This is a genomic window from Streptodolium elevatio (assembly GCF_040649515.1).
GTDB classification, from domain to species: domain Bacteria; phylum Actinomycetota; class Actinomycetes; order Streptomycetales; family Streptomycetaceae; genus Yinghuangia; species Yinghuangia elevatio.
The window spans coordinates 1-44,760 of the sequence record NZ_JBEZFP010000075.1 but is presented as its reverse complement, the minus strand read 5'-3'; the positions used below and the strand labels follow the sequence as shown (position 1 = coordinate 44,760).

Annotated in this window: 36 protein-coding genes; 22 read left to right on the top strand and 14 right to left on the bottom strand. The window is 71.8% G+C overall.

Going from position 1 to position 44,760, the window contains the following annotated elements:
- Nucleotides 1-92: 92 nt before the first annotated feature.
- The 3 genes from AB0C36_RS26015 to AB0C36_RS26005 all read right to left on the bottom strand — a co-directional run bounded on the left by AB0C36_RS26015 (nucleotide 93) and on the right by AB0C36_RS26005 (nucleotide 3,675).
- The gene (locus tag AB0C36_RS26015; RefSeq protein ID WP_358358100.1) at nucleotides 93-2,027 is read right to left on the bottom strand and encodes a neutral/alkaline non-lysosomal ceramidase N-terminal domain-containing protein; all 1,935 of its coding nucleotides are present in this window, start codon (nucleotides 2,025-2,027) and stop codon (nucleotides 93-95) included.
- Nucleotides 2,028-2,116: 89 nt separating this feature from the next.
- Nucleotides 2,117-2,635 carry a GNAT family N-acetyltransferase gene (locus AB0C36_RS26010; RefSeq protein WP_358358098.1) on the bottom strand — a complete coding sequence of 173 codons (519 nt, stop codon included), beginning with the start codon at nucleotides 2,633-2,635 and terminating at the stop codon, nucleotides 2,117-2,119.
- 2 nt (nucleotides 2,636-2,637) lie between these two features.
- On the bottom strand, nucleotides 2,638-3,675 hold the full coding sequence (locus AB0C36_RS26005) for a zinc-binding dehydrogenase (RefSeq protein WP_358358096.1): 1,038 nt from the start codon (nucleotides 3,673-3,675) through the stop codon (nucleotides 2,638-2,640).
- Nucleotides 3,676-3,946: 271 nt separating this feature from the next.
- Here AB0C36_RS26005 and AB0C36_RS26000 point away from each other — a divergent pair, with 271 nt between their 5' ends.
- On the top strand, nucleotides 3,947-5,299 hold the full coding sequence (locus AB0C36_RS26000; protein ID WP_358358102.1) for a heparan-alpha-glucosaminide N-acetyltransferase domain-containing protein: 1,353 nt from the start codon (nucleotides 3,947-3,949) through the stop codon (nucleotides 5,297-5,299).
- Here the strand turns inward: AB0C36_RS26000 and AB0C36_RS25995 are convergent.
- Nucleotides 5,296-5,955 carry a pentapeptide repeat-containing protein gene (locus AB0C36_RS25995; RefSeq protein ID WP_358358094.1) on the bottom strand — a complete coding sequence of 220 codons (660 nt, stop codon included), beginning with the start codon at nucleotides 5,953-5,955 and terminating at the stop codon, nucleotides 5,296-5,298. The genes AB0C36_RS26000 and AB0C36_RS25995 overlap by 4 nt on opposite strands.
- Nucleotides 5,956-6,290: 335 nt before the next feature.
- Between AB0C36_RS25995 and murJ the strand changes: the two genes are divergently transcribed.
- A complete protein-coding gene (gene murJ / locus AB0C36_RS25990; protein ID WP_358358092.1) occupies nucleotides 6,291-8,084 on the top strand; it encodes a murein biosynthesis integral membrane protein MurJ in 1,794 nt (597 codons plus the stop codon).
- A gap of 12 nt (nucleotides 8,085-8,096) precedes the next feature.
- Here the strand turns inward: murJ and AB0C36_RS25985 are convergent, their stop codons facing one another.
- Nucleotides 8,097-10,880 (bottom strand): SpoIIE family protein phosphatase, encoded by a 2,784-nt coding sequence (locus tag AB0C36_RS25985; protein ID WP_358358089.1) that lies wholly within the window; start codon nucleotides 10,878-10,880, stop codon nucleotides 8,097-8,099.
- A gap of 368 nt (nucleotides 10,881-11,248) precedes the next feature.
- Between AB0C36_RS25985 and AB0C36_RS25980 the strand changes: the two genes are divergently transcribed.
- The 4 genes from AB0C36_RS25980 (at nucleotide 11,249) to AB0C36_RS25965 (ending at nucleotide 16,419) form a co-directional block, all read left to right on the top strand.
- Entirely contained in the window at nucleotides 11,249-11,968 is a 720-nt protein-coding gene (locus AB0C36_RS25980; RefSeq protein WP_358358086.1) for a helix-turn-helix domain-containing protein, read from the top strand.
- Between the two features lie 191 nt (nucleotides 11,969-12,159).
- A complete protein-coding gene (locus AB0C36_RS25975; protein ID WP_358358084.1) occupies nucleotides 12,160-13,095 on the top strand; it encodes a tyrosine-protein phosphatase in 936 nt (311 codons plus the stop codon).
- Between the two features lie 269 nt (nucleotides 13,096-13,364).
- Nucleotides 13,365-13,991 carry a TetR/AcrR family transcriptional regulator gene (locus AB0C36_RS25970; protein WP_358358081.1) on the top strand — a complete coding sequence of 209 codons (627 nt, stop codon included), beginning with the start codon at nucleotides 13,365-13,367 and terminating at the stop codon, nucleotides 13,989-13,991.
- A gap of 124 nt (nucleotides 13,992-14,115) precedes the next feature.
- Nucleotides 14,116-16,419 (top strand): arylsulfatase, encoded by a 2,304-nt coding sequence (locus AB0C36_RS25965; RefSeq protein WP_358358079.1) that lies wholly within the window; start codon nucleotides 14,116-14,118, stop codon nucleotides 16,417-16,419.
- Nucleotides 16,420-16,471: 52 nt separating this feature from the next.
- On the opposite strand, the gene AB0C36_RS25960 is transcribed toward AB0C36_RS25965, so the two are convergent.
- The 6 genes from AB0C36_RS25960 to AB0C36_RS25935 form a co-directional block, all read right to left on the bottom strand.
- Nucleotides 16,472-16,825, bottom strand: a complete 354-nt coding sequence (locus AB0C36_RS25960; protein ID WP_358358078.1) for a VOC family protein — start codon at nucleotides 16,823-16,825, stop codon at nucleotides 16,472-16,474.
- 166 nt (nucleotides 16,826-16,991) lie between these two features.
- Nucleotides 16,992-17,912, bottom strand: a complete 921-nt coding sequence (locus AB0C36_RS25955; protein ID WP_358358076.1) for a TauD/TfdA dioxygenase family protein — start codon at nucleotides 17,910-17,912, stop codon at nucleotides 16,992-16,994.
- Entirely contained in the window at nucleotides 17,909-18,649 is a 741-nt protein-coding gene (locus tag AB0C36_RS25950; protein WP_358358074.1) for a TetR/AcrR family transcriptional regulator, read from the bottom strand. The genes AB0C36_RS25955 and AB0C36_RS25950 overlap by 4 nt, the downstream gene beginning before the upstream one ends.
- 31 nt (nucleotides 18,650-18,680) lie before the next feature.
- On the bottom strand, nucleotides 18,681-19,196 hold the full coding sequence (locus tag AB0C36_RS25945; RefSeq protein WP_358358072.1) for a MarR family winged helix-turn-helix transcriptional regulator: 516 nt from the start codon (nucleotides 19,194-19,196) through the stop codon (nucleotides 18,681-18,683).
- An 89-nt stretch (nucleotides 19,197-19,285) separates the two neighbouring features.
- Nucleotides 19,286-20,161, bottom strand: coding sequence for a TIGR03620 family F420-dependent LLM class oxidoreductase (locus tag AB0C36_RS25940; protein ID WP_358358070.1), 876 nt, complete (start codon nucleotides 20,159-20,161; stop codon nucleotides 19,286-19,288).
- Nucleotides 20,162-20,328: 167 nt separating this feature from the next.
- The gene (locus AB0C36_RS25935; protein ID WP_358358068.1) at nucleotides 20,329-20,661 is read right to left on the bottom strand and encodes an ArsR/SmtB family transcription factor; all 333 of its coding nucleotides are present in this window, start codon (nucleotides 20,659-20,661) and stop codon (nucleotides 20,329-20,331) included.
- A 263-nt stretch (nucleotides 20,662-20,924) separates the two neighbouring features.
- On the opposite strand from AB0C36_RS25935, the gene AB0C36_RS25930 reads away from it, so the two are divergent.
- From AB0C36_RS25930 to AB0C36_RS25920, 3 genes are all read left to right on the top strand, one after another.
- Nucleotides 20,925-21,347 (top strand): BlaI/MecI/CopY family transcriptional regulator, encoded by a 423-nt coding sequence (locus AB0C36_RS25930; RefSeq protein ID WP_358358065.1) that lies wholly within the window; start codon nucleotides 20,925-20,927, stop codon nucleotides 21,345-21,347.
- 3 nt (nucleotides 21,348-21,350) lie between these two features.
- Nucleotides 21,351-22,298: a M56 family metallopeptidase gene (locus tag AB0C36_RS25925; protein WP_358358063.1), complete on the top strand. Its 948-nt coding sequence runs from the start codon at nucleotides 21,351-21,353 to the stop codon at nucleotides 22,296-22,298.
- Between the two features lie 91 nt (nucleotides 22,299-22,389).
- Nucleotides 22,390-22,845, top strand: coding sequence for a tellurite resistance TerB family protein (locus AB0C36_RS25920; RefSeq protein WP_358358060.1), 456 nt, complete (start codon nucleotides 22,390-22,392; stop codon nucleotides 22,843-22,845).
- A 541-nt stretch (nucleotides 22,846-23,386) separates the two neighbouring features.
- Here the strand turns inward: AB0C36_RS25920 and AB0C36_RS25915 are convergent.
- Entirely contained in the window at nucleotides 23,387-24,973 is a 1,587-nt protein-coding gene (locus tag AB0C36_RS25915; protein WP_358358058.1) for an ABC transporter substrate-binding protein, read from the bottom strand.
- Between the two features lie 148 nt (nucleotides 24,974-25,121).
- Between AB0C36_RS25915 and AB0C36_RS25910 the strand changes: the two genes are divergently transcribed.
- A complete protein-coding gene (locus AB0C36_RS25910) occupies nucleotides 25,122-25,808 on the top strand; it encodes a GntR family transcriptional regulator (RefSeq protein WP_358358055.1) in 687 nt (228 codons plus the stop codon).
- A 72-nt stretch (nucleotides 25,809-25,880) separates the two neighbouring features.
- Here the strand turns inward: AB0C36_RS25910 and AB0C36_RS25905 are convergent, their stop codons facing one another.
- Nucleotides 25,881-28,295 (bottom strand): CaiB/BaiF CoA transferase family protein, encoded by a 2,415-nt coding sequence (locus AB0C36_RS25905; RefSeq protein WP_358358052.1) that lies wholly within the window; start codon nucleotides 28,293-28,295, stop codon nucleotides 25,881-25,883.
- A 32-nt stretch (nucleotides 28,296-28,327) separates the two neighbouring features.
- On the bottom strand, nucleotides 28,328-29,068 hold the full coding sequence (locus AB0C36_RS25900) for an NIPSNAP family protein (RefSeq protein ID WP_358358049.1): 741 nt from the start codon (nucleotides 29,066-29,068) through the stop codon (nucleotides 28,328-28,330).
- 126 nt (nucleotides 29,069-29,194) lie between these two features.
- Between AB0C36_RS25900 and AB0C36_RS25895 the strand changes: the two genes are divergently transcribed.
- The 12 genes from AB0C36_RS25895 (at nucleotide 29,195) to AB0C36_RS25840 (ending at nucleotide 44,709) form a co-directional block, all read left to right on the top strand.
- On the top strand, nucleotides 29,195-29,941 hold the full coding sequence (locus AB0C36_RS25895) for an enoyl-CoA hydratase-related protein (protein ID WP_358358046.1): 747 nt from the start codon (nucleotides 29,195-29,197) through the stop codon (nucleotides 29,939-29,941).
- Between the two features lie 209 nt (nucleotides 29,942-30,150).
- Nucleotides 30,151-30,771, top strand: coding sequence for a TetR family transcriptional regulator (locus AB0C36_RS25890; protein WP_358358044.1), 621 nt, complete (start codon nucleotides 30,151-30,153; stop codon nucleotides 30,769-30,771).
- 199 nt (nucleotides 30,772-30,970) lie between these two features.
- Nucleotides 30,971-32,149 (top strand): amidohydrolase family protein, encoded by a 1,179-nt coding sequence (locus AB0C36_RS25885; RefSeq protein ID WP_358358042.1) that lies wholly within the window; start codon nucleotides 30,971-30,973, stop codon nucleotides 32,147-32,149.
- Between the two features lie 35 nt (nucleotides 32,150-32,184).
- Nucleotides 32,185-33,051: an amidohydrolase family protein gene (locus AB0C36_RS25880; RefSeq protein WP_358358039.1), complete on the top strand. Its 867-nt coding sequence runs from the start codon at nucleotides 32,185-32,187 to the stop codon at nucleotides 33,049-33,051.
- A gap of 61 nt (nucleotides 33,052-33,112) precedes the next feature.
- The gene (locus AB0C36_RS25875) at nucleotides 33,113-34,234 is read left to right on the top strand and encodes an LLM class flavin-dependent oxidoreductase (protein WP_358358038.1); all 1,122 of its coding nucleotides are present in this window, start codon (nucleotides 33,113-33,115) and stop codon (nucleotides 34,232-34,234) included.
- 488 nt (nucleotides 34,235-34,722) lie between these two features.
- On the top strand, nucleotides 34,723-36,975 hold the full coding sequence (locus tag AB0C36_RS25870; protein ID WP_358358036.1) for an MMPL family transporter: 2,253 nt from the start codon (nucleotides 34,723-34,725) through the stop codon (nucleotides 36,973-36,975).
- Between the two features lie 293 nt (nucleotides 36,976-37,268).
- Nucleotides 37,269-38,297, top strand: coding sequence for an alpha/beta fold hydrolase (locus tag AB0C36_RS25865; RefSeq protein WP_358358034.1), 1,029 nt, complete (start codon nucleotides 37,269-37,271; stop codon nucleotides 38,295-38,297).
- A gap of 288 nt (nucleotides 38,298-38,585) precedes the next feature.
- On the top strand, nucleotides 38,586-39,065 hold the full coding sequence (locus AB0C36_RS25860) for a carboxymuconolactone decarboxylase family protein (protein WP_358358032.1): 480 nt from the start codon (nucleotides 38,586-38,588) through the stop codon (nucleotides 39,063-39,065).
- Nucleotides 39,066-39,673: 608 nt separating this feature from the next.
- Nucleotides 39,674-41,317, top strand: coding sequence for a GMC oxidoreductase (locus AB0C36_RS25855; protein WP_358358030.1), 1,644 nt, complete (start codon nucleotides 39,674-39,676; stop codon nucleotides 41,315-41,317).
- Between the two features lie 372 nt (nucleotides 41,318-41,689).
- Nucleotides 41,690-43,159 (top strand): serine hydrolase domain-containing protein, encoded by a 1,470-nt coding sequence (locus tag AB0C36_RS25850; protein ID WP_358358028.1) that lies wholly within the window; start codon nucleotides 41,690-41,692, stop codon nucleotides 43,157-43,159.
- Nucleotides 43,160-43,419: 260 nt separating this feature from the next.
- On the top strand, nucleotides 43,420-43,962 hold the full coding sequence (locus tag AB0C36_RS25845) for a hypothetical protein (protein WP_358358025.1): 543 nt from the start codon (nucleotides 43,420-43,422) through the stop codon (nucleotides 43,960-43,962).
- 114 nt (nucleotides 43,963-44,076) lie between these two features.
- Nucleotides 44,077-44,709, top strand: coding sequence for a hypothetical protein (locus tag AB0C36_RS25840; protein ID WP_358358024.1), 633 nt, complete (start codon nucleotides 44,077-44,079; stop codon nucleotides 44,707-44,709).
- Nucleotides 44,710-44,760: the final 51 nt, after the last annotated feature.

Sequence of the window (44,760 nt, the reverse complement as noted above, 5' to 3'; positions counted from 1 at the left end):
GCCCGGTCGGAATCACCCGACCGGGCCGACGCATGTTCAGCCGCAGACGCGGAACGTCGCGGACGCGGCCGGAGACCGGGAACGCCCCGTCCTCAGGCCGGGACGTCGAACGCCTCGGAAACACCCGTGAACGGCCCGTCCTCCGTGTCCCCGTGGAACCGCAGGCGATAGCGTCCCGCCGCGGCGCCCGTCGTGTCCCACTCGACGCGGGCCACCGCGTACCGCTTCCGCGGACCCGTGCCCCGCGTCCAGTGCAGCCGCGTCGCCCAGTCCCCGTCGTCGGCGACCCGCGTCCATACGTCGGCCCCGGCCTCGCGCTCCACCTCCAAGTACGTGCCGCCGCGCCGCAGTTCCGTGCTCGGATGCCCGGCGACGAATTCCGCGGCCACCACGCTCCCCGTCCGACTGAGCGACAGCGGCTGCCCGAACACCCGGCCAGGGGGCGCCAACACCGGCGCGGCTGCCGCGGCGCCCCGGTTGAACCGCCGTCCCGCGAGGTCCGGCTCGGGCTCACCCCGCTCCACCGGACGGCCGTCGCGCATGGCCTCGGCCAGCCCCGCGGCGATCTGCTGGAGCGCCGGGAGCTGCCAGCGGCCGAACAGCGTGCTGCCGCCCTCGTACATCTGTGCGTCGTACTCCTCGGGCGTCGTCGTGTAGTGCCCGTACGCGTTGCTGTAGCCCGCGACGAGGACGTCTTGCCACGCCACCCCCAGAATCGGCGCGACCGTGCGGCGCAGCCGCAGACCCGCGTTGACGGTCACCTCGAACGGCAGCCCGATCAGGTACAGCGGCCCGATCCGCAGCAACTGCACCGGCAGGCGCCGCTGGACGAGCGGCACCACCCGGTTCGCACTCGCCGGGAGCGCCATGGGCTTCGGCGCCTGCGCATCGCGCAGCCGACGCGACAGCGGGTAGACGACCCCGCGCGACAGCGCGCCCAGGACACGGTTGCGCTCCGCGCCGAAGCCCTTGAAGTACGTCGGCCCGTCCGGGATCGCCCCCGCCGGCGATGTTGCCCCACCGGTCGGCCCCGATGTGCGGTGGAACCGGCCGTCGCCGGTGAAGGCGGGCAGGACCCGCATGTCGGACAGGTCGACGTGCGTGATGCGGTGGTCGAGCACGAGGTCGAACGAAGTCCCCTCGCCGTTCCGGCCCTTGTCCGCCAGCGCGGCGGCGGCGTCGGCCTGCCGTGTCCCGATGATCCTGGTATTCTCCGCCATGTCCTCGGTCGGACCGCTGCCGGGCCGCAGGTTCAGGTTCGGCGACACGTCGCCGGCATTCGTCTGCGCGAACGCGGTGATCAACTCCTGCGGGGCGTCCGCCAGATAGTCGCAGCCGCCGAGCACGCGCTCCCAGTGGTAGCCGGCGTAGCCCTTGTTGTCGCCGCTGACCAGCCGGTTCCGGTTGGTCATGCTCGTGTTGTGCACGGCGAACCAGTTGATCGCACCGACGAGTCGGCCGTCACGCTCGATCGACAGCAGGGTCGTCTGCGGGTCCACGCCGCCCGGGAAGAGCGCGCGGTCGGCGGCAGGATTGCGGTCGAACGCGCGGCGGGCCCGGTTGGCACTGGCGTTCTCCAGCCGCCCGTGCGCCAACCGCAGCGCCGCCGGGGCCAGATCCTCGTGCGCGGCGAGAGCCGCCTCGACGATGCCGTCCACGACGGCCGCGAACGTCTTCGTCCGGAAGCCGCCGGTGTTGCCGTTGTAGAGGGCGTGGTGGGCATAGCCGCCGGGGCCGCAGTGCGTGTGGGTCGCGGTGATCATCACGTTCGACTCGGTGTAGCCGCGGGGCAGCCGGGCGAGCACCGCGCGTACCACGCCGCCGAACATCAGCGGCAGGTCGCACACCACGATCATCAGGCGCTCGGTCCCGTCCGAGAACGCGAACGCCCGGGCCCGCAGACGGGTATGCAGGCCCGCGCTCTGCTGGAACGCCATGCCGTAGCCGAGCATGCCGCACTCGGCGATCTCACCGGTGATGTCGGCGATGCCCCTGCCGACAAGTCCACCCGTCCCGGTCGAGGCCACGTGCCGTCCCCCGTCGCCGCACTGTCGTTGCCCGGACTCCCCGGCCGACCGGGGTTCGCGCCGAATGCTCCGGCCGGCGGCACCGGCTGTCAAGAACCCGGGCCACGCCCCGCCGTCGGCCCGCCCGACAGGTACAGCCGGAACCCCTCGGCCTCCGCGACGAAGCCGAGCGACGTGTAGAGCAAGTGCGCCCCGTCGTCGACATGCCGCTTGTGGGACAGCAGTTGAACCTTGTGGCACCCGGCTGCGCGGAGATCGTCGAGAGCGCGGCGCAGGATCGTGCTCGCGACACCCTGCCGCCGATGCTCCGCCGACACGACCACGGCCTCGATGAACGCGCTGGGCGCGCAGTCGTAGGTGATGTTGGGCATCACCATGACCGTTGCCGTGCCCACGGGCTCACCGCCGAGTTCGGCGACGTACACGGTCAGTTCGTCGGATCGCAGCATGCGGGCCCATGTCCGCTCCTCTGCCCGCGACGCCGAGCGCGGCGGTCGGCCGCCGGGGTCGCGTCCGGCGTGCACCGCCAAGACGGCGAGGAGGTCGTCCGGGCCCGCGGTGCGGACCACCAGCCAGGCGGCCGCCGCCGGGGTCGTATCGCGCCTCATGCTCACTTCCGGGGTTCGACCACGATGCCGATCGTCTTGTCCGGGGCGCGCAAGTCGTCGAAGGCAGCCGGGACTTCGTCGAGGCCCACGCGGCGGGTGATCCACGGCTCGACGTCCACCTCGCGTGCCGCGAGGGCGGCGAGCACCGTACGCAGAGCCGCGAGGTCGGCCGACGCGGAGAAGGTCAGGCGGAGGTTCTTCTTCACCGCAAGGCCGGTGCGGATCGGGTCGGGGTCGTACTGCCCGCTGACCTCGACGATGTGGCTGTTGCGCGGCACCTCGGTGAAGAGCCGGGCCAGCATGCCGGCGATACCCGTCGTGTCGAACACGGTCGGCGGCTGGGTCGCGCCGGTTTCGGCGAGTGCGTCGAGCCAGGTGCGGCTGTGCACGTCCACCACGATGTCCGCCCCGACGGCGAGTGCCGCGGCGCGCCGCAGTTCGGTCGGCTCCGCGGCGATGACCGGGCCGCGCCCGTGCCGCCGCAGGGCCGCGACGATGCCGAGGCCGACCTGCCCGGTGCCGAGTACGACCGCGGGCGCGCCGTCCGGGATCGCGGCCGTGCGTACGCTCATTTCGCCCACGATGAGCGGCTCGACGAACACCGCGTGCAGCGGGTCCATGCCCTCGGGCAGCGGGGCGATGAGCCCGGGCGTCGACAGGAGTATGCGCTCCGCGTAGCCGCCCGGGTAGGTGTCGGAGAATCCGACGACGCTGGTGTGCCCGTCCGCGCCGGTGACGGTGCCGAGTCCGGCGCCCAGGTCGCCCGGGACGAACCCGACCGCGTCGGGGCCGGCTTCGAGGACGCGGAAGACGAAGCAGTGCCCGAGCATGACGCCGCGCGCCGGGTCGAAGATCATCGCGGTGGAACCCGAGTCGCGCGCGCAGCCGAGGTACGCCTCGGTGTGGTCCATCAGGTGGACGTCGCTGCCGCAGATCCCGCACGCCACTGTCTCGACGAGGATCTGCGATCCCGTCGGCGCGGCCAACTCCGGGATGTCCCGGACCTCCAGGCGCCCTTCGATGCCGACGACCACACGCATGCCGGTCCTCCGTTCCCCGCCCCGCACCGGACGGAGCCGTTCGCTCGGAATCTTGTTGCAGTCAAGCAATGACGCCGTGCAACGTCAACAACGTGCGGATTGCGACGCGCACCGCGCGCGACGGGGCCAAAAGCCTGGTGCCCTCCCCCGGCCGCGCGACAATATGGGTCGGGAAACGCGTCGAGAACCAGAGCCCCGGTAGCGCTCTCGGCAGCGGTCGAATGCACCCGGCACCGCGTGCCGGGCCCCCACGAGTCGAGGTGAGTGGCGCATCACCGACCGGACGAGCCGCGGCGCAGCCCGGTCCGGCACCGCGGCGACGCGGTCCGCCGGCCGGCTCACCGGCGTCGACATCGCGCGGTTCCTGGCGATCTTCTGGATGTTCGTCGCGCACATCGGCCCGGACCGCGACGACGGGTGGCCGAACCGGCTCCTGTGGCTGGGCGACGGCCGGGAGGCCGCGCTGTTCGCGTTCCTCGCGGGCGTCTCGCTCACCCTGGTGCACGGCGAGCGGCTGCGGCTGCCGTGGCGTGACCCGGAGGCCGCGGCGACCTCCCGGGCGGTGGTGCGGCGCACCGTCGAGAAGTCGTTCCTCCTGCTGCTGCTCGGCCTGTGGCTGGCCGGCCTGGAAACGGGCGTGCTCGTCATCCTGCCGTTCTTCGCCCTCTACTTCGTCGTGGCGCTTCCGGCGCTGTACCTCCCGACGCGCACGATCGCGGTCACGGCGGCCTATTGGGCCTTCGCGGGGCCGATGGTGTCCTTCATCCTGCGCTACAGCTGGGAACGGGTGGACCCGGGCTACCGCGTACCCGACTTCGGAGCCCTGGCCGATCCCGGGGAGTTCGTCACCACGCTCTTCGTCACCGGCACGTACCCGGTCATCACCTGGATGCCGTTCGTCTTCGCCGGGATGGCCGTCGGACGCCTCGACCTGCGCAGCGTCCCGGTGCTGTGGCGGCTGACCGGCGCCGGCACCGCGCTGGCGCTGCTCGGGTACGGCGGCTCGTGGCTGATCGTCGAGGCCGGCGGCGCGGGGACCCAGCTCCAGACCGCCACGGACCGGCTCTTCGACGCCCCACCCGGCAGCGTGTCGGTGTTGGAGGCGCTGGGGTGGTACACCGGCACCACCCCGCCCAACGACCCGACCTGGCTCGTGGTCGCGCAAGGCCACAGCGGCACCCCCTTCGAGGTGGTCGGCGCGACCGGCGTGGCCTGCGCCGTCCTCGGCCTGTGCTGCCTGGCCTGCATGCGCTTCCTGGACGGCGACCGGCGGCCGGCGCCGTGGTACGTCGCCGCCCCGGCCGCCGTGGGTGCGATGTCGCTGAGCGTCTACACGGTCCACCTGATCGCGGGCTGGTCCTCGCTGACCCCCGGTGCCGGATCGTGGGTGCGGCTCCTCGCGTACACCGCCGTCGCCCTGGCCGGCGCGTGGCTGTGGGCCCGCCTCCTCGGCAAGGGGCCGCTGGAACGGGCTCTCGCGGTCGCGGGCGGCAGGTCGCCGGACGTCCGCTCCCCCGGCCGCCCGGCCGGCCCCGACCCGAACGCCGCCGCTCCCCCCGACACCGACGCCGGTACCGATACCGATACCGATACCGACGGCGACACGGGCACCGGACGCAGTTAGCGGTCGTCGACGCCGATCCCCAGCACCTGGGCCAGCGCGGGCGCCAGTTCGAGTAGTTGCAGGCTGCTGATGGTGGCGCCCCTGAGCGCCTCCACTCCCGAGGTGATCCGCAGTCCGGCCGCCTCCCGCAGGTCGACCTTGGCGAGCTTCGCCTTCTCCAGGCTCACGCCGTCCAGCGTCGAGCCGGGGAACGACACGCCGGTCAGCGTCGCCCCGGCGAAGTCCGCGTCGCGCAGCATGCAGTTGACGAACGACACGTCGCGCAGCGCCGAGGCCCGCAGGTTCACGGAGTCGAACTTGCAGTTGTGGAAGACCACGCGGCGCATCTGGGCGCCGTGCATCTGCAGCCCGGCCAGCAGCCCCGCGGTGAACTCGCAGTCGAGCCAACTGCTCTCGGCGAGGTCGGCGCCGACGATGCGCACGCCCTCCAGCCACACGTCGTCGAACCGCGTACGCCGGTAGCGCCCGCGCGTGACCGTCGCCGCCGAGAACGCGCACTCGGTGAACCCGGAGCCGCCGCCTTCCGCGTCCTCGAGTTCCGTGCCGTCGAAGTGCACGGAATCGTACGTCCCGTCGCGCCGGAGGTCGCCGTCGAACGGCTCCAGCCGATGGGCGTAGGGCAGTTCTCCGAGTTGGCGCGCGGCACGCACAGGCATCGGCGGACCTCCGGGGGATGGCAGGGGACAGAGTCTCCCCTATCCCTATCGCGCCCCACCCTCATCGCCCCAATCCGCCGCCACCCGTGCCACCGCCGATACGCCTCGTTGATCCGCCCGGTGCCGCCCGCCATCGCTCTTCCGCGGCGCAGCTGTCGAGCAGCCCGGCCTCGGGTCGACCTCCTGGCGGTCGGCGTGAGCAGGGCCACACCATTTGGGTTCCGCTTCCGCGCAACACAACCGTTGTGCGGCGTAGTCATCCAGGTGGGAGGACCGGGCGGACGTCGCCCGGGCGGTGCTGTCGGGCGACGCGCGGTGGCGGAAGGGAGCATGCGGTGCCACGTGTCGCGACGCGGGCCGCCGGGCGCCGTACGCCGGGCCGCGCACCCGCCCCGAGCCCCGCCCCCGAGGCCGCCGACGGCACGGCGGCGGACCTCCAGGCCGCGGACTCCTCGGCAGCGGTCCGCGAGCCGTCGTCCGGCCGGGGCAGGGACCTGTCCCCGACGGGGGCCGGGATGTCGGCCGTGCGCGGCGGCGCGAACCTCGCGGCCGGCTCGGTCGTGTCGCGCCTGACCGGGTTCGTGCGCAGCGCGATCATCGTGGCGGCGCTGGGCACGGGGCTGTTCGCGGACGGCTACAACGTCGCCAACACGGTGCCCAACATCCTCTACATCCTGCTCGTCGGCGGCGCCCTGAACTCCGTGCTGGTGCCGGAGCTCGTCCGGGCCGCTCGGCGCGACCGGGACGGCGGCGCGGCGTACACCGACCGGCTGGTGACCGCGGTGTGCTGCCTGCTGCTGGCGCTGACCGCGGTGACGGTGGCGGGGGCGCCGTGGATCGTGTCGGCGTACGCGCATTTCGAGGGCCCGCAGCGCGAACTCACCGTCACGCTGGCCCGCTACTGCCTCCCCCAGATCTTCTTCTACGGGTTGTTCGCGCTGCTGTCGGAGGTGTTGAACGCGCGGGGGCGGCCGGGCCCGGCGGCGTGGACGCCGATCCTCAACAACGTCGTGGTGATCGCCGTCTTCGCCGGCTACCTCAACATCGCCCACGGCGCGAACGACGCGGGCGAGGTCGACGCCGACCAGGTGCGGCTGCTCGGGATCGGCACCACGCTCGGCATCGCCGTGCAGGCGCTGACCCTGTGGCCCTATCTGCGGGCCGCGGGCGTGCGGCTGCGGCCGCGGTTCGACTGGCGCGGGCACGGGCTCGGCGCGCCGCTGCGGATGGCCGGGTGGGCCGTCGCGCTGGTCGCGGTGTCGCAGGTCGCGTACTGGCTCACCACGCGGCTGGCCACCACGGTCGCGGAGCGGGCGGACCGCGCGGGGATCGGGCACGGCGTCGGGTATACCGCGTACGCGAACGCCCAGCTGCTGTGGATCGTCCCGCACGGCATCATCACGGTCTCGCTCGCGACGATGCTGATGCCGCGCATCAGCCGGGCCGCGGCCGAAGGCGACCGGGACCAGGTGTGGGCGTACGTCGCGCGCGGGCTGTGCTTCAACGCCCTCGCGATCGTGCCGTGCGCGTTCTTCTTCCTGGCCCTCGGCCCGCAGTTGACCGCGGTGGTGTTCCAGCACGGCGCGACCTCGGCCGCCGACACGCGCGCGATGGGCCTGATGCTGTGCGCGTTCGCGCCCGGGCTGGTCGCCTACTCGGCCGGATACCTCATCCAGAAGGGGCACTTCGCCCTCCAGGACCCCCGCGTACCGCGCCGGGCGACGGTCACCACCGCGGTCGCGGGGTCGGTGCTGAGTGTCGCGGCCTACCTGCTGATGCCGCTGGCGTGGGCGGTCACCGCCATGGCCGGTGCGTACTCCGCCGCGCAGGTGATCGGCCTGCGTCACCCCGCCGCGCGGTTCCGGCGCGCCCTCAAGGGTGTCGACGCGGCCCCCGTCCTCAAGGTGCATGTCGCGGTGACCCTCGCGGCGGGGACGGCCGCAGGCGCCTCGTTCCTCCTGGCCCGGTTCACCGCCCGCGTCTGGTCGGACGGGCCGTTGGCCTCCGGGCTCGTGCTGCTCGGCGCCACGGCGGTCTTCGCCGCCCTGGTGGTGCCCACAGCCCTGCGCCTGATGCGCCGCCCGGACGCGCGCGGTGGCCGCCGGAGGGCACGCCGCCGGTCGAAGTGACCCGCGGATGGGTCAGACCGCGTCGTCCCATTGGTCGAGGATCGCCTCGGCGAGTTGCGCCTCGTCGGCCGCGCTTCCGCCCATCGGTCCTTCGGCCCGGCCGTGCAGCGGCTGCTCCGCCCAGATGACCTTGCCGCGCGACGTGTAGCGGGTGCCCCAGCGCTCGGCGAACTGCGCGACGAGGAAGAGCCCGCGGCCGCCCTCGTCGGTGGTCGCGGCCCGGCGCAGGTGCGGTGACGTGCTGCTGCCGTCGGACACCTCGCAGGTGAGCGAGCGGTCGTGGAGCAGGCGGACCCTGATGGGCTGCGAGCCGTAGCGGATCGCGTTGGTGGCCAGTTCGCTCAGGATCAGCTCGGTCGGATAGGCGTAGTCGTCGAGCCCCCACACGGCCAACTGCCGTGCGCAGGCCGCCCGCAGCGGCGCCACCGCCTCCGGGTGCGGGCGTACGTCCCACGCCGCCACGTGGTCCGGTGCCAGCAGCCTCGTGCGTGCCACCAGCAGGGCGATGTCGTCGCTCTGGCGCTCGGACAGCAGTTCGTCGAGCACCGCGGCGCAGGTCTCCTCCGGGCCGGCACCGCCCCCTCCCGCGGCCAATGCGTCGGCCAGGCGGCGCAGTCCGTCGTCCAGGTCGCGGCCGCGCTGCTCGACCAGCCCGTCGGTGAACAGGACCAGTCGGGAGCCCTCCGGCAGTTGCAGTTCCGCGGTTTCGAAGGGCAGGCTGCCGGCGAGGCCGAGGGGCGGGGAGACCGGCACCTCGGGGAAGTCGACGCGGCCGTCCGGGGACACGACGGCGGGTCCGGGGTGCCCGGCCCGGGCGAGGGTCACGCTGCCCGCGACGGGGTCGTAGACGGCGTACAGGCACGTCGCGCCGGTGATCTGCGAGGCGTCGCCGTCGGACTGCTCCTGGTCGATGCGGGTGACCAACTCGTCTAGGCGGCCCAGGAGTTCGTCGGGCGGCAGATCGAGCGCGGAGAAGTTGTGCGCCGCGGTGCGCAGGCGGCCCATGGTCGCGGCGGCGTGCAGGCCGTGGCCGACGACGTCCCCGACCACCAGCGCGACGCGGACGCCGGACAGCGGGATCACGTCGAACCAGTCCCCGCCGACGCCGGCCTGCGCCGGCAGGTAGCGGTACGCCACGTCCAGGGCGTTCTGCTCCGGCAGCGCGCGCGGCAGCAGGCTGCGCTGGAGCGTCACGGACAACGTGTGCTCGCGCGTGTAGCGCCGGGCGTTGTCGATGGACAGTGCCGCGCGCGCGGCGAGCTCCTCGGCGAAGGTGCGGTCCTCCTCGTCGAACGGCTCGGGGGTGTCGCGGCGCCAGAAGTTCGCCATGCCCAGGACGATGCCGCGTGCCCGCAGCGGCACGGTGACCAGCGAGTGGATGCCGTAGTCGAGAATGTCCTGGCCCCGCTCCGGGTCCAGCGCCCAGTTCCGGCTGTTGGTCAGATCGGTGTGCAGCACCGCGCGGCCTCCCGCGACGGCGGCCGCGACGGGGGCGTCGGGGCCCGCGGTGATGACCGCGCCGACCGGGTAGAGGGGCTGGTCGGTGCGGACGCCGCGGACCGCCGCGCGGCTCATGCGGTTGCCGCCCGGCTCCTCGCCGCGCAGGACCGGTTCCAGCAGTTCCACCGTGGCGAAGTCGGCGAACCGGGGGACGGCCGCCTCGGCCAGTTCCTCTGCGGTACGCGTCACGTCCAGCGTGGTGCCGATGCGCACCCCGGCGTCGTAGAGCAGGTCCAGGCGCTCGCGGGCCACCTCCGCCCGGCCCGCGAGCGACCGCAGTTCGGTGGTGTCGCGCAGTGTGGCGACGCTGCCCGGCGGGCCGCCGTGCGGCGCGGTGGGCCGCTTGTTGACCGCGAGCAGCCGGTGCCCGGTGAGGTGCACCTCGTCGGTGGCGTCCCGTTCCGAGGTCAGGAGGTCCACGAGACCGGCGTCCAGGCCGAGGTCCGCAACCAGGCGTCCCCCCGCGTCGGCGGGCAGGTCGAGGAGGCGCCGGGCCTCGTCGTTGGCGAGCACCAGGCGGCCGTCCGTGCCGACGATGAGCACGCCCTCGCGTACCGCGTGCAGTACGGCGTCGTGGTGCTCGTACATACGGGTCATCTCGCCGGGGCCCAGGCCGTGCGTCTGGCGTTGCAGGCGGCGGCTGACCAGGGCCGTGCCGATCGAGGTCAGGAGCAGTGCGGCGGCGGCCCCGCCGAGGACGACGGGCATCTGGCGGTCGACGCCGTCCCCGACCTTCCCGGTGGTGATGCCGGCGGCGACGAAGCCGACGGCCCGCCCGTCGGCGCTCAAAACGGGGGCCGCGGAGACGACGGACCGGCCGGCCGACGTCTGGGCGGTGTCGGTGCCGGGCACTCCGCCCAGTTGTTCGAGCAGGTTCGGGCCCTCGACGGCGACGCCGATCCGGGTGGGATCGGTGTGCGCGACGCGGACGCCCGCATTGTCGACCACGACGATGAACGCCACGCCGGACTGGTCCCGGGCCGCGACGATCCGCGACTGGAGTGCGCCGGTGGGGTCCGGGCCCTCCAGCGCTTCGGCGACCCCGGGGCCCTGGGCGAACGAGGCGGCAACGGCCATCGAGCGGTGCCGTGCGTCGCTCGCGCTGTCGCGGCGGGCCTGGACCACCAGGGCCACGGCCGCGGCGACGACCAGCAGGAGCACGACGGCAACCTGGAGCCAGAAGACCTGCCCGGCGACACTGCGCAGGCTCAGCGGGGCCCACAGCCGCCGCCGTACGGCCCTGGGGCGGCCCGGCCGGGACGGCGAGGTCGAGGACCGACGCAGTCGCCGTGACATGTGCCATTTGTACCATTTCACCGGTGCGCCGACCCCAGGGAGCGGGGCTCATTGTGACCCGGGGAACACCACGCCGCCGCCATGCCGCGACGTATGGTCCGGTGGTCCTCCCGCACCGCGAAGATTGCCGGGCACAGGCAATGCAGGGGGTGAGGCGGGCAGAACCCGGCCTCCGAGAGGCGGTGTCGGCGACTCGGAGGCGCGACGGCGGAAACGCGGCGACGGGTGGTCCACACGCGCGGCGGGAGGTTCGTCCTTGCCCTCACCGCGAGACCGGCGACCGCCAACTCGCCTTGCCGGCAAGCCGGTCCGCGAGGAACACGCACTCCGGTGCGCCGGACGACGGCCAGGTCGTACCCTGGTACGCCGTGACCCACCCCCAAGAACTCGATACACCGCCCCCCTTCGACCCCGGGGCGGCCCGTGCGGCCCGCGAAGTCATGGCGCTCACCCCCGAAAGGGTGGCGGCGACACTCGCGTCGTACGGCGTCAACGTACTGCCCAAGCACGTCCGCGCCTGGGAGGACTCCTCCGTCGCCCCGACCGAGGACGAACTCGTCGCGCTGGCCCGGACGCTCGCGGTCCCCGTCGCCCAACTGATGGGCCCCACCGCGGCCACCCTGCACGCTCTCCGGCTGCGCGCCGGCCTGACGCGCGCGCAGGCGGGCAAGTCGGTCGGCATGTCCGAGGCCACGTGGACGCGCATGGAGCAGACGAACCGCTGGCGCGCCGACGAGCGGCGCACCGAGGCCCTGGTGCGCGTGCTCGGCGGCCTCTCGCACCGCCAACTCGTCGAAGTCTCCGGCGCCGCCGACGAACTGGCCGAACTCCTGGCCCGCGGCGTCTCCGACGGCCGGTGGCAAGCGCACCTTTCGGCCGTGACCGAAGTCCTGGGCGTCCGCCGCCGCCGCGTCGCACAGGCGCTGGAAGGCTTCGGCGCCGAGTTCCCGCCCGCCGGCGCCAAGCCGGACGACGCTCCGGCCCCGCTCCCCGACGGCGCGGTCGACCGCTTCTGGCACCACCTCGGCGACCCGCCCGCGGACCCCTTCGCGCCGGGCCCCTGGCGCCGGCCGCCCGGCCGCCGCTGAGACCCGACCGGCAGCGAGCGCCGACCGACGCCGTGGCCGCCCTCACATAGTGCGAGGGCAGGCCACGGCGTCGGCGCATTCACGCGACGTGCCCGTGCCGCGCACCCCGAAGCCGCGACCGACGCACATTCCGGATTGCGGACACAACTGGTAAACCGGGTCCCGCTTGTCCCCGATCACACGGAGGAACCATGGGCTCGGAGAACTTCGCCATGCCGGAACGCGGTTCGTCGTCGTTCGGCCGCCGCGCTTTCGCGGCGGGTGTCGTCGGCGCCGTCGCCGCCGCGGTCCTGCCGGGCGCTCCGGCGTACGCCCACGACGACCCGCGGCCGCACTCGCGCCTGATCCCGCTCACCGGTGCCGTCAACACCCGTGACCTGGGCGGTTATCGCACCTGGCACGGCCGCACCGTCCGCTGGGGACGCGTCTTCCGCGGCGACGCCCTCGGCAAGCTCACCGCCGAGGACGTCGCCCGGCTGGGCCGCCTGGGCCTGCATACGGTCGTCGACTTCCGCGGACCGAAGGAGATTGCGAAGGACGGCGTCGACCGCCTGCCGCCGCGAACTCTCCTGGTCAACAACCCCGTTCTCGATGCCGCCGGCGACGCCATGACCGACGCCATCACGCGGGCCCTGGCGACCGGCGACCCGGCCGTCCTCGACGAACTCCTCGGCGACGGCAGGGGCGCCGCGCTGATGACCGAGGGGCACCGCAGTTCGGTCACCTCACCCGCCGCCCGCGCGGGCTTCGGCGACACACTGCGCCGCATCGCCGAGCACGGGACGCCGCTGCTCTACCACTGCACCGCCGGCAAGGACCGCACCGGCTGGATGAGCGCGCTGCTGCTGACCGCCCTCGAAGTCCCCGACCGCACGATCGTCGAGGACTACATGCTCTCGAACGAGAACCGCCGAGCCTCGAACGAGTCGACGTACGCCTTCCTCCGCTCGCGCGGCATCGACGTCGAACTGGTGCGCCCGCTCATGGAGCAGCGGCCCGCGTACATCGAGGCAGCGCTCGCCACGATGCGCGCCGAGTACGGTTCGGTGGACCGCTACGTCCGCCGCGGCCTCGGCCTGTCCGCCGGCACGATCCCGCGCCTGCGCGCCCGACTCCTCACCCGTTGAAGCACGCCTGAGCACTCCCCGGGCAGGTCCGGGCGGGTCCCGGCAGGTCCGTCCCCGGTGCGAACCAGATCCGAAGCCGGCCGCAGGAACGTTTCCGAAGCCCGCCGCGGGGATGTTCGGGCACGTCCCTCGCCGCCTCCGTGGCTCATCCGCAGCACACCCTCCACCCCGTGAGAGCACCGCTCCCCCGGCGGGCCGCACCCGGTGCGGCCCGCCGCGTCCGCACGCCCCCCTTGACTCGTTAATGCGCGTGATTTAACTTCACCGTCGTGAACACCCGCGACGAATTGATCCTGGCCGCCGAGCGGTTGTTCGCCGTGCACGGCGTCGACGGCGTGTCCCTGCGCAGAATCAGCGCCACCACGGGGCAGCGGAACGTCGCGGCGGCGCAGTACCACTTCGGCGACAAGCAGGCCCTGATCCAGGCCATCTTCGACTTCCGGCTCGCCCACGTGGACGCGGACAGGCGCGCGCTGCTGGACCGGGTCCGGGCCGAGGGCCGCACGAACGACGTGCGCGCGCTGGTCGAGGCGCTCGTGCTGCCGCTCGCCGCGCAGGCCACCCGTCCCGACAGCCACTACCTGCGGTTCCTCAACCGGATGTGCGACCACCAGGGGCGGGCGGTGGTCCCCCTGTCGGACATCGGCCCGGTCAACAGCGCCGTCGAGGTCGGCCATCTCATCCTCGACGCCCTCGGCCCCGCTCCGGATCCGCGTACCGCGCAGCGCAACAGCCTTGCCGGGCGCCTGATCATCTCAGGGCTCGCCGACCTCGAACACCAGGTCGGCGCGGCGGGACCGTCCCCCGACACCGAGGTGTACGCGGCCGGGCTCGTCGACGCCGTCGTCGCGGTGCTCACCGCCCCGTCCTCGGTGCCCCGCCCGCAGGACGCCTGACCGCACGACACCGGCGCCCCTCTTCTTCGCCTCCGCCGTCACCCGGCCGGAGGCGTGCGGCGGTTCCCGCTCCGACTCCCGCTCGTACCAAGTCCGTTGCCGATCCCCGAGGAATGGTGAGCCCATGACGACCCCGCCCGTACCGAACGGCAACCGCCGAGGCCGTACGCTGACCGCCTCGGCCACCGACCGGGTCTACCCCCGGGACCCGCGCCCGCGCGAGGGTGCGCCCGACGTGCTGGTCATCGTGCTCGACGACCTCGGCTTCGCGCAGATCGGTGCGTTCGGATCGGACATCGCGACGCCGAACATGGACCGCCTCGCGGCCGGCGGGCTGCGCTACAACCGGTTCCACGTCACCGCGCTCTGCTCGCCCACGCGCGCCGCCCTGCTGACCGGTCGCAACCACCACGCCGTGGGGATGGGCTTCCTGGTCGACCTGCCGATCGCGTACCAGGGCTACAACTCCCGGGTGCCGAAGTCGGCGGCGACGATGCCGCGCATCCTCAAGGACGCCGGGTACTCCACGCTGGCCGTCGGCAAATGGCATCTGACGCCGCGTTGGGAGCGGTCCGCCGCGGGCCCGTTCGACCGGTGGCCACTCGGCTACGGCTTCGAGCGCTTCTACGGCTTCCTCCAGGGCGACGCCAACCACTGGGCGCCGGAACTCGTGTGCGACAACCACTACACCGAGCCCCCGGCCGGCCCCGAGGACGGCTACCACCTGAGCGAGGACCTGGTCGACACCGCGCAGCGGATGATCCTCGACCAGAAGCAAGCCGCCCCCGGCAAGCCGTACTTCATGTATCTGCCGTTCGGCGCCATGCACTCGCCGCACCATGTCGCGCCCGAGTGGGTCGAGCCGTACCGGGGCAAGTTCGACGGCGGCTGGGAGCGGTGGCGCGAGGAGACCTTCGCCCGCCAGGTAGCGGCCGGCATCGTGCCCGAGGGCACCGAACTGCCCGAGCGGCCCCCGTGGATCCAGGAGTGGGAGGCCCTCGACCCGGACGACCGGCGGATGTTCGCGCGCATGCAGGAGGTGTACGCCGGGTTCCTCACCCACACCGACGCCCAGATCGGCCGCCTGCTCGACTTCCTCGAACGCACCGGACGCCTGGACAACACCCTCGTGATGCTCATGTCCGACAACGGCGCCAGCGCCGAGGGCGGGCAGTTGGGCACCGTCAACGAGCACCGCTTCTCGTCCCGCATGGGCGACTCGACCGAGCGCAACATCGCCGACCTGGAGAACTGGGGCGGGCCGGACACGTACCCGCACTACGCCTGGGGATGGGCGTGGGCCGGCAACACCCCGCTCCGGCTGTGGAAGCGCTACACCTGGCTGGGCGGCACCCGGGCGCCGCTGATCGTGCACTGGCCCGACGGCATCGCGGCCCGCGGCGAGATCCGCAGCCAACTGACGCATGCCGTCGACCTGATGCCGACGATCCTGGAAGCCTGCGGCGTCGACATCCCCGAGACCGTGGACGGCGTGCCGCAACAGGAGGTGGACGGCCGTTCCCTCGTCGGCACGTTCGCCGATGCGTCCGCCGAATCCCCGCGCGAAACCCAGTACTTCGAGATGCTCGGCTCGCGTTCGATCATCCACGGGGAGTGGAAGGCCACCACCGACCACGTGTCGCGCGGCGTCCTGGACGAGGAGCGGCTGCTGCTCGGCAGCCGGGACTTCGCCACCGACCGCTGGTCCCTGTTCAACCTCGCCGACGACTTCGCCGAGGCGCGCGACCTGGCCGACGAACACCCCGAACTGGTCGAGAAGTTGGAAGACCTGTGGTTCGACGAGGCGGAGCGCAACCATGTGCTGCCGCTCGACGACACGATGCAGGAACGCCTCGCCGCGCTGATCTTCCCGACGTACGGCCTGCAACCGCGCGGCACGTACCTGCCCGGCGGCGGCCCGGTCCACGAGGAGTCCCTGCCCCCGCTGTTCGGGGGCTTCACGCTCACCGCCGACGTGGAGGTGCCCGCGGACGGTGCGGACGGAGTCCTGTGCGCGTTCGGCGACCTGACGGGCGGCTTCGTCCTGCGGGTGGCGGACGGCCGGCTGAGCTTCACCTGCTCGCGGGCCGGTGAGGTCGACCGGGTCACGGCCGACGCCCCGCTGGCGCCGGGCCGCCGCGTGGTCGGCGTACGCTTCCGCCCCGGCGCCGACGCGCCCGGCACCCTCGCGCTGCTCGACGCGGGCGCCGAGATCGCCTCTGCCCCGCTCGGCGGGCCCTGGCCCGTCGCGTTCCAGCACGGCGGCGCGGGCCTGTCCGTCGGACACGACCACGGCCTGCCGGTGGACCGCGACTACCGGCCCCCGCACCCGTGGACCGGCACGCTCCACACCGTCGAGATCGATACCGCCGCGGTGCCCGAGCCTGATCTGGACACCGCGCTGCGCACCGCCCTGCACAGCGACTGACCGGGCCGGGTGGGGGTGGACCGGGTCCACCCCCACCCGCGGCCGTGTCCCGCTAACCCACCGAGAAGTGCGGGTTCTCCATCACGCCCAGCACGCTGCCCTGCGGGTCCAACACGGTCGCCACGCGGATGCCGCCGCCGACCTCGCGTACGGCGGCGTGCGGCTCGGCCCCGCGTTCCAGCAGGAGCGCCAACGCCGAGTCCGCGTCCTCGACGCCCCAGTACGTCACCGGCAGTTCGCCCAGCAACTCAATGGGCTGCAAGGCGAGTTCATAGCCGCCGACGTCGAACCCCACGTAGTACGGCTCGGCGAAATAGGGCTCGAAGCCCAACACCTGGGCGTACCAGGCCGTGGCGGCGGCAAGGTCGGTCGCGGGGTATACGACGGTTCGCAGTCCGAGCAGCATCGAAGATCGTCCGTTCGCCGGGGATCCCACTCTCGCACAGCACGGCTCTCGCACAGCACGGCTCTCACACAGCGCGGCTCTCACACAGCGCGGCGGTGCCGCCGCCGATCACCGACCAGGTCCGTCCGGCGGTCCCGCCGACCGCTGCCCGGATCGGGTGTACCGCTCAGATCGGCCGGTCGCCGACGATGGTCACGCGCTCCATGACCCGCGGATGGGGGTAGTAGTCGGCGCTGGCGTAGTGCTGCGTGGCGCGGTTGTCCCAGAACGCCACCGTGCCGGGACGCCAGTGCAGCCGGACCTGGTACTCGGGGTGGCGCGCCTGGTCGTACAAGTAGGCGAGCAGGTCCCCGCTCTCCGCGTCCGGCAGCCCGACGATGTGACTGGTGAAGATGCGGTTGACATAGAGGAGCCGGCGGCCGGTCTCCGGGTGCGTGCGGATCACCGGATGTGTGACCGCCGGGTACTTGCGTTGCTGGCGGGCCAGTTCGTCGGCCGACAGTTGGGAGCCGAAGGTCCGCGTGAAGTCGTGGACGGCGGCGAGTGTGTCCAGGCGCTTGCGCGTGTCCGCCGGCAGGCCGTCGTACGCGGCGCCCATGTCCGACCACAGCGTGTCGCCGCCGACGTCGGGTACGCGTACCGCACGCAGGATCGACCCCATCGGCGGCGTGGTCTCGAACGAGGCGTCGGAGTGCCAGACGTTCTCGACGGCCGGCGAGTCCGCGCCGCGGCTGAGCCGGACGACCTCGGGCACGTCGGCCTTGGGCAGGAAGGGGTGCACTTCCGGGGTGCCCCACCACCGCGCGAGATCGCGGTGTTGACGGGCGGTCAGGTCCTGGTCGCGGAAGAACAGCACCTTCCACTCCAGGAGTGCGCGGTGGAGTTCGGCGTGCAGCTCGGCGGTGAGCGGCGCGCCCAGGTCGACGCCGGAGATCTCGGCGCCGATCACCGGAGTGCAGGGCGCGAGCCCGAACAGCCGGTAGGGGGCGGACTCTTCGAAGTCCCCGGTCGGACTCAGCTCGCGGACCGGCACCGCGGATATGCCGTTGTCGAAGACGGGGCGCGGCAGGGTCTGGGCGTGCGTCATATGGTTCTCCCAAGAGGGGTGGCGCCCGCCGTCGCCGAGCGCAGCGTCCAGGACCGGGCCGGCGCCGTGAGCAGCGCGGTCGCGGTGTCGACGAGGTCGGCGACGAAGAGGTCGAGCGGCATCGTGCCGCCGCCCGGACCCCGGTCGGCGGGCGGGTTGTCGAGGTGCGCCGCTCGGCCCACGGACGTGCGCAGTTCGCGGTCGGCGAGCGCGTGGACGACGAACGAGCAGAAGTGGTGCCAGCGTTGGGCGCGGATCGTGTCCGGCAGGCCGGCCGTGAGTTCCATGGCACGGCGGTACAGGACGAGCAGCCCTTGGGTGTGCGGCCGCTCGCCCAATTGCGCGGGCTGCATGACCACCGCGTCCGGACTCACGGTGTACGTCGCCTGGACGCAGAACCGCAGGTACCAGCTCGGCGCGCCGCCCTCGCGCAGGAGTTCGGCCATCGGGAGGGTGAACGCCTCGGCGACGGCGTACGGGTCGCGCGCCCGCCCCTCGAGGTCGTGGCTCTCGATGAGGCCCGTGCGGCGCGCGTTGATCGGTGCCATCCGATGTTCGAAGATCGCGCCGACCAGGTCCTCCTTCGCGCCGAAGTGGTACCGGACGGCGTTGGTGTTGCGCTGCCCGGCCTCCGCCGCGATCTCCCGCACGGACACTCCGTTGATGCCGCGTTCCGCGAACAGGCGCTCGCCGGCGGCGATCAGGTGCAGCCGGGTGGCCGCGGTGGTCCTGTCCATAAACAGAAATTAACGCGCCTGCGTTAACTTATCAAGGGCGTGATTCCCCGGCCGCCCCGGCGACGTTGGCGATCATGCGCTGCAGCACCCGCACGGTCGTCGCGTAGTCGGCGTCGCTGATGCCCTCGTGGATGTGCGCCCGCACCGACGGCCCGATCTCCTTGACGCGCAGCCGCGCCGCCTCGCCCTCCGGCGTGATCCGCACCCGGCCGTCGCCCTCCTCGGCCAGCCATCCGCGCGCGACCAGTGCGGCGGCCTCCGGCCCGAGGTCGTCGGTGGGCAGCAGGTAGGTGCTCATCGCCTCGGCGAGTTCTTCGAGCGACTGCGGCGCCCCGTCCGGCGACAGGTCGTCGGCGGAGAGGTTGCGCAGCAGCCAGAACTGCGGCTGCGTGATCCCGATCTCCGCTTGGCGGCTGCGGATGTACGCGATGACCTCGCGGTGCGCGAGCCCCGTCCAATAGCCGACCGGCTGCCCGGCAAGCGCCGCGTCGGTGGCGGGCACGGCAGCGGTGTTCGTGGTGGCAGTCGTCGCCTGGGTGTCGTTCATCGGGATCCCCTCCGGTTCGTGCGGTCCGTCGTGATCTTCACGCTACGCACGGCCCGCACCGGGCGAATCCGTAGAACTACCGGGATGCGCTACGGAAGCAGCGCCTCCCCCAGCACGCGCCAATGAGGCATGGCCGACTCGCCGGGCCGCACGCCGATGACCTGGATGCCGACGTGGTCGGCCCCCGCGTCCACGTGGCCGCGCAGCTTCTTGACGACGGCGTCGGGGTCGCCCCAGAAGACGAGGTCGTCCACGAACCGGTCGCTGCCGCCGTGTGCGAGGTCGTCGTCGGTGTAGCCGAGCCGGCGGAACTTCGCGATGTTGAACTCGGAGGCCAGGTAGCCGCTCAGGTGTTCGCGGGCGACCGCGCGGGCGGTGGCGGCGTCGGTCTCGAACAGCACCGCGTGCTCGACCCCCAGGAACGCGTCCGCCCCCAAGATCTCGCGGGACTGCTCCGTGTGCGCCACGTTCACGTGGTAGGTGTGGGCCCCGGCCGAACGGTCGCGCGCCAGCTCCAGCATCTTCGGACCGTACGCCGCAAGGATCCGCCGCATCGGCGCGGCGGGCGCCGGATTGGGCGTCTCCAGCGCGTCCAACTCGTCCAGGTACTCGACCATCGCAGCGTACGGCTTCGTCCCCGGCTTTCCGCCGCTGACCCCGAGCCCGAGGACGTGGCGGTCGGGGTACGCGTCGGCCAGCAGCAGCCCGGCACCGTACGTCCAGCGCGCCTCCCGCGACCAGATCCGCGCGATCCCGTTGACGACGTGCATCCGCTCGGTCAACGCGAGCAGGAACCCGGCGTGCGTCAGCGCCTCGCGCCCGTCACGCTCGGGGATCCACACCGCCCGCCAACCCAGCGCCTCCAGTTCCTGTGCGGCGTCGCGGATGCCGGCCGCGGGCAGGTCCTCGAAGTCGAAGGTCCAGATCCCGAAAGCACCCAGGTCCAAGCCGTCCAAATCACGCATAACGCCACTCCTCGTAAAGACGCGACCGCGTCGCCGACGCATCGAAGTATCGCAGATTTACGATATGACGAGCAAGCGGCCACCTCCGCGCAGGCCGCGCACGGGGCTAGGTCGTGTCTTCAAATTCTCGCCGGGCCCGCGAACCGACGCGAATTTGAAGACACTCCCTAGAGCGCCTTCCCCAATTCCGCCACGAGGCCCGCGATCCGCGCCTCGTCGCGCTTGTAATGCGTCCACTTCCCGACCCGCGTGGCACGCACCAGCCCCGCCCGCTGCAACTCGGCCATGTACGCCGACACCGTCGACTGGGCCAGCCCCACCTTCGCCTGGATGTGGCTCACACACACGCCCACGTCGTGCGGATCGGCGATCGCCCCGGTCAGGTCGAAGTTCCGCGCCGGATCCCGCAGCCACATCAGCAGTTGCAGCCGCATCGGATTCGACAACGCCCGCAGTGCCCCGACCAGATCGGAGTCCGTCGCGATCGCACTCTCAGCCATGCCCCCGACGATACCCAACGACATTTCGCAAGTTTTCGATGGGACCAGGTCCACTCGGTCGCCACCAGGCCGGCCACTGTCACCGCACTCCGGTCGCGGTCCGTCTGCCAACCGTGAGCTTCTTCCGCCCCGCCGAGTGCGTCAGCTCACCTCCACGGGCGTGCGGCGCCGGTGCGACGGTGCCGGTGCGGGCGCTCGCGGTACGCTCCGGCGGAGGCGTCGGTTCCGGGCGCCCGTTCCACGCGACCGACCGGGGAGGCACCATGACGGACCGTCGGCGGCGGGGGTCCGGCTCCGGACCGCGCACCCCCCGGCGCGGGCCCGGCGAGTTGGAGGCCGCGGTCCTCGGGCTGCTCTGGGCCTCGGACGCGCCCGCCACGGCCACGTGGGTGCAGCAGCGCATCGGCGACGACCTGGCGTACAGCACCGTGGTGACGATCATGTCGCGGCTCTACGACAAGGGGCTGCTGACCCGCAGCCGGCACGGGCGCTCGTACGCCTACCAGCCCGTCTCCGACGAAGCCGGCCTCGCCGCCCGCCGGATGCGGCAGGTGCTGGACCGCGAGGACGACCGGGCCGCCGTGCTGGCGAGCTTCGTCTCGGACCTGTCCGACGAGGACGAGAGAACGCTGCGCGAACTCCTGCGCCGCGAGGCGCGGGATCCGGAAGACGGCCGCGGGGGCTGACCGGTGCGTCTGGCGGTCTACCTGCCCCTGATCCTGCCGCTGACGGCGCTGCCGGTGGCGCGGCTGGCGAGCGACCACTTGCATCCGCGTACCGCGACCCGCCTGCTCACGGCCGTCGCCGTGGTGCTCGCCGCGTGCAGCACGTTGTGCCTGGCCCTGCTCATGGTCGTGGGCACCGCCCAGGTCCCGGGCAATCCGCTGCCGGACGGCTGGGCCGATCCGGAGGTGCGCGACGAGGTCCCGCTCGTCCGGGTGTCCGGCTCGATCGCGATCGCGGGCCTGCTGGTGGTCCTCGTCGCGGCCGCGGTGGTGCTGCGCCGCGCGGCCCGGGTCCGGCGCGACGCCCTGAAGGCGATCGACGGGCTGCCGGACGACGGCGGCGTGGCGGTGCTGCCCGATGCGGAGCCGTACGCCTTCGCCCTCCCCGGGCGCCGTCCCCGCGTCGTGGTCTCCACCGGCATGCTCGCGTGCCTGGACGCCCGGGAACGCCGCGCCCTCATAGCCCACGAGCGCGCCCACCTGGCCCGCCGGCACGACCGCGTGCTGCTCCTCGTCCGGCTCGCCGCGGCCAGCCAGCCGCTGCTGCGCCCGCTGCGCACGGCGATCTCCTATACCGTCGAACGCTGGGCCGACGAGGAGGCCGCCGAGGCGGTCGGCGACCGGCGTACGACGGCGCACGCGGTCGGCAAGGCCGCACTCGCGACGCGCCGCCCCGCGCGCCCGGGCCTGCCCGCCTTCGCCGCGCCCGCGTCCGGATCCACCCCCGGCCAGGTCCCGCGCCGGGTCGCGGCGCTGCTCGGCCCGACTCCGGACACCGCCTGGCCGGCCCCGCGTTCGCGTACCGGACTGGCCGCGATCGTGGCGGCGGCCGGCACCACGGTGTCGGTGGTGTCCGCGCTCAACGCGACGGTCGCGCTGTTCGTGATCCTCAAGGCCGCCACCGCGCTGTGAGACGCTGATTTATACTTCTACAATTCTGTAGATTGAAGGCACCCGGGCGGCCGCAGCCCGGGCGCACGACGCCGCCAATCGGGAGAAGCACATGGCCCTCTGGGACAAGTTCAAGCAGAACGCGCAGACCATGCAGACCCAGCTCATCGCGAAGAAGAACGACCTCAAGAGCGGGGCGTTCCGCGACGCGAGCATGGCGATGTGCGCGCTCGTGGCCGCCGCGGACGGCTCGATCGACCAGGCCGAGACCGCGAAGGTCGCGCAGCTCATCGCCAACAACGAGGTGCTGCGCAACTTCGACAAGGACGACCTGCAGCGGCGCTTCCACGCCCACGCCAACCAGCTCCAGTCGGACTTCCAGCTGGGCAAGGTCCAGGTCATGCAGGAGATCGCCAAGGCGAAGAAGAAGCCCGACGAGGCGCGCGCGGTCATCCAGATCGGCATCGTGATCGGCGGCGCGGACGGCGACTTCGACCCGCAGGAGCGGGCCGTGGTACGCGAGGCCTGCTTCGCGCTGGGCATCGCGCCCACCGAGTTCGACCTCTGATCGCTCCGCGGACCGGACCGGCCCGGACCGACCCGGGAAGGTGCCGGTCCGGTCCGCCGGTCCTCGCGCTCGGCACCGACGCCCGCGACGGGCCGTTCCCGCGCGCGGCGTTGCGCAAGGCGACCACGAACGATGGCGGACGTCCTGAAGGACCTGGTGCCACGCACCGTTCCCGGGGGCTGACGGCCGCCCGGCGACAGTGGCGCCGACCGGCAGGCGGTCGGCCAGGGTCACATACGACGACCCGGTCCTGGGCGCCGAGTTCATCGCCGCCGACGCCGCCGAGGGCGGTACCGCCTGACCGATGGACGCGGAGGCGGTCGCCCGTCTGACGCGGCGTCGGCTGCGCCTCGAGTCGGTGTACTTCCATGAGGCGGTAGGGGCGGAGTGCGGCACTCGGAAGAGGACATCGCGTACCACCACGCACGCGACGCCCTCTTCCACCGGCTGCTGCCCCTGACCGCCCAGTCCCCGATCCACCGCGCTCTGGGCCCGGTCCCTGAGCCTGGGCGGGCGACGGTCAGGCCCGGTCAGGCTCCCGTCACGTCCCGGAGCGGCCCAGACGGTCCATCAGGATCCCGGCGCCGCTGGTCAGTTCCAGCCCGCCGAACTTTCCCCGCTTCGCGTAGACGTACGTGATGGACTCCTGGAGCGGGATCATCAGGAAGTCCCGGCTGGTCACCTGGGCGAGGCGGGTGTAGGCGGCCTTGAGGTCCTCCGGCGTGGTCGCGGTACGGCTCGCCTCCAGCGCCGCGTCCGCATCGGGCGACGAGTAGTTGAGCCAGTTCGCGGGCGATTTGCTGTGCAGGGCGTTCCACAGCACGGGCTCCGCCGGGGTCGCGAGGTTGTAGTAAGCCGCCTGGTAGTCCTTGCCCACGAGCACCTTCGCCATCATCGCGTTGATGTCGACGTAGTCGATCTTGACGTTGATGTTCGGGACCAGGTTCCACTGCTGTTGCAGGTATTCGCCGGTCTTACCGCTGTTGGTGCTCTGCGGCATCATCAGCGTCACGTTCAACGGCTTGCCCTCGTCGGCGAGTTGCTTGGCCAGCGCGGCCGCTTTCGCGGTGTCCTGGCGCGGCGTCGGGACCGCGTTCTGGTCGATCTGCGTCGAGGTGACCGCGAACAGGCTCTTGGGCGTGACGACCTTGCCGTCGTACATGATCTTGTTGAAGCCGTCCGGGTCGATCGCGAGGGTCAGGGCCTCGCGCGCCCGCGGGTCGTCGAGCGGTGCCTTGGCCATGTTGAAGAGGACGCCGCCGGGCCCGTTCAGGGCCAGTTCGGTGACGTCCATGCCGGCGTCCTTGGCGAGGTTCGCGTTGCGGCTGTCCAGGGTGATCGCCATGTCGGAGCCGCCGGTGTCGACACTGTTGAAGGACTGCGTCTGGTCGGTGACGGTCTTGAACACCAGCTCGTCGAGGTAGGGCTTCCCGGCCTGCCAGTAGCCGGGGTTGCGGCCGTACGTCTGCTGGACCCCTTGCTGCCACGACTTGAGCAGGAACGGTCCCGCCCCGACCGGCTGGCGGGAGAAGCCCTTCGGGTCCTTCTGGTACGCGGTCGGGGAGACGACGTACGCGAGGTTCGCCGCCACGATCTGGTCGAACCGCGCGTTGGGCTGGGCGAGCGAGATGCGCAGCGTGCGCGCGTCCGCGACCTCCGTCGTCACGCCGCGCAGCGAACTGGCGTAGAGGGAGCGGTTGGCCGGGTCGGCCATGCGGTCCCAGGTGAACTTGACCGCGGCGGCGTCGAATACCGTGCCGTCGGAGAACTTCACGCCGTCCCGGACGACGAGTTGCCAGGTGCGCCCGCCGTCGGGCGTGGTGAGCGCCTCGGCGATCTGCGGCTTGATCTCGCCGGTCTTGCCGTCCGCGTACACGAGCACGTCGTAGAGGGCGTTGAGCCGCGAGTAGTCTGTGACGCTCGACATCGCCCCGGTGAAGGGGTCGAGGCCGCGCGATTCGGTCACGATGTTGATCGTCAGCGAACCCCCCGCACGCGGGCTCGCGGAGGTCAGTCCGTCGCCCGGTGCGGCGTCGGAGTCGTCGTCCGAGGAACCTCCGCAGGCGGCAAGCGCCAGAGCCGCGGCGGCCAGGACGAGGGCGAGTCTCTTTGTGGTCCGAAGGTGCACTGCACACTCCTCAATGACCGCTCAGTTTGAGAAAACCTCATGTATACAATAGGAAGTGGCCAAACTTGTCCACAGAACCGGAGTGTTGGGTTTCGGTGTTCCCTGCGGAGCACACATCCAGGAGGTCGTGATCGTTACTCGTCCGGGCATGCCGCGAACCGGGCGCGGCTCGGTGGGGCCCGACGGCCTCGCCCGCCCCACCAGCGCGCACCAGGTCGCCGAATACATCCGGCAGCTCATCTTCGACAACCACTTGCGCACCGGCGACCGCGTGCCGCAGGACGAGATCGCCGCCGAACTGCGGGTCAGCCGCGTGCCGGTGCGCGAGGCGGTGATCGCCCTCGACCGCGAGGGCTGGGTCACCAGCGAGCCGCACCGCGGCGCGTTCGTCAACGGGCTGGACGAGAACTCCACGCGGGACCATTACGGGATGCTCGGCCTGCTGTACGGGTACGCCGCCCGCCGTGCCACCGAACGCGGCACCGACGAGGAGATCGCGTCCCTGGAGGCGGGCCACCGAGCCCTCCAGGCGAGCACCGACGCCGACGAGTTCTTCGACCTGAACAACGCCTTCCTGCGGACCGTCCTCACGATGGCCAGGTCGCGCCGGATGACCGCGATGGCCCGGGTGTTCGCCACGAACCTCGTGCCGGGGAACTTCTTCGCCGAGGTCCCCGGCGTCATGGCGATCCAGAAGCGCGGCCTGCGTGCGGTGATGAAGGCGGTCAAGGGACGGGACGGGGAGAAGGCGCAGCAGGAACTCGCCGACGTGATCGGCAGGCAGGCCGACAACGTGGTGCAACTGCTCAAGAGCCGAGGGCTGCTGGCCCCCTGAGCAACCGCCTTCCTTTGGCAGGCCCTTCCGAGGACCCGCCTGCCACGTGCCCTTGGCCAGCCCTGACACCCGTCACCCGCCGACGGGCCGTGTTCCGATGACCCCCGCCTCCTCGAGTTCCGCCAGTTCGGCCGCTGTCAGGCCCAGCAGGCCGCCGAACACGTCGCCGTTGTGCTCCCCCAGCTTCGGCGCCGGACTCCGGTGGCGCGGGGCGTCCCCGTTCGCCCAGCGGGCCGGGAACAACGGGAGCGCCAGCCGGCCGGCCACGTCGTGGTCGACCGGCTGGAAGAACTCGCGTGCCACCAACTGCGGGTTGTCGTGGGCGCGTTCGGCCGGGACGACCTCGGCCGCGGGTACGCCGGCCCGCAGCAGCGCGTCCACGGTTCCGGCCCGGTCCCGGTCCGCCAGCACGGTGCCCAGCCACCCGTCGAGGCGGTCGTGCGCCTGGTGCCGGGCACGCGCGTACGCGAGTTCTTCCGGCGCCGCCCACTCCGGGTGCCCCAGCAGGCCCACCAGTTGGCGCCACTGTTCGTCGTCCTCGACGGAGAGCGCGAGGTAGCCTCCGTCGCCCCCGCAGCGGTACGCACCCTGCGGTGCGGCGGACGCCGAGCGGTTGCCGCGGCGTTCGGCGAGCACCCCGCGAGCGCTCCAGTCCACGACCTGTTCCGCCGTGACGCTCAACGCCGCGTCCACCAAAGGTGCTTCGATGCGCAGCCCGACCCCGGTCGCGCGGCGCAGCCGGATCGCGGCGAGCACCGCGAACGCGGCGTGCAGGCCGCCGAGAGGATCGCAGACTCCGCGCGGGACCATCGGGCGGCCGTCCGGGTGACCGGTGATGTAGGCGAGGCCGGCCGCCTGCTCCATGTTCTGGGCGAAGCCCGGCTGGTCGCGCCACGGTCCGCTGAGCCCCCACGCGGGCATGCGCGCCACGATCAGGTCGGGGCGTTCACCGGGGTCCGGGAGGAGTCCGAAGCGCTCGACCACCCGTGGCGAGTAGTTCTCGATGAAGATGTCGCATCGTTCGAGCAGTCGGCGGGCGAGGGAGACGCCGGCCGGCCTGGTCAGGTCGAGGGTGATGCCGCGCTTGCCGGTGTTGACGCTGTGGAAGAGCGGGGCGCGCTCCCAGGGGCGGTCGCCGGAGGTGGCGTACGCGGAACTCAGGCGCGTGCCGTCCGGGCGCTGCGTGGACTCCAGTTTGACGACGTCGGCGCCGAGCCAGGCCAGGATCTGGGTCACGCACGGCCCGGCCCAGTACGACGTGAAGTCGAAGACCCGCAGTCCGTCGAGCGGAAGCGGCGCGGCCGACCCGCCCGGGTCGCGCCCTCCCAGGTCGCTCCCGCCCGTGTCACCTCTGCCCGCGGTCGACTCGTCGGAGCCGAGCTCCGCCCGGAACTCCTCGGTGTTCGACCCGCGTTCGGGTGCCTCGCGGGGCGGCCGCGGCGGCAGGCCCGCGATGCGGTAGGGCACCACGGGCCGCAGGAACCCCAACCCGGGGTGCCGTACGAAGCTCCCCCTGGCTTTCATGTGGTCGAACTCCGGGGTGTCGCGCCCGTTGCCGACCGGCGCGACGGGGATCTTGCGGCGCATGGCCTCCGCGGCGATCTCCGCGGTCGTCCGGGTCCGCGCCCATGCGTCGATCTCGGGCCCGAGTTCGGCGGCGTGCAGGCCGCGCCGGTCGGCTCGGGAGTACTCGGGGTGGTCCGCCCACTCCGGCCGGCCGATCATCTCCGCGAACGCTCGGAACTGCGGGGCCGAGTTGGTGGCGAAGCCGACCCAGCCGTCCGAGGTCCGGATCACCGACGGGAGTTCGGTGTACAGGCGCGGCGGACCGGGCGGAACCGGCTCCGGGGCCAGCTGGTCGGCGACCGCCATGAAGCTGTTGAAGACCAGGGTCGCGACCTCCAGCATCGACACGTCCACGTGGTCGCCGCGTCCCGAGTCGGCGGCGGCCAGCAGCACGCCGAGCGCGCCGACCGCGGCCACGACCCCCGAGGCCCAGTCGGTCGTGTCGCCGCCGACCGCGAGCGGGCCGCTCTCGGCATCGCCCCGCCGCCCCGAGGAGCCGCCCCACGCCTGGAGCGTGAAGTCGTTGCCGGGCAGCCCCGCCCACGGTCCGGTCGTTCCGAACGGACTGATCGACACCACCACGCAACGCGGATGCTGTGCACGGATCTTGGTGAGGTCCGTGCCGCCCGGCAGGGTGCCGTCGGGGCGCACCGCGCCGACCGCGACGTCCGCCCAGCCAAGGAGCCGCGCGATCAACTCCGGGTCGTCGACGGCCGCGACGGAGCGCTTGCCCTCGTCGAGGTAGTGCCACAGCGGAGTGCGCTCCCGGACCATCGCCGTCGCGTCGGTCTCGACCTGGACCACGTCGGCACCGGCGTCGCTCAGCAGTTTGCCGCAGTATGCGGCGGCGATTCCCCCGGCGAACTCGACGACGCGTACACCGGCCAACGGCAGTGTCGCCTCGACCGCGCCCGCTCCCACGTCCCCTCCTGCGCCGCCGTTCCCCTCCCCCATCACTCCGTCCACTCCGTCTTGCGGTCCGCGCGCGTGGGCTGGCGGCCGGTGCGGAAGGGCGACAACTCGGCGTCGGCCATCAGGAAGCGGTGGACCGAGGTGAGGCGCGAGTAGAAGTCCCGGCGCCAACGCCCGAGTTTCGTGTCCGCGCGCTCCGCCTTCTCGGCCTCGGCCCACTGCTCCCAGCTGGGGATCGCCCAGAGCAGGAACGCCTCCGAGTCGCCGGTCATCGCGGTCTCCCATGCGCCCGCGAGCTCCCAGCCGTGCTCGGACAGCAGCGGTTCGCCGCCCTCGGCGACGCGCTCGAGGAGTTCGCGCGCCTTCCCCGGGGTGGTGCGCAGTTGCTCATGGGCGTACGTCTCGCCGCGCACGCCGTCCGCGCACAGTTCCTCGATCGTCCGGGTCCACGGTGCCGGGACGAGCAGGCGGTCCTCGCCGTGGGAACGGAACTTCGCGGCCTCGGCCCACCACTTGGCCAGCGCCGGGTCCTGGAGTCCGGCGCCGGCGAACTCGTGGCGGAAGGACGCGGCCATGCCGTCGAAGCCGTCTTCCTCCCAGAGGTTGACGACGGACGGCCACTCGCGCGTCGTGCCGACCACGCCCCATACGCCGTAACAGAGTTGCTGGCGCTCCTCCTGGGCGATCGGGCTCCAGTTGGCGGTCATGTGGTGCATGTAGTTGGCGCGGTTGTGGCCGATGATGTCGATGAACTCGTGGATGTAGAGCTTGTCGTTGGCCATCGTGCGTCGTCGCTCCCCGCGGTCCCCCGGCGCCCGGCCGAGTCCGGCGCCGCATACCGGGCCACTCCAGCACGAGTTGATATTGTATTCAATACGCGCCGGCGATTCTGCCCTACGATTGTATACATGATACGAGCGCGCATGGATGACGGCTTCGGGATCATCACCCTCGACGACGCGGCCCACCGCAACGCCCTGTCGCCCGCCCTCAGCAGGGCACTCGCCGACGGTGTCGGCGATCTCCTAGACCGCGGCGCCCGCGCACTCGTACTGACCGCCGCACCACCGGTCTTCTGCGCCGGAGGCAGTCTCGACGAACTGGAGAAGGGTCCGGCCCTCGACCTCGACGCCGCCTACGCGGGGCCGTCCGCGCTGGCCGCCGCCCCTGTCCCCACCCTGGCGGCCGTCGACGGCGCCTGCCTCGGCGCCGGCGTGAACCTCCCGCTCGCCTGCGATGTCATCCTCGCCACGCCGCGCGCGGTCTTCGACCCACGCTGGCTCGACGTGGGAATCCACCCGGGCGGTGCGCACATGTGGCGGCTGGAACAGCGCGTGGGACGCCAGACCGCGGCGGCCATGGTCCTGTTCGGCGCCACGCTGACCGGCGAGCAGGCCGTCGCCCACAACCTCGCGTTCGCCTGTGTCGACCCGGACGTCCTGATGCGCGAGGCCTCCGCCCTCGCCCGCCGCGCCGCGCGACGCGATCCGGACCTCGTACGCCGCACCAAGGCCACCCTCGCCGCGAACGACACCGTGTCCGGCCCGGCGCAGGCGCACGACCTGGAGCGCTCCGCGCAACTCTGGTCGCTGTCACGCGAGGGCTTCACCGAGCACGTCAAGGCGCTCCGTGCCCGGCTGGGCGCACGCGACTGACCGCCGTCGCCATCCCTCACCGCCCATCGCGGCCCGTCACCGCCCATCACGTTCCAGCACGGCCCGCAGCCGCCTGCCCCAGCCCCCGCTGCCGGCCACTGCCGCCGATCCAAACATCTCCAGCAAGAACCGGGTTTTCAATTCACGCCGACTGCCCCGCGCCGCCCACCGCCCCGCCGACCCGCGCGGGCGCCGCTAGACTGCGCTGCGTGCCGACCAGCGAACTCCCCCCGCGCGCCCTGGAGGGCATGACCCGGGCCCAGCTCGCGCGTCGGGGACGCATCACCGACGCGGTGATCGAACTTGTCGCCGAGTCGGGCCCCGACGTGCTCCAGATGCGGGACGTCGCGGCGCGCTCCGGCATCTCGCTCGGCACCATCTACCGGTACTTCTCCTCCAAGGAGCACCTCCTCGCGGCGGCCGTCGCCGACTGGCAGGAGCGCCTGACCCGGCAGGTCCTGACCGAGATGGGGTCGAGCCGGGCGAACCGCCCCGCGGATTCCGGCGCCGAGGAGCGCGTACTCCGCTACGCCCGCCGCGAACTGCGGGCGTTCCAGCGGCATCCGCATTTCGCCCGCCTCACGGTGGCCATGGTCGCGTCGGCCGATCCGTACGCGAGCGAGATGATCGCGCGCATGCACGTCTCGTCCGACGAGGCGATGGCCGCGCTGATGCACGACGTCCCGGCGGAGCACGCCGGGACCATCCAGGTGGCGGTCCAGGCGGTCGTGCTGACCGGGCTGGTGGCCTGGGTGACCGACCGCAAGACGTGGACGGACATCCTCTCCGACCTCGAACGCGTGACCCGTCGCGTCTTCGCCGGCATCTGACCCCCGATCGCCAGCCTCCGACCGTTGACCCAAACAGGAATCGTGTTCTAGTTTCATCGCGTCGTGAGCCGCCGGGCGTTCGGCGCGTCCGCGTACGCCCGGCCGCACACGGCACCGCCCGGCACAGGCCCGGCAGCGACGCGACGTGGCTGCCGACGCCGTACCGGACCGACGGCGCACACGGAGATGAGGGGCCCACATGCTGCCCGAGAACTTCCGAGCATTCGACGCGGACAACCACTACTACGAGGCCCTCGACGCCTTCACCCGGCACCTGGAGCCCGAGTTCCGCAAGCGCTGCATGCAGTGGGCGCAAGTGGACGGCAAGACCCGGCTGCTCGTCGGCGGCAAGGTGAACAAGTTCATCCCCGACCCGACGTTCTCACGGCTGGCACAGCCCGGCGTGCTGGAGAACTGGTTCCGCGGCACGGCCACCGGATCGCTCATCGAGCAGTTCGGCGAACTGGAGCCCACCCGCCCGGAGTACCGGGACCGCGACGCCCGCCTGCGCGCGATGGACGAACTCGGCCTGGACGGCGCGATGTTCTTCCCGACCCTGGGTGTCGGCATGGAGCAGGCGCTGATCCACGACATCCCGGCGCTGTGCGCCGCCTTCCGCGCGTTCAACCGCTGGCTGGACGAAGACTGGGGATTCGCCTACCAGGAGCGGATCTTCGCGGCGCCGTACTTCACCCTCGCCGACCCCGAGAACGCGGTGCGCGAACTGGAGTGGGCGCTCGGCAGGGACGCCCGCGTGATCGTCATGCAGTACGGGCCGATCCGCACCGACCGCGGCTGGACCTCGCCCGGCGACCCCGCGCTCGAACCGTTCTGGGCACTCGCCGCCGAGGCCGGCGTCACCGTCGTCTACCACGGCGGCAACAGCGCGTACGCGCAACTCGTCTCGTGGTGGGGCGAGTCGCACGAGATGGAGGCGTTCCGCGCGACCCCGATGCGCGGCCTGATCAGCCCCGAGCCGATCGCGGACACCATCGCGGCGCTGCTGTCGTACGGCGTGCTCGCCCGGCATCCGCGGCTGCGGATCGCGGCGATCGAGACCGGCGCGGACTGGATCCCGCCGCTCTTCCAGCGCCTGAAGAAGTCCTACTCGCAACTGCCGCACGCCTGGGCCGAGGACCCGCGCGAGACGCTGCGCCAGAGGCTCTGGGTCTCCCCGTTCCACGAGAACGACCTGACCGCGCTGCGCGAGGTGATCGGTGTCGAGCGCATCATGCTGGGCTCGGACTGGCCGCACACCGAGGGCATCGCGCGGCCGCTGGACTTCGCGAAGGACCTCGACGCGGCCGGCTTCGGCGCCGACGAACAGGTCCGTGTGATGCGCACGAACGCCGAGTCCCTGGTCCGGCGCCTGCCCTGAACCGCTTCCGCCCCGCTCCGAGGAGAGTCGGCACGATGGTGTTCCCCACGGATGTCCCGGTCGTCGACACGATGATCGGCTTCCCGCACGAAGGTTGGGACCAGTACGCGTTCATCCGGCGCCAGACCAAGGACCGCGAGTCGCGCGAGTCCTTCGACTTCCCCGCCGAGTACATGTTCAAGGGGGTCCCCAAGGACCTGCCCACCGACAACCCGGTGGAGTTCACCGTCCAGGAGATGGACCGCTTCGGGATCAGCCACGGCCTCATCGGCGTCGGCGACGAGACCTCGCGCGAAGCCCTGCGGCGCCACCCGGACCGGTTCGTGGCGGCGTCCAACGTCGACCCCAACACCGGTATGGACGGCATCCGGCAACTGGTACGCGAGCATCAGGAGTTCGGGGTACGCGCGGTCGGCTGCTTCCCGTCGGGGACGTTCCCGCAGGTGCCGATCAACGACAAGAAGATGTACCCCTTCTACGCCAAGTGCGTGGAGCTCGACATCCCGGTCTTCATCTGCGCCGGCGTCCCCGGCCCCCGCCTCAAGTTCGCGGCGCAGCACGTCGAGCTCATCGACGAGGTCATGTACGACTTCCCGGATCTGGTCATGGTCACCCGGCACGGCTGCGAGCCCTGGGTCGACCTCGCCGTCAAGCTCATGCTGAAGTGGCCCAACCTGTACTACTCCACGTCCGCGTTCGCGCCGCGCTACTACCCGCAGGCGATCGTCGACTACGCCAACACCCGCGGCGCGCACAAGATCCTGTACGCCGGCTACTTCCCCATGGGCCTCACCCTCGACCGCATCTTCGGCGAACTCCCGGGCGTCGGCTTCAAGGACGACGTGTGGCCGCAGTTCCTCGCCGGCAACGCACGCCGCCTCCTCAAGCTCGACCCGCTGTAGACCGCGCTCGCCGGACCACCGCAAGAATCCGCACCGACCACATCAACAACCAGGAGTACCAATGGAGTTCGGCGTCTTCCTCCAGGGCTACAACCCGGCGTTCCGGCGCGAGGGCAACCCGAACGCGGAGCACGAGGCACTGATGAACGACATGGCGTACGCGATCGCCGCCGACAAGGCCGGCTTCAAGTACGTGTGGCTGAGCGAGCACCACTTCCTCGACGAGTACTCCCACCTGTCCGCGAACGACGTGATGTGCGGCTACCTCGCCCACGCCACCGAGCGCATCCACATCGGCTCCGGCATCTTCAACCCGCTCCCCCAGGTCAACCACCCCGCCAAGGTCGCCGAACGGGTCGCCATGCTCGACCACCTCAGCGGCGGCCGGTTCGAGTTCGGCACCGGCCGCGGCGCCGGAAGCCACGAGATCCTCGGCTTCCTCCCCGGTATCGAGGACATGAACCAGACCAAGGACATCTGGGAAGACGTCATACGCGAATTCCCCAAGATGTGGCTCCAGGACGAGTACCAGGGCTACCAGGGCAAGTACTGGTCGCTCCCGCCCCGCCGCATCCTCCCCAAGCCGTACGGCAAGGCCCACCCGGCCATGTGGTACGCCGCCGGCTCCCCGCCGTCCTACGAGATGGCCGCCCGCATGGGCCTCGGCGTCCTCGGCTTCTCGATCGGCGACGTGGAGCAGGCCGAGAAGCTCACCGCCGGCTACAAGCGCGCGATCCGCAACGCCGAGCCCGTCGGCGCCTTCGTCAACGACAACGTCCTGTGCGTGTCCACCGGCTTCGTCGATGAGGACCGCAAGCGCGCCGTCCAGCGCGCGGTCGACGCCCGCACCACGTACCTCGTCAGCAACGTCTACCGCTACCACGACACCTTCCCCCACCCGGAGGGCCTGCCGCGCTGGCCCGAGGTCATTCCGGACATCAATGCCGAAATGGTGGAGTTCGCCGCCGACGCCGGCGCGATGATCGTCGGCGACCCCGACAGCGCCCTCAAGGCGGTCAAGGCCTACGAGTCCGCGGGCATCGACCAACTCGTCCTCGGCCTGGGGCCGGACACCCGGGAAGGCACCCTGGAGACCATCCGCCTCTTCGGCGAGCACATCGTCCCCAAGCTCGACACCGTCGCCGAGCACCGCACCACGACCCACCGCCGCACCGCCCCCTGAGCCACCCCGCCCCACCCTCACCCCCGAACGCCGCCCCTGCCGCCCCCAGCGGCACGGGCGGCGTTTCGTCGTGGCGTACACCCAGGCGAGGATCCGCGGAGGTGCGGGGGTAGCAGGATCTTGAATTCGTACGCCCCACGTAGTACTGCACTTCGGACCCACCGAAGGAGCTGCGGCGGGGTTCGGTCCGGAATACTTTTCGCTATCAGAACCATCCGAACCACGATCCGCCCTCGATCCACCACTGCTCGCTCCTGCCACTGACCGAACGTCCGGCGACCGGCCGCGGTGGGGACCGCGACTCCCGCGCAACGCGGTGAGTGCTCCCCGCCACTTGGGCCGTCGCACACCTGACTTCCGGCGTGACCGCTGCCACAGCCTCGGCATGCCGTTTTTGCCCCTCGCGTTCCGCCCGACCGCAGCCAGGTGCCGTCCGGGCCGGTCCCGCACGCCCCGTCTCGCTCTCGACCGACCCGGAGTCCATTCCCATGGCAACTCTCCTGTACCGACTCGGACGGCTGACGTTCCGTCGAAGGCGCCTCGCGCTGCTGATCTGGATGGCGATCCTCGTCGCCGTCGGGGTCGGTGCCGCGACGGCGTCGAAGCCCGCCACCAAGCCGTTCTCGATCCCCGGGATCGAGGCGCAGAAGGCGATCGACCTGCTGGAGGAGCGCAGCCCCGACACGGGCGGCAGCGGCGCGACCGCGCGCGTCGTGTTCCAGGCCCCCGACGGCACCCGGATCGACGCCCCGCAGAACAAGGCGGGCGTGGACAAGACGATCGGCGCGTTGCAGGGCACCCCCGAGATAGCCGACATCTCCGACCCCTTCTCGGCCGCGACGGTGAGCGGGGACGGCACGACGGCGTACGCGACCGTGGACTACCTGGTCGGCGCCGACATGCTGAAGGACTCCACGCGGGACGTCCTCGAGGACGCGGTCAAGCAGGGCCAGGCGGCCGGGCTGAAGGTCGAGGTCGGCGGTGACGCCCTGGAGGCGGAGACCAGCGTCGGCAACGGCGAGATCATCGGCATCGCGGTCGCGGCGGTCGTGCTCGCCATCACCTTCGGCGCGATGATCGCCGCCGGGCTCCCGCTGCTCACCGCCATCCTCGGGGTCGGCATCGGCATCGCCGGGATCACCGCGGTGGCCGGCATCTTCGACCTGTCGGAGAGCACGTCCACGCTGGCGATGATGATCGGCCTGGCGGTCGGCATCGACTACGCGCTGTTCATCGTGTCCCGCTTCCGCAGCGAGCTGCGGCTCGGCCGAGAACCGGAGGAAGCCGCCGGACGCGCGGTCGGTACGGCCGGATCCGCGGTGGTCTTCGCGGGCCTCACGGTCGTGATCGCGCTGGCCGGCCTGGCCGTCGTCAACATCCCGGTGCTCACCGAGATGGGCCTCGCCGCGGCGTTCACCGTGGTCATCGCGGTCCTCGTGGCGCTGACCTTCGTGCCCGCGCTGCTGGGCTTCGCCGGCAAGCGCATCTTCGGTCGCAAGGAGCGCAAGCGCAGGGCCCGGGAGCCGCAGGTGCAGGCCGAGGGCAAGCCGAACATGGGCTCGCGCTGGGCGCGGTTCGTGCTGCGGCACCCGGTCGCCGTGCTGGTGGGCTCGATCGTGGGCCTCGGTGCCATCGCGCTGCCGGCCGCGAGCATGAACCTCGGTCTGCCGGACGACAGTGCGAAGCCGACGAGCACCACGCAGCGCCAGGCGTACGACATGCTCGCCGACAGCTTCGGCCCCGGCTTCAACGGCCCGCTGCTGCTGGTGGTCGACACCGCGAACACCGCCGACCCGGTTGCCGCCGCGGACGCGGTGCGCCAGCAGGTCGAGACGCTCAAGGGCGAGGGCAAGGGCCAGGGTGTCGCGTCGGTCGGCGCCGCCAACCTCAACGACGCCGGCACCCTGGCCACCATCCAGGTCACGCCGACCACGAAGCCCAGCGACACCAAGACCGAGACGCTGGTGCACGACATCCGCGACGTGGTGAAGCAGGCCGAGGCGCAGACCGGCGCCAAGACGCTGGTCGGTGGCACCCCGGCGCTGAACATCGACTTCTCGCAGAAGCTGAACGACGCGCTGATGCCGTACCTGCTCCTGGTCGTCGGGCTCGCGTTCCTGCTGCTGATCGCGGTGTTCCGGTCGATCCTGGTGCCGCTCAAGGCGGCGCTCGGCTTCCTCCTGTCGGTCACCGCCGCGCTCGGTGCGGTCGTCATGGTGTTCCAGTACGGCTGGCTGAACGGGCTGTTCGGGGTGGAGCAGACCGGCCCGATCATGAGCATGATGCCGATCTTCCTGGTCGGCGTGGTGTTCGGGCTCGCGATGGACTACGAGGTCTTCCTGGTCACCGGGATGCGCGAGGCGTTCGTGCACGGCCAGTCGCCCAAGGAGTCCGTGGTCAGCGGGTTCAAGCACGGCGCCCGGGTGGTGACGGCCGCGGCGATCATCATGATCGCGGTGTTCGCGGGCTTCATCGGGGCGAGCGACTCGATGATCAAGATGATCGGCTTCGGCCTCGCGGCGGCGGTCTTCCTGGACGCGTTCGTGGTCCGCATGGCGCTGGTCCCGGCCGTGCTCGCGCTGCTGGGCAAGTCGGCCTGGTGGCTGCCGAAGTGGCTGGACCGCATCCTTCCGAACGTCGATGTCGAGGGCGACAGCCTGCGCAAGCACATCGACGCGCAGACGGCGGCACAGGAGCCTGACCCGCTGCAGGAACGCGAGCGGGAGCCGGTCGGCACCTGAACCGCCCCCGGCGGCGGGCCGGGCAGGGCCCGCCGCCGAACCTCCTGATCTCCCTGCCTGCTCCCATCGCTTGTTCCGACGAGAAGACCGCCCCGGCCGGGTGCCACGCGCACCGGGCCGGGGCGGTTCCGCGTGCGCCCGGTTTTTGCGGCGTACGCGGCCCGGCGGCACCGGCGACCCATGCCGTCCCGACATGGACCCATGCCCGGTCCGGAATCCGGCGGCGCGCGCATTCCCGCAGGTGGACATGCGTGTTACGTTCCGCGTCCGGCCGAGGTGGAGGGATGCCGCACGTGACCACGACAGAGCGCGGCCCCCAGCCGGGACCGGACCCCGCCGCCGACCCCGCCCCCGCCGATGCCCCGGGCCCTGCACCCGCTCCTGCACCCGTTCCCGGCCCCGGCGCCGACGTCGACGCCGATCCGCGGACCTGCTCCGGCAGCGCGGCCGCCTGGGCGGCCTCTGCGCGCACCGTGGAACTCCCTTTGCTCGGACCGGAGTTGACCGGCATCACAGCAGACCCAGTGGGGCTGCACCACTGCGAACTCCCGGCCGTCGCACCGGCCGACGACCCCGCCCCGGTGCTGTTGCTGCACGGATGGGCGGGCAGCGCGGCCGATTGGGACGACGTCGCGCCGGCGCTCGCGGCGGACCGGCGGGTCGTCGCGTACGACCACCGCGGGCACGGCGGCAGCGCGAAGTTCGGTACGCGCGACGCCTACACGTTCGATCTGCTGGCCGCCGACCTGGCGGCGTTCGCGGAGCGCGTCACCCCCGGACCGGTCCACCTGATCGGACACTCGATGGGCGGGCTCACCGCCCTGCGCCACGCGCTCGCCCACCCCGAACGGGTGCGTTCGCTCGTCCTGGTGAGCACCTCCCCGCGGCCGTCGGCGGCGCCGCACGTACGCCTGCTGTTCGGGTTCCTGAACCTGCTCGTGCGCCGACGGGGCATGGCGCCGCTGGAGGGGTTCGTCCGGCGTCGGTTCAAGGTGCCCGAAGACATCCCCGCCGAGCGGCGCGCCCGCCTGGAGCGGCAGGGCCGGGCGCTCGTCGGCATGGACCCGGTCGCGTTCGTCGCGTTCAGCAAGGCCGTCCGGAAGTACGCCCCGGTGCTCGACGGCCTCGACGCGATCACCTGTCCGGTCACCGTGGTCAACGGTGCGCTCGACATCGGACTCCGTTCCGGCGCCGCGCAGTTCGCGTCCCGCATCGCCGGGGCCCGGGTCGAGGTGGTCCCCGGGGCCGGGCACAGCCCGCAGACCGAGGCGCCGGACGCATGGCTCGCGGCGGTTCGCGAACACCTCGCCCGGGCGGGCTAGCGGCCCTTCCGACCCGTCGTGCGGCGACCTCCGGAAAATTCCAACTGCGGCATTCCTGCCGCGCGTTGGTGAGACATACGACCCCGCGGTGACTAGTTTCCCAGGGACCGCAAGGGCTCCGGGACCTCGGAAAAACGCTCAGTTGGCAAGGTGTGCCGAGAGGGGCTTCGCGGGGCGAAAATCCGTGGTGCCGGGGCTCTGGGAATGCCGCACTCCGGTTGCTATCTTCCGCCGCATGATTCCCGCACGGGCCGGGGGTCCGGGCACGCTCGGAAGGAAGACGCAGCCGTGATCATCGACATTCCCGAGGGCGAGGACGCCATCCCGTACGTCTGGGCCGAGATGGTCCCGGAGATCGGCACGGCGGCCGCGACGTACTCGATGTCCGTGTACGACCACAGCAAGCTCGGGCTCCGCGAGTTCGAGGCGGCCCGGCTCCGCATCGCGCAGATCAACGGGTGCATCTTCTGCCTGGACTGGCGCACCGAGCGCGACGGCGTCAAGGTCGAGGAGGAGTTCGCCGACGCGGTCACCGAGTGGCGCACCACCGAGGCGTTCGACGACCGCACCCGCCTTGCCGCCGAGTACGCCGAGAGGTACGCCGTCGACCACCACAACATCGACGACGAGTTCTGGGTGCGCATGAAGGCCCACTACACCCAGCACGAGATCGTCGAGCTGAGCATGGCCATCGGCTCGTGGCTGGCCTTCGGCCGGCTGAACCACGTCCTCGGCCTCGACAGCGTCTGCGTCCTCACGAACCACTGATCCGCAACTGCCCGGCCCCTGCCCTCCGGCGTGCCGCCCAGTACCGCCGTTCAGAACCGCCGTTCAGTACCGCCGCCCGGCAACGCTCCTCAGTACCGCCGTTCAGTACCGCCGCTCGGCAATGCCGTCACAGCACCGCTGTTCAGCACCGCCGCTCAGACCCTGATTTCCGGCGCTGAGACCGAACACCGATTCCGACCCCGGTAACGACCACCGGGCCCGGAATCGCCCGCACCGCTCCGTCGTACCTCCAGCCCCCCGGCCGCCCCCCGGCCCAATTCACCGGCAGTCCGGCAAGTCCGGCACCAAGCGCAGGCGTCTCGGCCCGGTCCAGGCGCCGATCGCCCCAGGCCCGCACCGCGCATTCCGCGCGGGCCCGCACCCGCTCTGCCCGGCACCGCAACCTGCTCCACTCGCCCGGCCGACCTTCCGCCGGTCCCCGCGGCGAACGCTCTCGTCTCCGTGGCAAGCCCCTCGTGCCACGGCCATGCCCGCATGCCCGTTCCGGGACCGTCGGGCGCACGATCCGGAACGCTACGTTCCGGTACCCGCACAGCGCACACGCACCAGCAGCAGGTGTTCACTCCCGTCCGAAGTGAGGAAACCTCATGCGTGAAACCGTCCTCCCCGACTCCGGCGCCTCCGGAGTCTCGCGCCGCCGCTTCGTGGTCGGAGCCGGCGCGGCCGTCGGGGCCGCCGCGATCGCGGGCCACGTCGCGGCCCCCCGCGCGTACGCCGCCCCCGCGGCCGGTCCGATCGCCAACGGCGCCCGGGTCCCCGTCCTGGTGGTCGGCACCGGCTACGGCGGCTCCGTCACGGCGCTGCGCCTCGCGCAGGCCGGCGTCGACGTCCACATGATCGAGATGGGCATGGCCTGGGACACCCCGGGCTCGGACGGCAAGATCTTCGCCAACACGACGACGCCGGACCACCGTTCGTTCTGGCTGCGGACCCGCACCAAGCAGCCGCTGAGCAACTTCCTCGGCTTCCCGATCGACAAGAACATCCCGAAGTACACCGGCATCCTGGACGCCGAGGAGTTCGCCGGGATCATGGTGTACCAGGGCCGCGGGGTCGGCGGCGGCTCGCTGGTGAACGGCGGCATGGCGGTCACGCCCAAGCGCGAGAACTTCGCCGGGATCCTGCCGTCGGTCAACGCCGACGAGATGTACTCCACGTACTACCCGCGCGCCAACGCCGGCCTGGGCGTCACCAGCGTCGACCAGCGCTGGTGGGAGAACGCGCCGTGCTACCAGTACGCCCGCGTCGGCCGCAAGCACGCGCAGCGCTCCGGCTTCCCGTTCGTGTTCGTCCCCAACGTGTACGACTGGGACTACATGAAGGCCGAAGAGGCCGGAACCGTACCGAAGTCCGCCCTCGCGGGCGAGGTCATCTACGGCAACAACGCCGGCAAGAAGTCGCTCCAGAAGACCTACATCGCGCAGATCAAGTCGACCGGCCGCGTCACCATCACCACGCTGCACAAGGTGACTTCGGTCGCCCCCGCGGCGGGCGGCGGCTACACGGTGCTCATCGACGAGATCAACACCACCGGCGACACGGTGGCCACCAAGTCGGTCACCGCGGACCGGGTGTTCTTCGCGGCGGGCAGCGTCGGCACCTCCAAGCTCCTCGTGAAGCTCAAGGCGACCGGCGCGCTGCCCAACCTCAACAACGAGGTCGGCAAGGGCTGGGGCGACAACGGCAACGTCATGTGCGGCCGGGCGAACCACATGTGGGACGCCACCGGCAAGCTCCAGTCGTCGATGCCGACCGCGGGCATCGACAACTGGGCGGCGGGCGGGGCGTTCGCCGAGGTGGCGCCGCTGCCGACCGGCATCGAGACGTACGCGTCGTTCTACCTGTCGATCACCAACACCCCGCACCGCGCGGAGTTCAGCTGGAACGCCGCGACCGGCAAGGTGGACCTGAGCTGGCAGACGGCGTGGAAGCAGACCTCCATCAACATGGCGAAGACCATCTTCGACAAGATCAACCAGAAGGAGGGCACGATCTACCGGACCGACCTGTTCGGGACGTACAAGATCTGGGGCGACCACCTCACGTACCACCCGCTGGGCGGTGCGGTGCTCAACAAGGCCACCGACAACTACGGGCGCCTGCACGGCTACCCGGGCCTGTACGTGATGGACGGCTCGCTCATCCCCGGCAACGTCACCGTGAACCCGTTCGTGACGATCACCGCGCTGGCCGAGCGCAACATCGAGAACATCATCGCGAACGACCTGTAGGCCGCCGCCGGCCCTGACCGGCCGGGCATGTCCGTCCGGGCCCGACCGTCGGGCCCTGGTCGTCCGGGCCTGGTTGGCCAGGCGCAGGTACGCGGGATCGGCTGACGGCGGGGGCGCACCACGCGCCCCCGCCGCGGCGCGTCCGGCGCTTCCGGCAAAGCCCTGGACCCGATCCATCAGTTGGACAATAACCGCTGGTCAGGTGACACGTGTCGACCTGATAAGGCGTCGGAAAACTCCAATACCGGGAGGTGCGGCCGGTGGGACGGTGCGACCCGACCACGACGGCCGTCGGTCCCTGCAACGAGGCGGCGCACGCACCCGACGGGTTCCGTCCCGCCCAGGAACAGGTGTACTTCCCAAGGGGTTTCCATGCCACTGGCACGCTGGTTCCGAAGTACTCGACGCGCACACACCCCACGCGGAAAAGCCGGTGTCGCCCTCGTGGTCGCCGCCGCCTCCCTCGCGACGCTCGGCAGCCTCGCGGTGGCGCCCGCCGGGGCCTCCGGCGGCGGTCCCGCCGCCGGCCCCGCGGCCGCCGACCACGCCGCCCTGCTCGCCGCCATGCAGTTGGTGAGCGGCAACGTCAACGACGGCAACACGCCACCCGGCCCGCACGGCATGGACGCGATCCCCGGGGTCGTGGCCCGTACCGACATCGGCGGCGTCCAATGGACCGGCACCGCGGACAACCCCGGCAGCGCCGCGACGCGCCAGGCCGACGGGGTGTTCCGGGCGGGCAGCGTCACCAAGATCTTCACCGCCACGGTCATCCTGCAACTCGTCGGCGAGGGGCGCCTCAGCCTCACCGACGACGTGTTCGGCCTGCTCGGCCCGGTCCTCAAGGACAACACCGTGCGCGGCTGCAACCTGACGACGTGGAAGTGCTTCAACCCGCCGGGGCCGGGCGTCGCGCCCATCACCGTCGAGCAGTTGCTGCAACACTCCAGCGGCATCTTCAACAACATGGCCGACCTGTCGTTCCAGGCCAAGGTCGCCGCGCAGTTCCCGAACATGGCCTTCACCCCGGCCGAGTTGGTGGCCGAGGGGGCGAGCCACGGGCCGCAGGCGGCGCCCGGGACGACGATGGCGTACTCGAACACCAACTACGCGCTGCTCGCCCTCGTCATCGAGTCCGTCACCGGCAAGCCGTGGCACCAGGCCCTGACGGAACGGGTGGTGACGCCGCTCGGGCTGACCAAGACGTGGGTCCCGGCGCCGACCGACACCGTCCTGCCGGGGCCGCACGACGCGTTCGTGTCGAACCTGCTGTTCCCGCGCAACGGCACGTCGTTCAACACGCTGCCCGCGAGCGACCAGAACGCGTCGTACGGCTACGGCGGCGGCAACGTCATCTCGACGACCGCCGACCTGATCACGTTCATCAAGGCGCTGATCGGCGGACAGTTGCTGCCGCCCGCGCAGTTGCAGCAGATGATCACCAAGGTGAACCCCAACACGATGGGGACCCCGGCCCCGGCGCTGCCGCCCGGCATCACCTGCAACACCGGCCTCGCGTGGCCCGAGTGCATCCCCAACCCCGCCAAGTTCAACGTCACCTCCAACGCGAACGCGCCCACGAACTGGTACGCGTACGAGCCCTGGAACCAAGGCGTCGCGAACTACAGCCTCGGCCTCACGCAGCGCGAACTCACCTGCTCCAACGGCCAGAAGGTCACGTTGTACGGCCACAACGGGGCGATCCCGGGCTCGATGTCGTACGTCTACACGACCCCGGACGCGAGCCACTCCATCGCCTTCAACCTGAACGCCGACTGGCCGCAGCACGAGTTGTACGACATGTACGGCATCCTGGCGGCGGAGTACTGCCCGGCAGCCTGACCGACCGCCCGACACGCCCGCTCCGCCCGGGGCTCGGCGGCCGGGCCCACTCCCCGTACCGCTCCTCCGACTGCTTCAGGACCCCCGCCTCGGTGCCCACCGGGGCGGGGGTCCTCGCAGTTGGGGGTACGGCAGTTCGCCCGGCGCGGCCACCGTGCGGCGGCGCCGCGCGGGTACGGCCCGGTTCATGGCCCATCCCGTTTTGGAAGGCGTTTCCCGGGCAGCGCGCCTCACGGAGTCCCCCCACGTTGGAGAGTGTGATGTCCACAGGTGCAGTGATAGCCATCATCATCATCGTCATCGGCGTGCTCGCCGTACTGGGTGCCGCGATGTGGATGCTCAATCGCAGGCGCCACCTGCGGGAGCGCTTCGGGCCCGAGTACGACCGGATGGTGGAGTCCGGTGAGAACCGGCGCGCGGTGGAACGCGAACTGCGGGAGCGCGAAAGGCGCCACAACGAGTTGGACCTCAAGCCGCTGCCGCCGCGGGAGCGCGAGCGCTACGCCAAGGAATGGGTCGCCGTCCAGGAGAACTTCGTGGACACCCCGAGCAGCGCGGTGAACGACGCGGACAACCTGGTGACCCGCCTGATGCGCGACCGCGGCTACCCCACCGAGGGCTACGAGGAGCAGGTACGCCATCTCTCGGTGGAACACGGGCACACGCTGGAGCACTACCGCGAGGCGCACGAGATCAGCAACCGGGCCGCCGCCAAGGAGGCCACGACCGAGGACCTGCGCGGCGCGATGGTCCACTACCGGGCCGTCTTCGAGGACCTGCTGACGCGCAGCGAACGGGCCTGACCGGCACGTCGCCCGCCGACGGCCGCCCGGCGTGCCCCGGTACCGACACCGGTCGCGCCACCGCGAGTCAGCTTCGGATCCCCAACTCCCTTCCACCACGACGAAAGAGCCGAGATGCGACACGAAGGCAGCGAACACCGCGACCCCGGGCACGGAGACCGGGACCCCCGGGCCGACGAGCGCGCCCGACCGGAGACCGGCTCCCAGCCCGGCACCCGGGACCTCGCCGACGCCGGGAAGACCGACTCCCCGACCACGGCAGCACAGGCGTCCTCGCCGGCGCGACCGGCCCGACCGCCGTCCCTGCCGCACCCGGAGAAGCACGCCGATGCCCGGACCGAGCGGGAGAGCGGCGCGGCCGAGGGCGCGGGCACGACGGCCGAGCGCTCGGGAACGACGGCCGAGGGCGCGGGAACGACGCACGAGCCGCCGCGCGGCCTCCCCGACGAGTCGTCCGCCGAGCGGCTGGCCCAGGAGGACCACGCGCTCCTCGAACCGGGTGACGCGAAGGACTTCCGGGTGAAGTGGCAGGAGATCCAGTCGGACTTCGTCGACCACCCCAAGGATGCGGTGCGCGAGGCCGACACCCTGGTCGCCGAGGTCATGCGTACGCTCGCCGCGTCTTTCGCGTCGCGCAAGGACGGCCTGGAACGCCAGTGGGCGCAGGGCGACGACGTCGTCACGGAGGACCTGCGGATCGCGCTCCAGCGCTACCGCTCCTTCTTCAACCGCCTGCTCAGCGCCTGACCCCTCGTCCGGCGGCGCCCCCGCCGCCCGACGCATGCCGAGGCCGCCCCC

Bases quoted from the DNA above. Each gene is read 5' to 3' on its own strand.
- AB0C36_RS26010 (WP_358358098.1), bottom strand. From the start codon at position 2,635: ATGAGGCGCGATACGACCCCGGCGGCGGCCGCCTGGCTGGTGGTCCGC.
- AB0C36_RS26005 (WP_358358096.1), bottom strand. From the start codon at position 3,675: ATGCGTGTGGTCGTCGGCATCGAAGGGCGCCTGGAGGTCCGGGACATC.
- AB0C36_RS25995 (WP_358358094.1), bottom strand. From the start codon at position 5,955: ATGCCTGTGCGTGCCGCGCGCCAACTCGGAGAACTGCCCTACGCCCAT.
- AB0C36_RS25985 (WP_358358089.1), bottom strand. From the start codon at position 10,880: ATGTCACGGCGACTGCGTCGGTCCTCGACCTCGCCGTCCCGGCCGGGC.
- AB0C36_RS25975 (WP_358358084.1), top strand. From the start codon at position 12,160: ATGGGCTCGGAGAACTTCGCCATGCCGGAACGCGGTTCGTCGTCGTTC.
- AB0C36_RS25965 (WP_358358079.1), top strand. From the start codon at position 14,116: ATGACGACCCCGCCCGTACCGAACGGCAACCGCCGAGGCCGTACGCTG.
- AB0C36_RS25960 (WP_358358078.1), bottom strand. From the start codon at position 16,825: ATGCTGCTCGGACTGCGAACCGTCGTATACCCCGCGACCGACCTTGCC.
- AB0C36_RS25955 (WP_358358076.1), bottom strand. From the start codon at position 17,912: ATGACGCACGCCCAGACCCTGCCGCGCCCCGTCTTCGACAACGGCATA.
- AB0C36_RS25950 (WP_358358074.1), bottom strand. From the start codon at position 18,649: ATGGACAGGACCACCGCGGCCACCCGGCTGCACCTGATCGCCGCCGGC.
- AB0C36_RS25945 (WP_358358072.1), bottom strand. From the start codon at position 19,196: ATGAACGACACCCAGGCGACGACTGCCACCACGAACACCGCTGCCGTG.
- AB0C36_RS25940 (WP_358358070.1), bottom strand. From the start codon at position 20,161: ATGCGTGATTTGGACGGCTTGGACCTGGGTGCTTTCGGGATCTGGACC.
- AB0C36_RS25935 (WP_358358068.1), bottom strand. From the start codon at position 20,661: ATGGCTGAGAGTGCGATCGCGACGGACTCCGATCTGGTCGGGGCACTG.
- AB0C36_RS25930 (WP_358358065.1), top strand. From the start codon at position 20,925: ATGACGGACCGTCGGCGGCGGGGGTCCGGCTCCGGACCGCGCACCCCC.
- AB0C36_RS25920 (WP_358358060.1), top strand. From the start codon at position 22,390: ATGGCCCTCTGGGACAAGTTCAAGCAGAACGCGCAGACCATGCAGACC.
- AB0C36_RS25910 (WP_358358055.1), top strand. From the start codon at position 25,122: ATGCCGCGAACCGGGCGCGGCTCGGTGGGGCCCGACGGCCTCGCCCGC.
- AB0C36_RS25900 (WP_358358049.1), bottom strand. From the start codon at position 29,068: ATGGCCAACGACAAGCTCTACATCCACGAGTTCATCGACATCATCGGC.
- AB0C36_RS25895 (WP_358358046.1), top strand. From the start codon at position 29,195: ATGATACGAGCGCGCATGGATGACGGCTTCGGGATCATCACCCTCGAC.
- AB0C36_RS25885 (WP_358358042.1), top strand. From the start codon at position 30,971: ATGCTGCCCGAGAACTTCCGAGCATTCGACGCGGACAACCACTACTAC.
- AB0C36_RS25880 (WP_358358039.1), top strand. From the start codon at position 32,185: ATGGTGTTCCCCACGGATGTCCCGGTCGTCGACACGATGATCGGCTTC.
- AB0C36_RS25875 (WP_358358038.1), top strand. From the start codon at position 33,113: ATGGAGTTCGGCGTCTTCCTCCAGGGCTACAACCCGGCGTTCCGGCGC.
- AB0C36_RS25870 (WP_358358036.1), top strand. From the start codon at position 34,723: ATGGCAACTCTCCTGTACCGACTCGGACGGCTGACGTTCCGTCGAAGG.
- AB0C36_RS25855 (WP_358358030.1), top strand. From the start codon at position 39,674: ATGCGTGAAACCGTCCTCCCCGACTCCGGCGCCTCCGGAGTCTCGCGC.
- AB0C36_RS25850 (WP_358358028.1), top strand. From the start codon at position 41,690: ATGCCACTGGCACGCTGGTTCCGAAGTACTCGACGCGCACACACCCCA.
- AB0C36_RS25845 (WP_358358025.1), top strand. From the start codon at position 43,420: ATGTCCACAGGTGCAGTGATAGCCATCATCATCATCGTCATCGGCGTG.
- AB0C36_RS25840 (WP_358358024.1), top strand. From the start codon at position 44,077: ATGCGACACGAAGGCAGCGAACACCGCGACCCCGGGCACGGAGACCGG.